51 protein-coding genes and 6 pseudogenes (2 of these 57 cut by a window edge) are annotated in these 57671 nt (G+C 69.8%); 27 read left to right on the top strand and 30 right to left on the bottom strand.

Going from position 1 to position 57671, the window contains the following annotated elements; translation table 11 throughout:
- Positions 1-728 (top strand): annotated as a pseudogene (locus tag Manayef4_RS07820) (transposase family protein) (it extends 114 nt beyond the left edge of the window).
- A gap of 3 nt (positions 729-731) precedes the next feature.
- Here Manayef4_RS07820 and Manayef4_RS24835 read toward each other — a convergent pair.
- Together Manayef4_RS24835 and Manayef4_RS07810 are read right to left on the bottom strand one after the other, a co-directional pair.
- Positions 732-971 carry a hypothetical protein gene (locus Manayef4_RS24835; RefSeq protein WP_023840133.1) on the bottom strand — a complete coding sequence of 80 codons (240 nt, stop codon included), beginning with the start codon at positions 969-971 and terminating at the stop codon, positions 732-734.
- A gap of 617 nt (positions 972-1588) precedes the next feature.
- Positions 1589-1858: a type II toxin-antitoxin system VapB family antitoxin gene (locus Manayef4_RS07810; RefSeq protein WP_070131120.1), complete on the bottom strand. Its 270-nt coding sequence runs from the start codon at positions 1856-1858 to the stop codon at positions 1589-1591.
- A 162-nt stretch (positions 1859-2020) separates the two neighbouring features.
- On the opposite strand from Manayef4_RS07810, the gene Manayef4_RS07805 reads away from it, so the two are divergent.
- Together Manayef4_RS07805 and Manayef4_RS07800 are read left to right on the top strand one after the other, a co-directional pair.
- Positions 2021-2428 carry a YciI family protein gene (locus Manayef4_RS07805; RefSeq protein WP_011434713.1) on the top strand — a complete coding sequence of 136 codons (408 nt, stop codon included), beginning with the start codon at positions 2021-2023 and terminating at the stop codon, positions 2426-2428.
- An 8-nt stretch (positions 2429-2436) separates the two neighbouring features.
- Complete coding sequence (locus Manayef4_RS07800) at positions 2437-3582, top strand: DUF6596 domain-containing protein (RefSeq protein ID WP_035731191.1); 1146 nt, start codon at positions 2437-2439, stop codon at positions 3580-3582.
- Between the two features lie 105 nt (positions 3583-3687).
- Here the strand turns inward: Manayef4_RS07800 and Manayef4_RS26605 are convergent.
- From Manayef4_RS26605 to Manayef4_RS07785, 5 genes and pseudogenes are all read right to left on the bottom strand, one after another.
- Positions 3688-3786: pseudogene (locus tag Manayef4_RS26605) on the bottom strand (RNA polymerase subunit sigma-24); the annotation flags it as partial.
- 6 nt (positions 3787-3792) lie between these two features.
- Complete coding sequence (gene htpG / locus Manayef4_RS07795; protein ID WP_070131119.1) at positions 3793-5745, bottom strand: molecular chaperone HtpG; 1953 nt, start codon at positions 5743-5745, stop codon at positions 3793-3795.
- 166 nt (positions 5746-5911) lie between these two features.
- Complete coding sequence (locus tag Manayef4_RS25340; protein WP_217494101.1) at positions 5912-6121, bottom strand: hypothetical protein; 210 nt, start codon at positions 6119-6121, stop codon at positions 5912-5914.
- 134 nt (positions 6122-6255) lie between these two features.
- Positions 6256-6348: pseudogene (locus Manayef4_RS26600) on the bottom strand (VapC toxin family PIN domain ribonuclease); the annotation flags it as partial.
- 32 nt (positions 6349-6380) lie between these two features.
- Entirely contained in the window at positions 6381-6917 is a 537-nt protein-coding gene (locus Manayef4_RS07785; protein WP_070131118.1) for an ATP-binding cassette domain-containing protein, read from the bottom strand.
- A 67-nt stretch (positions 6918-6984) separates the two neighbouring features.
- Here Manayef4_RS07785 and Manayef4_RS07780 point away from each other — a divergent pair, with 67 nt between their 5' ends.
- On the top strand, positions 6985-7830 hold the full coding sequence (locus tag Manayef4_RS07780; protein ID WP_070131117.1) for a TetR/AcrR family transcriptional regulator: 846 nt from the start codon (positions 6985-6987) through the stop codon (positions 7828-7830).
- A gap of 101 nt (positions 7831-7931) precedes the next feature.
- On the opposite strand, the gene Manayef4_RS24830 is transcribed toward Manayef4_RS07780, so the two are convergent.
- Positions 7932-8111 (bottom strand): hypothetical protein, encoded by a 180-nt coding sequence (locus Manayef4_RS24830; RefSeq protein ID WP_035909144.1) that lies wholly within the window; start codon positions 8109-8111, stop codon positions 7932-7934.
- 174 nt (positions 8112-8285) lie between these two features.
- Here Manayef4_RS24830 and Manayef4_RS07770 point away from each other — a divergent pair, with 174 nt between their 5' ends.
- Complete coding sequence (locus tag Manayef4_RS07770; protein ID WP_070131116.1) at positions 8286-8690, top strand: hypothetical protein; 405 nt, start codon at positions 8286-8288, stop codon at positions 8688-8690.
- A 1-nt stretch (position 8691) separates the two neighbouring features.
- Positions 8692-9723, top strand: coding sequence for a tyrosinase family protein (locus tag Manayef4_RS07765; RefSeq protein WP_070131115.1), 1032 nt, complete (start codon positions 8692-8694; stop codon positions 9721-9723).
- 134 nt (positions 9724-9857) lie between these two features.
- Here the strand turns inward: Manayef4_RS07765 and Manayef4_RS07760 are convergent, their stop codons facing one another.
- From Manayef4_RS07760 to Manayef4_RS07730, 7 genes are all read right to left on the bottom strand, one after another.
- Positions 9858-10691, bottom strand: coding sequence for a putative protein N(5)-glutamine methyltransferase (locus Manayef4_RS07760; RefSeq protein WP_070131137.1), 834 nt, complete (start codon positions 10689-10691; stop codon positions 9858-9860).
- Positions 10692-11072: 381 nt separating this feature from the next.
- A complete protein-coding gene (locus Manayef4_RS07755; RefSeq protein ID WP_235186937.1) occupies positions 11073-12506 on the bottom strand; it encodes a HAMP domain-containing sensor histidine kinase in 1434 nt (477 codons plus the stop codon).
- Between the two features lie 65 nt (positions 12507-12571).
- The gene (locus Manayef4_RS07750; protein WP_070131114.1) at positions 12572-13300 is read right to left on the bottom strand and encodes a response regulator transcription factor; all 729 of its coding nucleotides are present in this window, start codon (positions 13298-13300) and stop codon (positions 12572-12574) included.
- Entirely contained in the window at positions 13297-14109 is an 813-nt protein-coding gene (locus Manayef4_RS07745; protein WP_254665517.1) for an FAD:protein FMN transferase, read from the bottom strand. The genes Manayef4_RS07750 and Manayef4_RS07745 overlap by 4 nt, the downstream gene beginning before the upstream one ends.
- A 61-nt stretch (positions 14110-14170) precedes the next feature.
- Positions 14171-14752, bottom strand: coding sequence for an FMN-binding protein (locus Manayef4_RS25815; RefSeq protein WP_023840141.1), 582 nt, complete (start codon positions 14750-14752; stop codon positions 14171-14173).
- Complete coding sequence (locus tag Manayef4_RS07735) at positions 14749-16095, bottom strand: ferredoxin reductase family protein (protein ID WP_011434700.1); 1347 nt, start codon at positions 16093-16095, stop codon at positions 14749-14751. Before Manayef4_RS07735 ends, Manayef4_RS25815 begins: the two co-directional genes overlap by 4 nt.
- A gap of 139 nt (positions 16096-16234) precedes the next feature.
- Complete coding sequence (locus tag Manayef4_RS07730; RefSeq protein ID WP_011434699.1) at positions 16235-16513, bottom strand: hypothetical protein; 279 nt, start codon at positions 16511-16513, stop codon at positions 16235-16237.
- A 579-nt stretch (positions 16514-17092) separates the two neighbouring features.
- Between Manayef4_RS07730 and Manayef4_RS07725 the strand changes: the two genes are divergently transcribed.
- The 3 genes from Manayef4_RS07725 (at position 17093) to Manayef4_RS24820 (ending at position 19342) form a co-directional block, all read left to right on the top strand.
- Positions 17093-17953: a helix-turn-helix transcriptional regulator gene (locus Manayef4_RS07725; protein WP_023840143.1), complete on the top strand. Its 861-nt coding sequence runs from the start codon at positions 17093-17095 to the stop codon at positions 17951-17953.
- Entirely contained in the window at positions 17950-18192 is a 243-nt protein-coding gene (locus Manayef4_RS07720; RefSeq protein WP_070131113.1) for a DUF397 domain-containing protein, read from the top strand. Before Manayef4_RS07725 ends, Manayef4_RS07720 begins: the two co-directional genes overlap by 4 nt.
- A 991-nt stretch (positions 18193-19183) precedes the next feature.
- Entirely contained in the window at positions 19184-19342 is a 159-nt protein-coding gene (locus Manayef4_RS24820) for a hypothetical protein (protein ID WP_175443342.1), read from the top strand.
- Positions 19343-19614: 272 nt separating this feature from the next.
- On the opposite strand, the gene Manayef4_RS07715 is transcribed toward Manayef4_RS24820, so the two are convergent.
- From Manayef4_RS07715 to Manayef4_RS07700, 4 genes are read right to left on the bottom strand one after another with little or no spacing between them, the layout of a single operon-like run.
- Positions 19615-20709: a DMT family transporter gene (locus Manayef4_RS07715; RefSeq protein WP_011434695.1), complete on the bottom strand. Its 1095-nt coding sequence runs from the start codon at positions 20707-20709 to the stop codon at positions 19615-19617.
- A 52-nt stretch (positions 20710-20761) separates the two neighbouring features.
- Positions 20762-22069: a glycosyl hydrolase gene (locus Manayef4_RS07710; RefSeq protein WP_070131112.1), complete on the bottom strand. Its 1308-nt coding sequence runs from the start codon at positions 22067-22069 to the stop codon at positions 20762-20764.
- Between the two features lie 2 nt (positions 22070-22071).
- Positions 22072-23049, bottom strand: coding sequence for an NAD-dependent epimerase/dehydratase family protein (locus Manayef4_RS07705; protein ID WP_035731106.1), 978 nt, complete (start codon positions 23047-23049; stop codon positions 22072-22074).
- Positions 23050-23051: 2 nt separating this feature from the next.
- Positions 23052-24182, bottom strand: coding sequence for a DegT/DnrJ/EryC1/StrS aminotransferase family protein (locus Manayef4_RS07700; protein WP_070131111.1), 1131 nt, complete (start codon positions 24180-24182; stop codon positions 23052-23054).
- Between the two features lie 1789 nt (positions 24183-25971).
- On the opposite strand from Manayef4_RS07700, the gene Manayef4_RS07690 reads away from it, so the two are divergent.
- The 4 genes from Manayef4_RS07690 to Manayef4_RS07675 all read left to right on the top strand — a co-directional run bounded on the left by Manayef4_RS07690 (position 25972) and on the right by Manayef4_RS07675 (position 29067).
- Positions 25972-26856, top strand: coding sequence for an alpha/beta hydrolase (locus Manayef4_RS07690; RefSeq protein WP_070131135.1), 885 nt, complete (start codon positions 25972-25974; stop codon positions 26854-26856).
- Positions 26857-27037: 181 nt separating this feature from the next.
- Positions 27038-27646: a phage holin family protein gene (locus Manayef4_RS07685; RefSeq protein WP_070131110.1), complete on the top strand. Its 609-nt coding sequence runs from the start codon at positions 27038-27040 to the stop codon at positions 27644-27646.
- 125 nt (positions 27647-27771) lie between these two features.
- A complete protein-coding gene (locus Manayef4_RS07680) occupies positions 27772-28314 on the top strand; it encodes a DUF3618 domain-containing protein (protein ID WP_023840147.1) in 543 nt (180 codons plus the stop codon).
- A gap of 306 nt (positions 28315-28620) precedes the next feature.
- The gene (locus Manayef4_RS07675) at positions 28621-29067 is read left to right on the top strand and encodes an SRPBCC family protein (protein WP_011434688.1); all 447 of its coding nucleotides are present in this window, start codon (positions 28621-28623) and stop codon (positions 29065-29067) included.
- A gap of 143 nt (positions 29068-29210) precedes the next feature.
- On the opposite strand, the gene Manayef4_RS07670 is transcribed toward Manayef4_RS07675, so the two are convergent.
- Positions 29211-30335 (bottom strand): sensor histidine kinase, encoded by a 1125-nt coding sequence (locus tag Manayef4_RS07670; RefSeq protein WP_254665515.1) that lies wholly within the window; start codon positions 30333-30335, stop codon positions 29211-29213.
- A 398-nt stretch (positions 30336-30733) separates the two neighbouring features.
- Between Manayef4_RS07670 and Manayef4_RS07665 the strand changes: the two genes are divergently transcribed.
- On the top strand, positions 30734-33235 hold the full coding sequence (locus tag Manayef4_RS07665) for a Tex family protein (protein ID WP_070131109.1): 2502 nt from the start codon (positions 30734-30736) through the stop codon (positions 33233-33235).
- Positions 33236-33510: 275 nt separating this feature from the next.
- On the opposite strand, the gene Manayef4_RS07660 is transcribed toward Manayef4_RS07665, so the two are convergent.
- The 6 genes from Manayef4_RS07660 to Manayef4_RS07635 form a co-directional block, all read right to left on the bottom strand.
- On the bottom strand, positions 33511-33999 hold the full coding sequence (locus tag Manayef4_RS07660; protein ID WP_070131108.1) for a carbonic anhydrase: 489 nt from the start codon (positions 33997-33999) through the stop codon (positions 33511-33513).
- Positions 34000-34059: 60 nt separating this feature from the next.
- Positions 34060-35085, bottom strand: coding sequence for an aromatic/alkene monooxygenase hydroxylase subunit beta (locus Manayef4_RS07655; protein ID WP_070131107.1), 1026 nt, complete (start codon positions 35083-35085; stop codon positions 34060-34062).
- Between the two features lie 2 nt (positions 35086-35087).
- Complete coding sequence (locus Manayef4_RS07650) at positions 35088-35393, bottom strand: MmoB/DmpM family protein (protein WP_011434683.1); 306 nt, start codon at positions 35391-35393, stop codon at positions 35088-35090.
- The gene (locus tag Manayef4_RS07645; RefSeq protein ID WP_116289936.1) at positions 35390-35845 is read right to left on the bottom strand and encodes a Rieske 2Fe-2S domain-containing protein; all 456 of its coding nucleotides are present in this window, start codon (positions 35843-35845) and stop codon (positions 35390-35392) included. Before Manayef4_RS07645 ends, Manayef4_RS07650 begins: the two co-directional genes overlap by 4 nt.
- Positions 35838-36086, bottom strand: coding sequence for a toluene-4-monooxygenase system B family protein (locus tag Manayef4_RS07640; RefSeq protein WP_011434681.1), 249 nt, complete (start codon positions 36084-36086; stop codon positions 35838-35840). The genes Manayef4_RS07645 and Manayef4_RS07640 overlap by 8 nt, the downstream gene beginning before the upstream one ends.
- An 88-nt stretch (positions 36087-36174) precedes the next feature.
- Complete coding sequence (locus Manayef4_RS07635; protein WP_070131133.1) at positions 36175-37698, bottom strand: aromatic/alkene/methane monooxygenase hydroxylase/oxygenase subunit alpha; 1524 nt, start codon at positions 37696-37698, stop codon at positions 36175-36177.
- 314 nt (positions 37699-38012) lie between these two features.
- Between Manayef4_RS07635 and Manayef4_RS07630 the strand changes: the two genes are divergently transcribed.
- A complete protein-coding gene (locus tag Manayef4_RS07630) occupies positions 38013-38687 on the top strand; it encodes a MarR family winged helix-turn-helix transcriptional regulator (RefSeq protein WP_011434679.1) in 675 nt (224 codons plus the stop codon).
- Between the two features lie 147 nt (positions 38688-38834).
- Here the strand turns inward: Manayef4_RS07630 and Manayef4_RS07625 are convergent, their stop codons facing one another.
- Complete coding sequence (locus Manayef4_RS07625; protein ID WP_011434678.1) at positions 38835-39428, bottom strand: NAD(P)H-dependent oxidoreductase; 594 nt, start codon at positions 39426-39428, stop codon at positions 38835-38837.
- A gap of 113 nt (positions 39429-39541) precedes the next feature.
- Between Manayef4_RS07625 and Manayef4_RS07620 the strand changes: the two genes are divergently transcribed.
- A complete protein-coding gene (locus Manayef4_RS07620) occupies positions 39542-40375 on the top strand; it encodes a helix-turn-helix transcriptional regulator (protein WP_011434677.1) in 834 nt (277 codons plus the stop codon).
- Positions 40376-40717: 342 nt separating this feature from the next.
- Positions 40718-41698, top strand: coding sequence for a glycosyl hydrolase (locus Manayef4_RS07615; protein ID WP_349257429.1), 981 nt, complete (start codon positions 40718-40720; stop codon positions 41696-41698).
- A gap of 127 nt (positions 41699-41825) precedes the next feature.
- On the opposite strand, the pseudogene Manayef4_RS22650 reads toward Manayef4_RS07615, so the two are convergent.
- Positions 41826-42145: pseudogene (locus Manayef4_RS22650) on the bottom strand (DDE-type integrase/transposase/recombinase); the annotation flags it as partial.
- Positions 42146-42460: 315 nt separating this feature from the next.
- Between Manayef4_RS22650 and Manayef4_RS26595 the strand changes: the two are divergent.
- The 4 genes and pseudogenes from Manayef4_RS26595 to Manayef4_RS07600 form a co-directional block, all read left to right on the top strand.
- Positions 42461-42731: pseudogene (locus tag Manayef4_RS26595) on the top strand (transposase); the annotation flags it as partial.
- 97 nt (positions 42732-42828) lie between these two features.
- Complete coding sequence (locus Manayef4_RS07610) at positions 42829-43188, top strand: hypothetical protein (RefSeq protein ID WP_139140032.1); 360 nt, start codon at positions 42829-42831, stop codon at positions 43186-43188.
- Between the two features lie 155 nt (positions 43189-43343).
- Positions 43344-44096 (top strand): annotated as a pseudogene (locus Manayef4_RS07605) (lanthionine synthetase C family protein); the annotation flags it as partial.
- Positions 44097-44110: 14 nt separating this feature from the next.
- The gene (locus Manayef4_RS07600; RefSeq protein WP_083282336.1) at positions 44111-44944 is read left to right on the top strand and encodes a thiopeptide-type bacteriocin biosynthesis protein; all 834 of its coding nucleotides are present in this window, start codon (positions 44111-44113) and stop codon (positions 44942-44944) included.
- 59 nt (positions 44945-45003) lie between these two features.
- On the opposite strand, the gene Manayef4_RS07595 is transcribed toward Manayef4_RS07600, so the two are convergent.
- Positions 45004-45354, bottom strand: coding sequence for a hypothetical protein (locus Manayef4_RS07595; protein ID WP_070131105.1), 351 nt, complete (start codon positions 45352-45354; stop codon positions 45004-45006).
- 1573 nt (positions 45355-46927) lie between these two features.
- Here Manayef4_RS07595 and Manayef4_RS25805 point away from each other — a divergent pair.
- From Manayef4_RS25805 to Manayef4_RS07565, 6 genes are all read left to right on the top strand, one after another.
- Positions 46928-47077: a hypothetical protein gene (locus Manayef4_RS25805; protein ID WP_232234986.1), complete on the top strand. Its 150-nt coding sequence runs from the start codon at positions 46928-46930 to the stop codon at positions 47075-47077.
- 256 nt (positions 47078-47333) lie between these two features.
- The gene (locus Manayef4_RS07585) at positions 47334-48797 is read left to right on the top strand and encodes a biotin/lipoyl-binding protein (RefSeq protein ID WP_070131104.1); all 1464 of its coding nucleotides are present in this window, start codon (positions 47334-47336) and stop codon (positions 48795-48797) included.
- A 178-nt stretch (positions 48798-48975) separates the two neighbouring features.
- On the top strand, positions 48976-49650 hold the full coding sequence (locus Manayef4_RS07580; protein ID WP_148214928.1) for an ABC transporter ATP-binding protein: 675 nt from the start codon (positions 48976-48978) through the stop codon (positions 49648-49650).
- Positions 49650-50885, top strand: a complete 1236-nt coding sequence (locus tag Manayef4_RS07575) for an ABC transporter permease (RefSeq protein WP_070131103.1) — start codon at positions 49650-49652, stop codon at positions 50883-50885. The genes Manayef4_RS07580 and Manayef4_RS07575 overlap by 1 nt, the downstream gene beginning before the upstream one ends.
- A 25-nt stretch (positions 50886-50910) precedes the next feature.
- The gene (locus tag Manayef4_RS07570) at positions 50911-51939 is read left to right on the top strand and encodes a DUF5666 domain-containing protein (protein ID WP_254665513.1); all 1029 of its coding nucleotides are present in this window, start codon (positions 50911-50913) and stop codon (positions 51937-51939) included.
- A 7-nt stretch (positions 51940-51946) separates the two neighbouring features.
- Positions 51947-54196 (top strand): biotin/lipoyl-binding protein, encoded by a 2250-nt coding sequence (locus tag Manayef4_RS07565; RefSeq protein WP_254665512.1) that lies wholly within the window; start codon positions 51947-51949, stop codon positions 54194-54196.
- A 1021-nt stretch (positions 54197-55217) separates the two neighbouring features.
- Here the strand turns inward: Manayef4_RS07565 and Manayef4_RS07560 are convergent.
- Positions 55218-57671: the 3' portion of a DEAD/DEAH box helicase family protein gene (locus tag Manayef4_RS07560; protein ID WP_070131101.1), read on the bottom strand. The gene runs 672 nt beyond the window's last position; the window shows 2454 of its 3126 coding nt (coding positions 673-3126); its start codon lies beyond the right edge, outside the window; it ends in the stop codon at positions 55218-55220.

Below are 57671 nucleotides of genomic sequence, written 5' to 3'. Positions count from 1 at the left end.
CTCACCAGTCGTGAGCAGGCGGTGCTCGTGCTGCGCTGGTTCGCCGACGCCACCCGGGTCGCCCAACTGATCGTCGACCATGGGATCAAGAAGTCGACCGGCTACGACTACCTCCACGAAGGGATCGCCGTGCTGGCCGAGCGCGYCCCGAAGCTGGAATCCGCCCTGCTCGCCGCGAAAGCCGCCGGTCACAGCCACGTCAGTGTCGATGGCACGCTGATCGAGACCGACCGGAACGCCACCCCGGGCCCGACCGCGGGAGTGGACCTGTGGTGGTCGGGCAAGCATGYCAATCACGGCGGGAACATCCAGGTCGTCACCGCGCCCGATGGCTGGCCGCTGTGGACTTCCGAGGTGCGCCCCGGCCGCGAACACGACACCACCGCGCTGCGCGCGCACCCGCAGATCTTGCCGGCGCTGGCGGTCTGGATCGCCGCAGGCCTGCCGGTCCTGGGCGATCTGGGCTACGAAGGCGAACGCGACACCGTGACCGTCGCGATCAAGAAGCCCAAGGGTGGCTGAAGCCCAAGGGTGGCTCGCTCACCGACGACCAGAAAGCATCCAACAAGGCGCACAACGCCCAACGGGCCGTCGGCGAACGCGGGAACTCGCTCTTGAAGATGACGTTCAAGGCGCTGCGCAACGTCAGCGTCTGCCCGTGGAAGATCGGGAAGATTGTCGCCGCCGCTCTCGTGCTCCTGCACATCGAGCATGATCGAACGACGTGATCACTAAACGTGACGATCGGTTACGCGGAAAGGCTCAATGGTCGTGTCGGCATCACACTGCCGGGCGAAACCGGCCGCGGCACCGTCCAACAGGCCGACGAAGGCCTCCCTCGCCCGCTCGAAATCGGTCCGCTCCCAGGCGTCCAGGGTTTCCCTGCCCATCGCGGTGAGCAACAGCAGCTGCGCGATCGCCGCGGGGTCGACGAACACCAACCGCTTCCACAGCTCGAACTGGAACGCCATCCTCGGGTCCGCGCTGATCCATCCGGCATGCGCCGTCAGGGACCGTACCCTGTCGGGTACAGCCCTGCGGTGGCCGTGGCCACGACGGCGCCGAGCGAGTGACCGACGAGGTGCAAGTGATCGATGCGGGCGTCCCGGGCCGCAGCGACGACTGGCCCTAGCCAAGGGGACATGCGGCAGGCTGTCACGATCAAGCGGAAGAAGGCCGGGCCTGGTGGGCATCACCGCGCTGGTGAGCACCACCACGCTGGTGGGCAGGGACAGCGTGCCGTCGAGAACCCCCGGCGGCCAGAAACTCTCGCTGAAGTATGGAAAGACGCGCGCCCCGTGCCCGACCGCGACCGACACCGCCATACTGAATGACAACACGTCCACGACGACGTGGATGTCGCTTGTTGGCGCAAGAACGGCAAGATCCTCAAGTCCCCAGCCAAAACGAAGGGAGAAGCGGCGCTGGCCCGCAAAGCCTGGTGCGTCAGAAGCCAACGGAATGCCTACTCAGCCGGTCATTCGTCGGTGTGCCTATTCGTCGTCCAGCTCCGCGGCGATCAGATCAGTGTGGACGAAGTCCTCACCCTTGAGCCGACGAGTGCCGACGAGTGCCGACGAGTCTACGATCACGCTGGCAACCCATGCTCATCGTAGAGATCCTCGATGCTCAGGCCGGGCGGGGGCACCGCGGCCGCTGTCTGACGACCCAGGGCAACGATGCGGGCCGCTCGCTGCTCACCTTCGTCGCGGTCGGCGCGCATCCGCTCCAGGCGTTCCCGGACAGCGACGAGCACGGCCRTCGTGACGGTCTCCCCCGTCAGCTCCGCAAGCTCGCGGCTCAGACGCTGGGCTTCCTCATTTTTGATGTTCAACACCGTCAAGGCTCCGTCCACCATGGAGGCGGGTCCTTCCACCAAGGTACCCGCCGTCCGTTGGGTCTTACCGGCTGAGACTCCGGCGCTCGGGATGCAACCGGCGATGTCGAGAACCCGCGACTGGCTCCGTCCCCGCGGTGAACGTGACCAAAATGGGTAGCACCAGCACCGAGGAGAAACACGATGGCTAAGTACTTGCTGCTCAAGCACTACCGCGGCGCTCCGGCTCCGGTCAACAACGTGCCCATGGACCAGTGGACCCCGGAGGAGATCTCGGCGCATATGCAGTACATGCACGACTTCGCGGCCCGGCTCGAGGGGACCGGCGAGTTCGTCGATGGCCAGGCGCTTGCCCCCGAGGGGACGTTCGTCCGGTACGACGGTGAGGGGCGCCCACCGGTCACCGACGGCCCGTTCGCCGAGACCAAGGATCTCATCGCCGGCTGGATGGTGATCGACGTCGACAGCTACGAGCGCGCCATCGAGCTGGCCGGGGACCTGTCGGCCGCCCCTGGGGCGGGCGGGAAGCCGATCCACGAGTGGCTCGAGGTGCGCCCGTTCCTGACCTCACCGCCCACCATCACAGAGTGACCTCTCAGATAAACGAGGCCCTGCTCCGGAGCCTCACCCCGAGCGTGCTAGGGATCCTCGTCCGCCGCGGAGCCGACTTCGCGGCGGCCGAGGACGCCATGCAGGACGCGCTGGTCGAGGCGGTCCGCGTCTGGCCGGCCGACCCGCCGCGGGACCCGAAGGGCTGGCTGGTCACCGTGGCCTGGCGCCGGTTCCTCGACGCGACCCGGGCGGACGCCGCCCGCCGCCGGCGTGAGGACCTCGTCAACGAGGAGCCGGCGCCCGGGCCCGCGCCCACGGTGGACGACACGCTCCAGCTCTACTTCCTGTGCGCCCACCCCTCGCTGACGCCGTCGTCCGCGGTCGCGCTCACGCTGCGCGCCGTCGGCGGGCTGACCACCCGCCAGATCGCCCAGGCCTACCTGGTGCCCGAGGCGACCATGGCGCAGCGCATCAGCCGTGCCAAGCGCACCATCTCCGGCGTGCGGTTCGGCCAGCCCGGCGACGTCGCCACCGTGCTGCGCGTCCTCTACTTGGTCTTCAACGAGGGCTACTCCGGCGACGTCGACCTTGCCGCCGAGTCCATCCGGCTCACCCGGCAGCTCGCGGCCGCGGTCGACCATCCCGAGGTGGCGGGGCTGCTCGCCCTCATGCTGCTCCACCACGCCCGGCGCGTCACCCGGACCGCGCCCAACGGCAGCCTGGTGCCGCTCGCCGAGCAGGACCGCAGCCGGTGGGACACTGAGCTGATCGCCGAGGGCGTCAAGATCCTGCAGGCGGCCCTCGCCCGCGACCGGCTGGGCGAGTTCCAGGCCCAGGCCGCCATCGCGGCACTCCACGCTGACGCGCCCACCGCCGAGGAGACTGACTGGGTCCAGATCGTCGAGTGGTACGACGAGCTCGCGCGTCTGACCGACAGCCCGGTCGTCCGGCTCAACCGCGCAGTGGCCGTCGGCGAGGCCGACGGACCGCGCGCCGGGCTGGCGGCGCTCGCGGCGCTGAACGACTCACTGCCCCGCCACGCCGCGGTGGCGGCGTACCTCCACGAGCGCGACGGCGACCTGGCGACGGCGGCACGGCTGTACGCCGAGGCGGCCCACAAGGCACCCAACCTCGCCGAGCGCGATTACCTGACGCGCCAGGCCGCCCGGCTCAACGCCCGCCGGTGTCGCTGACGGGTCGCGCTCGGATTTTCCCGCAGCACTTGGCGCGGCCCCGCGGCCAGGGCTGTCGCCTCACAGTGAGTTCGAATCTCATTACGGTGTGCGGTCGCCTGCATGCTGACGGACCGCGGCAGGATTCCTGTCGACAGCCTGCGCCACTTCGGCGCACTCGAAGTCGAATACGTCGCGCGGCACAAACACGGCCCGCTCGGTTGGCGGCCGCTACAGCGCCTCCGCCAGGCGTTCGGCGAGGAGGCGGGTGAATCGCGCGGGATCGCGCAGTTCTCCGCCTTCGGCGAGCAGCGCCATGCCGTACAGCAGCTCCGCGGTGTCGCCGAGGGCGGCGGAATCCGCGTCCCGTTCGTGTGCGGCGCGCAGGCCCATGACCAGCGCGTGCGTCGGGTTGAGTTCGAGGATGCGCTTGGGGCGTGGCATCTCGTGCCCCATCGCCCGGTACATCTTCTCCAGCGCGGGCGTCATGTCGAACGTGTCGCCGACGAGGCAGGCCGGCGACGTGGTGAGGCGGCTGGACAGCCGGACCTCCTTGACGTCGTCCTCAAGCTTGGCCGCCAGCCAGGGCAGTAGGGCGGCGAAGTCCTTGCGCAGCTGTTCCCGCTCGGCCTCGCTGCTCTTCTTCTCGTCGTCGGTGTCGAGGTCGACTTCGCCCTTCGCGATCGACTTCAGCGGCTTGCCGTCGAACTCCGCCACCCGTTCGACCCAGACCTCGTCAACCGGGTCGGTCAGGATCAGGACCTCGTAGCCCTTGGCCCGGAACGCCTCCATGTGCGGCGAGTTCTCGATCATTCCGCGCGAATCGCCGGTCAGGTAGTAGATCTCGTTCTGGGCGTCCTTCATACGCTCGATGTACTCGCGCAGCGTGGTCGGCCGATCGGCGTCGTGCGTCGAGTCCACCGAGACGAGGCCGAGGATCGCATCCTGGTTGTCGGCATCCTCGAGGAGGCCCTCCTTGAGGGCGGCGCCGAACTCCTTCCACAGCGTGCGGTAGCGCTCGGCGTCGTTCTCCTGAAGAGCCCTGATGGAGGCCAGTATCTTCTTGACCAGCCGGCGCCGCACAAGTTGGATCCGGCGGTCCTGCTGGAGGATCWCTCGGGAGATGTTGAGCGACAGGTCGTGCGTGTCGACGACGCCCCGGACGAAGCGCAGATAGTTCGGCAGGAGCTCCGCACAGTCATCCATGATGAACACGCGCTTCACATACAGCTGGACGCCGCGGCGTGCATCCCGGGTGAACAGGTCGAGCGGCGCTCGCGACGGGATGAACAACAGGGCCTCGTACTCGAACGTCCCCTCGCCCTTCATGTGGATGACCTCGAGCGGGCCGGTCCAGTCATGGCTGAGGTGCTGGTAGAACTGGTCGTACTCGGCCTTGTCGACCTCGCTCTGCGGCCGGGCCCACAGCGCCTTCATCGAGTTGAGCGGCCGGTCGCCGGCATTCTCGGCGCCGGCGCCGGACTCGGCTGTCCCGTCGTCGTTCGAGTCTCGGTCCTTCGCGGCGGGGGCCGACACCAGCCGGATGGGCCAGGCGATGAAGTCGGAGTACCGCTTGACGATCTCCCGGATCTTGTTCTCGTCGGTGTAGTCGTAGAGACGGTCCTCGCTGTCCTCGGGCTTCAGGTGGACCGTGACCGCGGTTCCCCGCGGCGCGTCGTCCACCGTCTCGATGACGTAGGTGCCCGCGCCGTCGGACTCCCACCGGGTGCCGCCGCTCTCACCGGCCTTCCCAGTCAGCAGGGTGACCTTGTCGGCCACCATGAAGGTGGAGTAGAAGCCGACGCCGAACTGCCCGATCAGATCGGATGACGCCGCGCCGTCCTCGGATTCCCGCAGCTTGCGCAGCAGCTCGGCCGTGCCGGACTTCGCGATGGTGCCGATGAGCCCGACGACCTCGTCGCGGGACATCCCGATGCCGTTGTCGCGGACGGTCAGAGTGCGAGCGTTGACGTCGGCCTCGATCTCGATGCGCAGGTCGGCGCTGTCGACCCGCGGGCCGTCCTTGACCAACGACGCGATGCGYAGCTTGTCCAGGGCATCGGACGCGTTAGAGATCAGCTCCCGCAGGAAGATGTCCTTGTTCGAGTAGATCGAATGGACCATCAGCTGCAGAAGCTGACGCGCCTCGGCCTGAAACTCCAGCGTCTCGACCCGGGTGCTCACGGGGCTCCTCCATGCGGACACGAGCAGACTGCACGACGGCTACCCGGTCCCGCGCGTGACGGCCAGCGCCCAGCGACGCCTCGGGCACGCAGCGGAACGGGCAGCCCGTATCATATCGGGCGTCCACGAACCTCCGCCGACGGACCAGCCGGTGGGCGGCCCGATGCTAGCCCTGCTGACGGCGCTTGAGGCGGAACGCAACCTGCAGTTCGGCGGGCAGCACCTCGGCCTCCCAGGGGTCGACCRGTTCCAAGCCCAGGCCGGTGAAGTCGCTGGTGTTGCGGGTAGCCAGGACGGCGTTGCGGGCTCGACAGATAGCCGCGATCTGGGCGTCGAAGCCGCTGATCGGAGTCYCGGCTTGTTCACGCTCGACCACGAGGCTGGCGTAGTGACGGGCCGCCGTGGCGCGAAGGGCAGGACTCTGTCCTGGAACGCCGAGAAGACATCGTCCGCGGCTGCCATCAGCAACTCACGGCGGCGACCGGATGGCAGTCGGACGAGGCTGTAACGGACCTCAGCCACGGTGATCGAGGTCGTGTTCAAGGCGTCACCGGGTCGGCTGGTTACCCACCTTACGACGCGGTCGGCTGGTGCTGCGCGCATGAGCTCGGAGATGACATTGGTATCGAGAACAATCATTCTGAGGGTGGCACCCGGTCACGCGAGCAGGTCCGCTGCCCGCGGTGCCTGTGCCCGCGCTGGCACAGGAGGGGCCGCTTGACCATGCTGGCCGCCAGGTCGAGGCGCCGGCGCATCCCGCCGGAGTACGTCTTCACCCGGCGGTCCCGGGCGTCGGCCAGGTCGAACTCGGCCAGCAGGTCGTCGACCCGGGACCGGACCACGCGCCTGGGCAKGTGGCGCAGCCGCGCCATCATCTCGAGGTTCTCCCGGCCGGTAAGCAGATCGTCGATCGCGGCGTACTGGCCAGTCAGGCTGATCGCGCCCTTGACGCCGACCGGGTCGCGAAGCAGATCACAGCCCGCGATCACGGCCGTCCCCGCGTCAGGGGCGACCAGGGTTGCCAGGATGCGCACCATCGTCGTCTTGCCCGCCCCGTTCGGACCGAGAAGCGCGAAGACGGAACCCTGCTCGATAGCCAGGTCGACGCCGTCGAGCACCGCCCGGCCATCGTAGGACTTGCGGATCCCGTCCGCGATTACTGTGTATGGCATACATGAAAGGTATGCGCCATATACAGTTGACGTCAAGCCGTATTCTCGCAGTCAAGGAGGGAGGTCGATGGTCAGCGAGAAGTCACCGCCGCTACCGCCGGGCCTCGACCTGCTCTGGGGCCGCCGCGAGCGTGGTCAGCGCGGGCCGCGGCCGGAGCTGTCGGTAGACGCGATCGTGGCGACGGCGACCCGGATCGCCGACGCCGAGGGCTTGGACGCGGTGTCGATGGCCCGCGTGGCGAAGGAGCTCGGCTACACGACGATGTCGCTCTACCGGCACTYGGCCACCAAGGACGAGCTGCTCCAGATGATGTGGAACGCCAGCGCCCAGGGCGCCGAAAGCCTCGTCATCGAGGGCGATGGTTGGCGGGCCCGGCTGCGAGCCTGGGTGATCGTCCAGCGCCAGATGATCGACCGCCATCCCTGGATCACCCAGATGCCGATGGCCGCGCCCCCGCTTGCGCYGAATTCGCTGACCTTCGTCGAAAAGGGGCTGGAGACCCTCGACGGCACCAGCCTGTCTGACGCCGACAAACTCCGCGTGATCGGCCTGCTCAGCTCGTACGCCCTCAGCGAGGCCCGAATGGCCCACAATGCCGCCCGGGCTGCCGCCCAGGCCCGGACGGCTGTGGCTCCTTGCGCTGGGGCTGGAGCTGACGCGGAGGCAGGGCCGGCTGGGGGCGACGCGCCGCCTGTCTGGGGCTTCGAGGCGTTGCTGCGCGAGCTCGTCGACGAGCGGACCTATCCGCGGCTGCACCGCATCGCCTGGGCGGGCGAGATCGGCGACGGCCCGGCGGGCTTCGAGGAGACCGAGGAGTTTCTCTTCGGCGTGGACCGGATCCTCGACGGCATCGCCGCTCTCATCGACCGAACCTCGGCAGCCGGCGGGACGTTGGGCATCGGCTCGAGCTGAGCGACCGCCGCGGTGATGACATCATCCCGCGCGGCGGCTACCCGGCCCTCTCCAAGCGACGGCGGAGGCCCAGGTCAAGGCGGACCTCAACGATCTCGCGATCAGCAGCCCGCATCGGCGAGCTCGTCGAGGTCCTCGGCGACCCCGGCCATCCGGAACACGACGAACGCCTGGAATGGCTGGGCCTGCGGGACGCAGACGAGTTCGACCCGGTCGAGTTCGACCCGGTCGAGTTCGACGCCGAAGACGTGAACAAGGCGCTGTCGACCATCCGATAACACCTCGGTCGGCAGGTTGACGCATCCCCGGCACCGGCGGCGCCGCGGCGTCGCCGGCCCACGTGACGCACAGACGCCTGGACGACACCTCGTTGCCAGACCCGTACCGTCGGTAGATTCTTGGTCACCTCACCGCCTCACCACCTCACCGCACCGCCTGGAATTCGGGGGAACTACATGCCACCGGACCCGACAGACGTCACTCATCCCGCCTTTCTCGCCAACTATCTTGCTAGCCTTCCCCGGCCGGAACACGTACATGGCGACCCGGCCCGCAGTGTCCGCGAGGACGACTTCGACGGTCACCACGTCGTCATCACGACCACCTACGAGATCACCGTCGACGGCCAACCATTGAACGTCCACATTGGGGTTTCCAACGACGGCACGGCACACTGCCACGGCCTGCCCAACTATCAGATCCCCTCGGTCRTCGACCTGGTACGCCTGATCATCACCGCCTTCCCCGAGGAGTTCTCCCCCGGGGCCTCTGGCGACGAMCATGGCCCGCACGGCGATCCGGGCGAGCACCATCACCACGACGCCCACGACGCCCACGACGAGCTCCCGGAAGGGGCATGACATGGCGGTCGTCCGGCGCGACATCCTTCTCGACGACGACGCGAGAAAGGCCTATATCCGCGGAATCAAGCTCCTCAAACACGAACCTACGACGCTGCGCACGAATCAGTTCGGCATCCCCGGTCCGAGCCGACCGGTACGGACCTACGACCTGTTCGTCATCTGGCATGTCATCGCGATGAACACCCCCGTCCCCCCGGGAGGGTCACCGAGCAACCGCAACGCCGCGCACGCCGGCCCCGTCTTCCTGCCCTGGCACCGGGTCATGCTTGGCTGGCTGGAAGTGCACCTCCAGCGCGTTCTCGGCGACCCGAACTTCGGGCTGCCCTACTGGGACTGGGCGCGCGACGGGACACCCTCCGCCCCCGCCACGGCGCCGAACCCCGCTGCTTCGGCACTGTGGCGGAACACCCCGGACGGTTTCGGGGGCCAGGGCACCCCGATCCCCGGCGGTGCGTTCTTCTTCGACCCCGCCGACCCGACCAGCTTCCGGGTAYGGATCTCCACCAGCAGCAGCGGCGCGCTCCAGCAGGTCGCYGAACGCGGCGTGCGGCGTAGATTCGGCAGCGCCACGTTCGGATCGTCGATCYTGCCGAGCAACGCCGATATCACCGCAGCCTTCGACACCGTCGCCGATCCGACACTCGCGAGCTACGACGAGGCTCCCTTCAACGTGAGTTCGCGGGGGTTCCGCAACCGTCTCGAAGGCTTCATCGGCACCGGACTGCACAACCAGGTCCACCGCTGGGTTGGCGGGGGCAGGGACATGTCGCTGGCGTCGTCCCCCAACGACCCGGTCTTCTTCGTGCACCACTGCAACGTCGACCGTGTCTGGGAGGGTTGGATGCGGCGTCACGGCCGCGTGTACCAGCCGGACATGACCGCCCCGGCAAGCCTCCTCGGCCATCGGATCGACGACCCGCTGGTCTCCCCGTTCGCCCCGTCGAGCACGTCGAGCACGCCGAGCACCCCGGCGACCCCCCGCAGCGTGCTCGACATGACCGACACCTACACCTACGACGTCCTGCCCTGAAACATCTCCTGTTGGCTGACGAGCAGGTCCCGGGGATTCACCGAGGACGGCTTCGGTCCATCCGCATCCATTGCATCCGGCCGCATCCGGCTGCCCGCGGCCTTTCCGCGGGCAGCCGCGGATAAGGGCTGGGCCTACCCGACTGGCGGCAGCTGTCCAGCTGCCGCGCCCACCGCGGACACGGGAGCCGCGGCCGGCCTGGTGGCGATGACGACGGTGGCGTTCAGGTCGGCGGAACTGGCGACCGTGGGGATCAGACCGGCCTGGGCGCTGGCTTCGACGATCGATGCCGCCTGCCGCTCGCCGGTCTCGACCAGCAGGTGACCGCCCGGGGCCAGCCACCGCGGCGCCTCGGCGGCCACCCGCCGCAGAACATCGAGCCCGTCCGCCCCGCCGTCGAGCGCCACCCGCGGCTCGTGCTCGCGAGCCTCCGGCGGCATCAGCTCGATCGCGTCGGTGGGTACATAGGGGGCGTTCGCGGCCAGCAGGTCCACGTGGCCCCGTAGGACGGCTGGCAGCGGCTCGTAAAGATCACCATCGTAGACCTGGCCACCGGCGGAGGCGAGGTTGCGGCGGGCGCACCGCACCGCGGCCGGTTCGATGTCGGCGGCGTGTACTTCGATCCCGGGCAGGGCTGCCACCAGCGCGACCCCCATCGCCCCCGAGCCACAGCACAGATCGACGACAGTGACCGGCCGGGACCGGCCGGCAACCCGTTCGACCGCCTGATCGACAAGGAACTCCGTGCGGCGGCGGGGCACGAAGACCCCGGGGTCCACGGCTATCCGCAGGCCGTGGAACTCCGCCCAGCCGAGCACGTGTTCCAGGGGCAGACCGGCGACGCGCCGCCGCACCATCGCGGCGAGTTCGCCCGGGGTCCGGGCCGCATTGACGAGCAGCCGTGCCTCGTCCTCGGYGAAGACGCAGCCGGCGGCCCGCAGCCGCGTGACGACGACGGACCGCGGCAGGGACGAAAACGGTGAGGAAGACGGACGAGAAGAGGAGGGAAAGGACGGACGAGAAGGGGAGAGAAAGGAAGGAGAAGGGCCGGATGTCGACACGGGAAGCCTTTCGGGATGCCGAAGGGCACCCTCCCGATCGCCTACCTCGAGCGAACCGCGCGACCGCGGGAGGAGAGCACCCACCCTGACACAGYGGAAATGGGTCTCACCCCCTCAAGACGATCACCTGTGGTGACGGCCATCTTACCCGAGCTATCTGATCCGGATCGCCGCGGGCCCAGGGCGCCGGCCAGCACGACCGAGGTGATGAACCAGAACTCCGCCCCCTTCGCCGCCTAGCGCGCGCCCGCCACGTCTCCGGGCCCGTTTCCGGCGAAGGTGAACAGGTCAGTCGGGCTGCGACGGACCGGGCAGGACGAGACGGAACGTCGCCCCGCCGCCCGGGGTCGGCCGGTACTCGACCCGCCCGCCGTGCGCGGTGGCGACGGCGTCGACGATGGACAGGCCCAGACCGGTCCCGCCGGCGTCCCGGGACCGCCCGGCATCGGCCCGGAAGAAGCGTTCGAAGAGGTGGGCCACGGCATCCTCGGGGACGCCCGGGCCGTGGTCGACCACCGAGACCACGATCCCGTCGGTGGGACCATCGCCCGTCGGCCCCGGGGAGCCGGCTTCGAGGGGGCCCACGGAGACGGAGATCCCGGCGTCGGGCGGGGTGTGGACGACGGCGTTGCGGACGAGGTTGCCGACGGCCTGCCGCAGCCGGCCCTCATCGCCGAGCACCTCGAGGATCGGCGGCACGTCGACCTCGATCGTCCGTCCCGGGCTCACCACACGGGCGTCGGTGACGATGTCACGGACCATCGCCGCGACGTCGACCGGCTGGCGCTCCAGCACCGGTCGCTGGTCCAGCCGGGCGAGCAGCAGCAGGTCATCCACCAGCTCGCTCATGCGCGCGGACTCCTCCTCGATGCGGCGCATGACCATCGCCAGGTCCTCGGGCCGCTCCGCGGCGCCGCGGTGGAACATCTCGGCGTACCCGCGGATCGATGTCAACGGGGTCCGCAGCTCGTGGCTCGCGTCCCCGACGAAGCGGCGCAGACGCCCTTCGGAGACCTCACGCGCCCGGAACGCCGCCTCGATCCGGGTGAGCATCGCGTTGAAGGCGAGCCCGAGCCGACCCACCTCGGTCCGGCGGTCCGCGTCGGCGACCCGCCTGGTCAGGTCGCCGTGGGCGATCAGGTCCGCGGTCTGCTCGATCCGGGTCAGGGGACGCAGCCCAAGCCGGATGATGACGTATGCCATCACGGCCAGCGCGGCCGTGACCACCGAGGTCGCCACGACCTCGATCCTGGTGACCCGGTCAAGGGTGGCGTTCACCTCCGCGAAGGGCACGGCGACGATCAGCACATACCCGTTGTCGAAGCGCTCCGCGAGCATCCTGAACCGGCCGCCATGGTCCTCGGCGCCCACCGTGCACAGCGGGACGGTCGCGAGGTCCGGATGCAGCCGGGCGGTGGCGAGCAGGCGTGCCGACACCGCCGGACGCTGCGTCGGCGCCGCCGGGCCACCCGGACCACCCGGGCCACCCGGGCCGGGGCTGGCCTCGGCGAGCCGGCGGCCGGCGCCGTCGTACAACGCGCCGTAGGTGCCCACCAGGAACGTGGTGCCGAAACCTGGGTAGTGGTCATCCCCGTCYCCGTCCCCGCCGGCCCGCAGGAGCAACTGCTCCATCAGCGGATGGGCGTCCCGGACCTGCTGGTCCAGCCGGCCACGCAGGTAGGCCCCCAGAGCCCCTCGCGTGCCGACGGCGCCGAGAGCCATCCCGACGGCCAGCAGGCCCACCAGGGCCAGCAGCAGCCGGGCCCGCAGGGACAGGACCGGCCGGCTCAACGCGGCAGGCGCAGCACGTAGCCGACGCCGCGCACCGTGTGGATCAGCGGGGGTGGCACGTCGTCGATCTTGCGCCGCAGATAGCTGACGTAGGTCTCCAGGACCCGCGCGTCACCGCCGAAGTCATGTCCCCAGACGTGGTCGAGGAGTTGGGCCCGGGTGAGCACCTTGCGGGCGTTCGCGAGCAGGTAGTGCAGCAGGCGATACTCGGTRGCGGTGAGGTCGACGTGCCGCCCGGCGCGCCGCACCTCGCGGGTCTCCGGGTCGAGCTCGAGATCGGCGAAACGCAGCGGCGTGGGCGCGCCGTCGGCGGCCCCGGCCCGGCGCAGGATCGCCCGGACCCGGGCGATCAGCTCGCTGACCGCGAACGGTTTCGTCACGTAGTCGTCCCCGCCGAGGGTCAGTCCGTGCACCTTGTCCTCGGTGGCGTCCCGGGCCGTCAGGAACAGGGTGGGCACGCCCTGCCCCGATCGCCGCAGCCGCTCGCAGACCGCGAACCCGTCGATGTCGGGGAGCATGACGTCCAGCACGAGCAGGTCCGGCGGGGACAGGGCGGCCTGTGTCAACGCCGCCTGCCCGGAGTGCGCGGCGCGYACGTCGAAGCCCTCGTAGCGCAGTGCCATGGTCACGAGGTCRGTGATCGCCTCCTCGTCGTCGACGACGAGGACCCTGATCGGACGGTCCACCCACCCAGTCTCGTCCTGCTCGCCGGKAAGACCGGTCATCGGGATCCGGCGGACGCGGAACGGGACCCGTCCGATGCGGGGGGTGATGCGGGGGGTGCGGACGCGGCGGCGGCCACCTGGCCGGGGAATCCCCCCGAATGGTCCARCCGACCGACGGCGTCGACGATCAGCCAGGCCCATCCCTCCCGAGCAAGATCGACAAGCAGGGTCCACGCGTCCCGGCCGGCGGCGAGGGCGGCCGTGGCGTAGGCGTCCGCCAGGGTGAGGTCCGGTCCAACGAGGGTGACCGCGACGAGCTCGGTCGCCGGGATGCCGGTGCGCGGGTCGATCACGTGCGCGCCCCGCTCCAACACCCCCGAGGTGGCGACGGCCAGCTCGGTGCCCTCGACCACCGCGACGAGTCGGCTCCGGTCGAAGGGATCCGACACCCCCACCCGCCAGGGTCGCCCCGGCGCCGAGGCGACTCCCCTGGCCCGCAGGTCCCCCGCCGCATTGACGCAGTGGTCCGCGGCTCCGGCGTCAGTCAGCACCCGGGAGGCCGCCTCGGCCGCCCAGCCCTTGACCAGACCGGTGGGGTCCAGCGTGCCGTCGCCCCGCCACGCCGGGTCGAACCTGCCGCCGGTCCGCTCCCGGCAGGCGCGGGCCACCCGGTAGACCTCGCGGACGTGGTCGGGACAGGCACCGAGGTCGACCTCGCCGCGCCGGATTCGAGAGACCCAGGACCCGGGCAGGAACGTGCTGAAATCCTCGTCCGCCCGGTGCAGGACCRCAGCCGCCGCCTCGATCGCCGCCGCCAGATCCGCTGGGGCGAGCGGGGTGCGGACGTCGATGCTGACGACGGTGCCCATCACCGGTTCGGCGCGGACCCGTCCGGGCCGAACCGGCAGCGGCCCGCCCGACACCGGCAGGCTAGGCACCGGCCTTGTCCAGGGCGGACTGGACGGACCACGCGTACCCGTTGCTGGTGTACGAGGCGCCGGAGACGGTGTCGATCCGGGCGTTCTGGGCGTCGAGCACCTCCTGGCGCAGGATCGGCACGGCCCGTTCGTTGATCTCGATGTCCCGCCGCTCCCGGTCCGGCATCTGCAGGACAACCACATCGGTGATCTTCTTCCCGACCAGGACAAGCTGGACCTGCACCGGCCCGTAGCGGGTATCGATGGCGTCCCCGGTCACCGTCCGGGTGGTAACCGTTCCGGCGGAGCCCGAACCTGTGGACCCCGCGGTGGCGGAGAAGGACGGGGCCGGTGTGCCCGCCGACGCGGAGGGCTGAGCGGGCTGAGCGGAGGGCTGAGGGGTCGCCCCGGCGGAGGGCTGAGGGGTCGCCCCGGCGGCGGTCGGCGACGCGGCGAGTGCCACCAGCCGCTCCCCGTGTCCGGTCGCGGCCTTCGCACCGACCACGAGGATGGCGGCTCCCATCAGCGCCACGAAACCGAGCCTTCCCCGGTAGGGTTTTTCGGCGTTGTCGTTGTTGTCGTTGTTGTCGTTCAACGGAGATCGAACTCCTCGGTGTGAATCTGGTCACGGGAAACGCCGAGACCGCGAAGCGCCCGGACGACCGTGGTGGTCATCCCACGAGGGCCACAGACGAAGACGTCGCGGTCGGCGGCGTCCGGGATGGCGGCATCGAGGAAGCGGGCCTCCAGCGGGTCGTATCCGAGCTCACGCCGGGAACCGATCACCCGGTGGACGATCATTCGACTGCTCTCGGCGAGCGCCTCAAACTCCCGTCCCAGCGCGAGATCGCTCGGCCGGCTCACCCGGTGCACAACCACGACGTCGTCGCCACGACCGGCAAGATCCTCTGCCAGCGCCCGAACCGGTCCGATTCCGCTGCCCCCGCCGACGAGCAGCGCCCGGCCCCGGTGGGCCCGCGCGGCGGTGAAATGTCCGAAGGGACCTTCCGCCACGACCGGTGTGCCCGGTCGCAGCAGGGCGACCGCCCGGGAGTGGTCGCCGGCGGCCTTGACCGTGATACGCAGCTGATGCGCTGTCGGCGGAGCCGACAGCGAGTAGGGGTGCGCGGTCACGAGATGCCCGCGGGCGGCGAACCGCCACAGCAGGAACTGCCCCGGACGCGCACCGAGCCGGTGCAGGTCGTGACCGCGGATCCACACCGAGACGACGCCGGGTGCCTCCTCCACCACCCGATCGACCGTCATCCGGTGCCGGGCCACGGCCGCGATCGGCAGGATCAGGCGCCAGACGACGAGACAGGCGGCGACGGAGACGTACATCGCGGTCCACAGCAGCCGGTTAACCGGGTGACCGACGAAGTCCCCACCGGTCTCCGTCTGGTGGAAGAAGACCAGGAACACGGCGAGGTAGGTGGTGAGATGCAGCGCGTACCAGACTTCGTACGAGATGCGCGGYCGGGCCGCCCGGGCACTCGCGACCCCGACGGCCACGAACAGCAGGGTGCCGACGGTGGCCTTCCACATCTCCGGGTATGTCATGATCACCGTGACGAGCTCGGCGAGCGGCTGATGATGCCCGGCCAAGCCGTAACCCCACACCGTCAGCAGGATGTGGACGACGATGAGCAGGATGACGTTCGTGCCCAGGCCGCGGTGCCACGCGGCCAGCCGGTCGAGACCGACGGCGCGTTCGAAGGCCGGTATCCGTGCCATGAGCAGCAGTTGCACGAGCACCAGATAGGCCGCCAGCAGGCCGCAGACCCGACCGACCGCGGTCATGGCGGGCCCGGCGCCGTGGACGCTGGACGCGGAGGTGTCGAACCACCACAGGGCCACCACGGCGATCCCCCAGGCCACCAGGGCGAGACGCACCACGAGGTGGGGAGACCATCGGGCCGGGTGCCGCGTCGAACTCATGGGACGGACGATGTCCGGAGAGGCTGTGGACTACCTGAGAGAAGCCTCGGAACTTGCCGGGACTTCCCCGGAGCCGTCACGGGCCGGGGGCCACGCCAACCCGCAGGCGGGAGTCACCAGCAGCCACGAGTGGACCGGCTCAGGACGCCCGGGCGTGCTTACGAGCGTTAGCGGCATGCCGCAGGTCGCCACTCCCGCAGTATCCGTACTCGACCCGTCGCCGCCACACGGTCAGCCGGCAGCGGTCCGCCTCGATCGTCCAGGTACGGCGTTCGACCCGATCCTCGATCTGCACGGGCCGCGAGGTCACCGGCTCGTTCGCGCGCAGATGAGCCCAGTTGTGCGCCGCCTCCCATTCCGGGAAGGTGGCCACCAGTTCGCCATCGCCGTCATAAACCTGGAATTGGCGAGTCGTCATTGTCGCGCCTTTCGGTGATTGTCCGATAATGATGATCGTGTATCTGCCCGCCGGAGCCGCCGCGGAAGAAATCCCCTCCGCGCACAGCCGCGCGACGCACAGCCGCACGACGGAGAGCCGCACGACGGAGAGCCGCACGACGGGGACAGCGCGGCGGACAACGGCGAGATGGCCGGCTCCGGGCGAGGATCGTCATCCACTCAGCCGGAACCGGCGGTTGACGGTTGACGCCTGAGGGGTGACGCCTGACAGCCGCCGGCGTCGACACATGCGGGACCGGCGACGCGGCCGCCGGGCATGGAGGCACCACAGGTGCGGGGCGCCGTGTCTCGGCGCGGTCTCCCTACCGACATCCCGGACCCTGCGCGATGACCATCGACGTCTCCCCGCAACCAGCTCTGCCCCACACTCTCACCTTGAGGTGCATCATCGCTACTCAAGGTAAGCATGACCCCTGCACGCCTCTTCTGCAAGAGCTTCTGTAAGAGTTTCGCTACCCAGCGATGCGCGCCCTGGGTGAGGAGTGGCGAACAAGTGGCAGGATGCATCCATCACCCCGAAGAGCCCGAAGGACGAGCGATGGCCACGAGCGGCGGTCCGACCGTGCGGCGAAGGCGCCTGGGCGCCGAGTTACGACGACTTCGCGAGGGGGCGGGCATCTCCGTCGACGAGGTCTGCCAACTGCTGCGCTGTTCGGTTTCCAAGGTCAGTCGGATGGAGAACGGCCGCGTGCCGGTCCGCACCCGGGACGTGTCCGACCTGCTGGCTCTCTACGGCGTGACCGACGACGAACGCCGGGACGCGTTGCTGGCCCTGGCCCGCGAGTCCCGGCGCCACGGCTGGTGGCACACCTACCACGACGTGGTCCCCGCCTGGTTCGAGATCTATATCGGCCTGGAGGGCGACGCCGCCTCGATCTCGGTCTACGAATCGCAGCTCGTCCATGGGCTGCTGCAGACCAGCGACTACGCCCGGCCCGTCATCCGGGCCGACGATCCGGAGGTGAGCGAGGACGAGGTCGAACGCAAGATCGCGCTCAGGCTGGACCGGCAGCGCCGGCTCACCGCCGCCGATCATCCTCGCCTCTGGGTGATTCTGGACGAGGCGGTCCTACGCCGGACAATCGGCGGCAGAGCCGTCATGCGAAGCCAACTTGAGTTCCTCGCCAAACAGTCCGAGCTGCCGAACGTGACAATTCAGGTACTTCCCTTCTCCGTGGGCGCGCATGCCAGCCTGGGAAGCACATTCTCGATACTCGGATTCCCCGAGTCGGGAGACAACGAAGTGGTCTATATAGAGGAAGCGGCCGGAAGTCTCTATATTGAGCGCCCCTCCGAAGTCAGGCGCTATAGAGTGAAGCTGGATCATCTTCTGGCGGCAGCCCTGCGGCCGGAAGAGTCCATCCAGATGATACTCTCGGTCGCAGAGGAAATGAAATGATCAGATATATGAAGCCGATCACCGACAATGCMATCGAGGCGGCTTGGCGCAAGAGCAGCTACAGCAACGGCGCGGGCGGTATGTGTGTGGAGGTCGCGGCGCTCGGCGGGGGCGTCGCCGTCCGTGACTCGAAGAACCCGACCGGGCCGGTGCTCGCCTTCTCGGCGRCCGAGTGGGACGCGTTCCTGGCCGGCGCGCGGGACGGCGAGTTCGACCGGAGCCGGATCATCCCGGGCTGAACCACCACCCAGCCCTGATCCGGGGGAATGGGGTGAGATGTCCTGTTCCCACCGAAAAATCCCATCGGAAAAAACGAGATCGCCGCTGGTCGGCCTCGGCCCGGTTCCGGTCGCTCCGGCACGTCGCGACCGGAACCGGGCCGTCCGCTTTCGGCTCTCCCCCACGGTTCGATGCGCATCGCTCCGGTGACCGTAACCCCGCCGATCACGCCGGTAACCGGGTGATCCTCGGTCAACCCCTACCCGGGCCGGGATGCCCGGGCCAGAATGCACCGCCCTGGTGTTTCAGGCCCTGGTGTTTCAGAGCGGGACCGGCGCCGGGCCGGACCCGCCATGCGGAGACGATTCGATCAACGGCATCGTTCCATCGGCCTGGGGGCCGAGATACCTGTTCAGGAAGTCTCGCCACGAGCCGGTTGGCTCTTGCGCAATGCCTCCCGGTCGCGCACTCTTGTAGATGTTCGGTCGAGCTTCGTTGCCTGGACGTTCGTCTTGTCGCGGTTGTTACATGATTGTAACGTGATGTGGATACGGCAGCGCGTCACTCGCCGCGAGGCGATCGGGTGACAAGGCTCCTGCGGTCTCCCGTCACAGCCCGGCAGGTCGGCGTCTGGCCACCTTGCACCCGACCGGAACAGGCCACGCGGGCGTCAAGCGCCCGCCCAACGCGGAGGAGGGCAGTCGTTGTGACCATATGTGATAATACGGCTACCCGCGTGCGGCGCCATAACGCACCTGCCCGGATCCTCGGTCAGCCGGGGCGGGCGGAGCGCAGAGTCGCCATCCCGTCGCCCTCCTAGCGAGGCGGCGCAGCGCAGCGTCCGCCCGCTCTCCGGGTCCATCTGCTCATCTCCGATCTCGGATCGACCTCGTGTCGAAAGGATCGRCCGAGGCATCGTCGCCTCGTTCCCCGCCTTCCGGTCCGGTGTGCCGTCCGAGGTCACCCGCGAGTTRCAATGCCCTGTTTCCCTGCCACTGGGAGGTGATTGCCGTGGCCACCGCCACGACCAACCTGCTCAACACTCCGATCGAAGATCAGCGCGTCGAGCGTGTCCGCCGCGCGGCGMTGTCGGCCTACGTGGACGGAAAGATCTCCTTCGCGCAGGCGAACCTGCGGGTGCGCAAGGCCCTTCAGCGATTCGGGGTCTGACGAGCCARCCGGGTCGTCGAGATGCGGCTGGCGGCGCCTCGACGACCCGGCCGGAGAGGAAACCCTGATCGCCCGGTCCGCGCCTGCTCTGCTCCGGGCCGGGCAGCAAACCTGGGCGGCGGGGATACGCGGGAAACGTGCGAGCGGGAAACGTGCGAGCGGGAAACGTGCGAGGCGGGCAAGCGGGAGACGGCCGGGCGCCCGGGCGATCGGGGGGTGAACCCGAGCGGCCGGCCACGACGACTATCTCACCGAAAGCACACGGCGCATCACTATAAGTTCTTCGACATGCCGCTGCGGTGAGCAACCGTGCCGGTACGAGCGTTAGAAGCCGCTTCGTCCCGGGCCCTTGCCGGCTGCCCCGGCTCCGCCTCCGATGGCTCGACCACCTCCGGCCGGCCGTCCAGGGGCGCGACGCCGTCCCCCAACCCGCGGTCGTCGGGGGTGGGTCGCAGCACGCTCTCAAGTTCGTCCACGGACCGGTCTGCCGCCATCCGATCACGGCCGAGAGCGGCGATTCCGGCCGCGACCAGGACCATCGCGACGATGAACGCCGCGCGGCGGACGCCGTCGGGCGCCGGCTCGCTGAACAGCGTCAGGCCCAGAGTCACCGGCAGGAAGGCGGAGACCCCGCTGGTCACCGGGAAGGCGATGACGGCGGCGCGCCCTTGCAGGCCACGCTGCTGAAGACCGAGCGCCAGCACGGAGAACAGCACGAGGACGTAGGGCGTCGGAGTGGTGAGCAGGTCCACCAGCGTGGACTGCCCCTCACGTCGTTCGTTCACCGCCAGGCCGATCTGGCGGGTCGCCAGCGTGGCGATGGCGTAGCTGACCCCGGCCGCGGCCCCGAATCCGAACGCGGCACCCGCGACCATCTCCCGCACCGCGGCCAGGTTGGCGAGGGACGCGCAGAGCAGCGCGAAGACCAGACCGAGGACCAGGAAGGCCAGCAGGACATCGGTGCTGGCCGAGCTGCCGACCTCCGCTCGGCGCGTGAAGGCGAAGGCGAGCAGGCCGATACCGCCGACCATCGCGACCACGCCCAGCCAGCCGGTCAGGCTGATGTTCTCGCCGAGCACCCGCTGCGCCAGCAGGGTGAAGACGATCATGTCGAGGGCCATCACCGGGGCGACCATCGCCACCGGGGCCACGGACAGCGCATACACCTCCAGCAGGAACGAGCCCGCCTCCACGGCGAGGCCGATCAGCCACAGGGGGCGCAGCACCAGTCGGGCCAGCAGCGCAAGCCCCAGCCCCGAGCTCTCCTCCTCCCGGCGGGCAGCGCGGGCCTGGACGAGCGGCGCGATCCCGTAGAGAGCCGCCGAGACGACCGCGGTCGGCAGACCGATCACCAGGGCTCTGCTCATGTCCCGTCCAACATCGTGGCCCTCGGGATCCGTCCCGAACCGTGGGTTCGCCTCACCAGTCCGCGCCGAAACCGATCTGCGCCAGAGCCGCCCCGAATGCCCGCTCCCACGCGTGCGGGCCGATCGCCACCCGGTCCGACGGTGGCTTGACCCGGTCAAGGCACGCGAGCGCGGATCTGGTCAACGACACCGGGTCGGTGTTCGTCACCTCGGCATGACCTCGCTCGAGCTCCTTCTGAAGGTTATCCCGGCCATGCCCCGGCACCACGTCGAWGAGCAGCAGGTCCCGGCCGATCACCCGAGCCTCGCTGCAGGTGTCCCCGGACGACGTGACGACCAGGTCGCTCGCCGCCATCAGCGCCGGGACGCGATCGGTGAAGCCGAACGGGATGACCTTGTGCTGCTGTTCCGACARAGACGCCAACCGCGCGGCCAACCGCTGGTTGCGGCCGGCCACCGCAAGCACGTAGATGCCCGCCGCGGCCATGGCCGCGGCACCCTCTACCAACGGTCCCAGCCCCCAGGAGCCGGACATCAGCAGCACGCAGGGAGCGTCCGCGGGGATGCCGAGCGCGGCCCGCGCCTCCTCCTGGGTGGGCGGGTCGTAGAAGGGTTCCCGGACCGGGGTCGGGACCACCGAGATCAGCGCGTTCGGCGAGAACCGCCGCACGTACCGGGCGGCGGTCTGCGAGGTGACCAGGTAGAGGTCGGTGTTGTCGTGTACCCACAGCCGGTGCACGCAGCAGTCGGTGGAGAACACCGCCGTCACCAGGCCGGGGAACTCGGCCTTGACCCGGCTGGCCGCCGCGGCTCCGGTAGCGAAGATCGAGATCACGAGATCGGTCGGCTGGGCGGCCAGTTCCTCGCGCAATGCCGGGACGACGAACCGGCTCGAGGTCCTCTCGATGGCCTGGGCGAGCCGGCCACCGGTTCTCATCTGTGAGAAGTGCACGGCATCATACAGGCCCGGAACGGCGATCATGCCACGGAAGACCTTCTCCCCCCGGGAGCCGTTGCGCCCACCGAGCATGCGCAGGCTGTCGGCGGTCCGGGTGGTGAACCCGCGCCGGGTGAGCGACGCGCCGCACGCCTGTGCCATCACGTCGTGGCCCATCCCGAGCGAGCCCGACAGCAGCAGCGCGCCGCCGCGTCGCGTCGGCGTCCCGGCGGGCCGGACATCGACGCCGTGCGTGCGCGGATCGGCGGGGAGGGCGCCGGCGACCGGTCCCCCCGCTGYGGCCGGCCCTGGCAGGACAGGTTCCGTGACCCCCGGTTCGCCGGCGGCTGGCGGGCCGCCGACCCCCGCCTCAACATCATCTTCGGATGGTCCATTCACCGTGCTACCGCCGATCTGCGCCATGGTCACTCCGAGGAGGCCGCGGAGATATCGAGGTCGCCGACAGGCGGGAGCGCCTGAGCCGGAGGCCGTCGATTTGCCAGATACCACTCGATGTACTGCCGGACACCCTCCGAGAAGGGTGTGGTCGGTCGCCATCCGAGCACCTCCGCGGCCCGCTGCGCGGAGATCTCCCGACCGCGGAAGTCCCCGGGGCGCGCAGGCATGTGTTCGATGGCGGTGCCGGGGAAGTACTCCTGGACGGCCCGTGCCATCTCCAGCACACTGACCGATTCGCTGCCCTCGAGGGCGAGCGTAGTGTTGGCCGCGTCGGGGGTCAGAGCCAGCACGTGCGCCTCGGCCAGGTCCCGGACGAAAACGTAGTTGCGGAACTGCAGACCGTCGCCGGCCACCGTCAGCGACTCGCCGTTCAGAGCCTTGCGGACAAAGCGGGCCAGCACCAGCTCGTCACGCATTCCGGGGCCGTAGGGGATGCCGTAACGCAGGATCGTGAACGGCAGCCCGTAGGTCTGCTGATAGCTGTGCAGCAGCAGTTCGGCGGCCAGTTTCGTCGAGGTGTAGACATGCCCGGCGCGGCCCAGCGTGATCTCGGCGTCCTCCGTCAGCGGCGCCGAACCGGCCCGGTCACCGACCGCCCCGTACACCCAGACGGTGCTGGCGAACAGCACCCGGCGAACCCCGACCTGCCGCGCCGCCTCGCAGATGTTCCCGGTGCCCTCGACGTTGAGCCGCACGGTGCGCACCGGGTCGGCGAACGCGAAGTCCACATTGGACATCCCCGCGATGTGGAAGACGGCCTCGACGCCCCTCAGCGCGGCGGTGACCGCCGGCAGATCAAGCACGTCGAGGTGCTGGTAACTAGCCCGGGGGTCGACCGGCCGGTGTTCGACGTCCAGTGAGAGAACGTCGTGACCGGCGTCAAGCAGACGGTCGACCACATGGCTGCCGATGAAACCCGACCCTCCGGTTACCGCGATCTTCATCGTCATCCGTCCAGGCTCAGGCTCTGCAGCGCGGCGGCGAAGGACGCGACCACATGGTCGGCCTCCGCCTCGGTCATGTCCGAATGGATGGGCAGGCACACGTGCCGGGCGCAGATGTCCTCGGCGACCGGAAGGGACCGGAGCGCATAGTCGCCGAAGACCGGCTGCCGGTGCAGCSGCGACTCGTAAACCTCACCGCTCAGGGAGACGCCGTGGCGTTCCTTCAGCTCCTTCTTCAGCCGGCCGCGGTCGATTCCGGGGCGGGGCAGGACGATGTACTTGTAGTAGTTGCAGAGACCATCCGGCGGCACCTGCAGGCGGGTGACGGTACCCAGGGTGTCCAGCGCGGCGTCGTACCGCGCGGCTACGGCRGCGCGGGTCGCCAGGAAGTCAGCGAGATGCCGCAGATGCACCCGGCCGGTGACCGCATGAATCTCGCTGAGCCGCCAGGCGTACCCCTGCTTGATATGGACGTTCCCGAGAAAACCGGCTTTGCCCTGGTCACGATAGATCCGAGCGGCTTCGTGAATGGCGGGATCGGACGTGAGGATCATTCCGCCMTCACCGCTCGTGATGACCTTGGTTGGATAGAACGAGAACGCTCCCGCGATCCCGAACGACCCAGCGTGGCCGTCGCCGTGGCGGCTGCCGTGGGCATGTGCCGCGTCCTCGACCAGCGCGATGCCTCGATCGTCACAGAAGGCCCGCAACTCGGCCACGTCCGGCGGGATCAGCCCACCGATATGGACCAGGACAACGGCGCGGGTCCGCGGCGTCACCGCGGCCTCGACACTGCGGGCGGTCAGGGCAAAGGTGTCCGAACTCACATCCGCGAAAACCGGCATGGCACCGGCCCGCAGCACCGCGAAAGCGGTCGCCGCAAACGTGTTCGTCGGCACGACGACATCCGCGCCTTCGACACCGTGACTGCGAAGGATGATCTCCAATGCGGCTGTTCCACTGCTCACGGCGACCGCGAACGGGGCCTCGTGAGCCGCGGCGAATGCCGCCTCGAATTCAGCGGTATGGACGCCCAAGGTCAGCGCACCGGTGGCCAGGATCTCGGTCGCGGCCGATGCGATCTCCGCGCGATCCTCCGGTGAGAAGACGATACGCGCCGCAGGGACATGCACCTGTTCACCCCTACCTTCCGAGTCATTCCCGTGCGAGCGAGCCGGCCAGCCCCCATAGCGGCTGCGCCGCGACGAAGGACCCGGTCGGGACGAGCCGCGGCCTTCGCGGCATCACCGACTCCGAATTCCGCCGGCCTCCCGCCAGCGACCTACCGCGCTCCCTCCGACCCCTACGGAGGCAACCATCGGCTTTGTCGGTACATGCCCAAAACAGGCTATCGATCCCGATCGCCGGCATGTCCGCAGCCCATGGCCACTCCCCACGAAACATCTCATATCTGTCCGAACGTAGCCAGACCTGTCAGCAAGGCGATATTCCCGCAAGAGGGGAAAGGCATCCGTCACTAAAAACCGCCAACCCGCAACACGTGGTGATCGACGGCGACGCCACTCACCGCGACGACCACGGGGCCGCCCACGGCGACCCAGACCTGCTCCTCCAGCACCGCAGCCGTCCGGACCTCGTCGTTACGGCACCGCCGTTACGACACCGCCGTTACGACACCGGTCCCGACCAGCCGCTTCCCGGGCACGGCCAAGGCCGGGAGACCTGCATCGTCGCGCCTCCGATACCCAGCGCAACGCTCAATCACTCCGAGTAATACTCTCCCAGGTAGCCACGGAGGCAGCGGACGCCACCCCGCTGTCCGTTCCTGTCGATGAACCGCGACCTCGACCGAGGACGCAGGGCGGGAACGAGYAGACACTGCGGCAGACACTGATCGCCACGCGAACCACGCCCGTGGGCACGCGGACGACGATCAGTTGAAGACGGATGAACCGGATGGATGACGCGGCCGGCCGGGGCTGACCGGCTGTCGAGAAATCACCCGGTCGGAGTGGGCGACCAGGAAAAGATCCTCAACGGTCGAACCAGGGCCGTTCGCTCGGGAACGGTCTGGATGCAACCGGACACAAGTAGTCCCGACGAGACCATCTCACCCAACGTACGGGGGGAACGCAGGTATACGGCCTCGTCGGGACTTGGTGAAAGTGTACGACCCCCATCTGTCGGGCGCGACGGGACCAAGGTCCCTAACGGTTTCCGCACCCTCGACTCTTGCCAAAGAGCGCCGCAGTGTGCCTCGTGGGGCGAGAATGGTCACGATGCCGTCTCCCGGAAACCGATCTTGCACCGGCGTGTGCCGTAGGGCGGCCAGTGGGACGGCCGCCTCCACGCCAGCCCGATTTTGATCGCCAGGGTTCTGGCGACGTCCCCCGCACCTCCGGAGACGGACGACTCGGGCACCAGGGCCGGCGGGGTCGGCAACGGGGCGGGCGGCTCGCCCGGGCCGGACGGCAGTCCCCGAAAGGTCRAAATTTCGGGCTAGATTACCGGTTCTGTTGCACATGGGAAACATCAGAATGCTTCGCTGCACCCCGTGCGGCGAAGGGAGTGGCGGCGGTCACGGGAATATCCGCGGCGGTGGGATGCCCGTGGCACACGACGCGTATTCCCGGGAACGGGTGTGACGCCGCACGGGGCCGCCGGGCTCCGGTACCGGACCGGTCACCTCGCCGGACCGAGTGCACACGCGCTGTTCGCACCCGGCGGCGTCGGGCGTCCTGCGCATCGGCCGAGGCGGGTCGACCGCCGACGCATCTACGCAGGCCGGTCCAGCATTACATGATCGCCGCCCCGCGGTGGCCGTCTCATCGCCAATCCGACAACACGGCCGCGAACGGCCTGAACGCAGGCCTGGCGGTGTTGTATCAGGGGTGGGACACGTCGCCGCGGCCGGCGACGATGGAACCACCCGCCCGACGAACCGAACGGCAGAGACCTGGGATGGATGACGAAGCACCGGCCTGGTTCGAGGCCGCCCTTGACCACCGACCGGAGCGGCACGAGACCGAGGTGGCGGGCGCGACTATCAGTTACCGCTGCTGGGGCAGGGGCGGCCGGCCGGCGATCGTGCTGGTCCACGGTGGTGCCGCCCACGCGGGCTGGTGGGACCACATCGCGCCGATGATTCCGCGGGAGTACCGCGTCATCGCACTGGATCTGTCCGRCCACGGTGACAGCGACCGGCGCGAGGACTACTCGCTCAGTACCTGGGCGGCCGAGGTGATCGGTGTCATCGACCACGCCAAGGTCGCCTCGCCCCCGATCATCATCGGGCACAGCATGGGCGGCTGGGTGACGATCACCACCGCAGCCCAGTACCCGGACCGGGTCGCCGGCATCGTCGTCGTCGACTCCCCCGTGCAGGAGTTCACCCCGGAGGAACGGGCGGCCCGGGACCGGACGGCGTTCGGCCCGCTGCGGGTGTATCCGACAGCGACCGACGCGCTGGCCCGGTTCCGGGCGGTGCCGGAGCAGCCCTACGTGCTGCCGTTCATCATCGATCACGTCGCCCGGGGTTCGATCGGGTCGGTCCAGGGCGGCTGGACGTGGAAGTTCGACCCGAAGGTGTTCGGCAACCGGACCCCGTCGCCCGAGGTACTACGCAAGGTGCACTGCCGGGTCGCGCTCTTTCGGGCCGAGAAGGGCCTGCTCACCCCCGACATCGGTGTCCAGATGTACAACCTGCTCGGGCGGGTGGCACCGGTGATCGAGATCCCGCTCGCCGGCCATCACGTCATGCTCGATCAGCCGTTGCTACTGGTCACCGGGATCCGGACGATCCTCGCCGACTGGGAGCACTCCTCCCCGCAGGAACGGGTGGACTGACGACCGGGTGCGCCGGCCGCGGGCGCGGGAGCCCGGCGGAAAGCGGACGAGACGGTAATTCGTCCCAGGTGGCGCGACTGCCGGGGTTAAGCCGCCGATCCTAGGGAATCCGCAGATCGTACGTTGTTCCGCGGGTACGGCTACGCGGACGCCCCGCCAGGAGAAGCCGCAAGGAGAACCCATGAGGAGTGCGCACCGGYGGCAGTCGGGAACGATCGGTATTCCCTACCCGGACGATAGCGCCCCATACGTGGCTGGTGCACGGGTGCGGACCTCATCGGATGCCACCCAGGCTCTCCKGGCCGCGCCGGGCCCGCCGGCTGCCGGGAGCACGAGCGGGGACCGCGGATCGACCGGCAACCACGGATCGACCGGCAACCACGGATCGACCGGTGACCGCGAATCAACCGGCAACCACGAATCAACCGGGGAGCTGGTGTCCGACGTCGTCTCGGACATCTCCACACTGTTCCGCCAGGAGCTCGCCCTCGCCAAGGCCGAGATGCGCGAGGAGGTGRAGAAGGCCGGCAAGGGCGCCCGCATGTTCGCCGTAGCGGGCGGCGCCGGTTACTTCACCCTGCTTTTCGCCTTGTTGGCCGTCATGTTCGGCTTGGGGGAGGTGATGGCGCTGGGCTGGGCCGCCCTCATCATCACTGTCGTCCTCGGCGTCGTCGCGGCCGTGCTGGCCATGAGGGGTCGTTCCACCRTGCGCACGGTCCACCCCACTCCGGCGCAGACCGTGGAGACGCTGCGCGAGGACGTCCAGTGGGCGCAGGGCCGCCGCGGGTAGTTCGTCCCCCACCACCCTCGGGTTCGTCCACCCGCCCACCACCCCGTGTCGCCACTCCCGTGCCGCCCACCACCCCGTGTTTCCGCGGAACCACCGGCAGAAGCATCAGAAAGGTCAGGTTCGCAGTGACAAGCACGAGTCCGGATAAGATCCGGTCCGACATCGAGGCGACCCGGGCGCGGCTCGGCAGCGACCTCGACCAGCTCTCCGACCGGGTCAGCCCGCAGAAGGTCGCCGGTCGCACCGCACAGGACATCAAACGCCGGGTGACCACGGCGACCGAGGCGGTCCGCCCGAAGGTCGCGGCGACGACGGAGATCGCGGCCGAAAAGGCCCGGGACACGGCGGATCAGGCGAAGGCCACCGTACGCCGGCAGCTTGACGCCCACCCGCAGCTCGCCGTGACCGCACAGAAGGCCCGCGCGACGGCCGGCAGCGCCGCGGGTACGGCCACGCAGACCGTGCACAAGCAGCTCGAGGCGCACCCGCAGGTGGCGGCGAAGGCCGGCCAGGTGCGCGACACCGCGGGCAGCGCCCTCACGGCCGGCCGGCAGAAGGCCGCCGACAACCCGCGGGCGGCGGGGTCCGCCGCCGGGCTGGCGGCTCTGCTCGTGATTCTGCTGTTCATCCTCCGGCTCCGGCGGCATTGCGGGATCGACCCGGGGTAGCGGTCCCCGACGCTCTCGGCGGCGCTCGCCACACTCGGCCCGGCGGCGCGCGATCTGGCCGCTCTGGTGGGCGTCCACCTGCTCGCCGACTGTAACTCCAAGTAATCAACTGCGCCGCTCGGCGCCCGTCAAGCCGGGAAGCGCGACGGGCGAGGGCGACGGACTACGGGTCAGATGAGACGGTCAGGGGCACGCGAGCCTGGCGGCCCGCCCGTGGCGCCACGGGTTCTCTCCCGGACGAGCGCGGCTGCCGGGAGGAACGCGGACTTCGGCCGAGAGCCGGCCGGAGCGAGGAAGGAGGAGCTGGTGGGACAGATCGAGGTCGTCGTCAGGCGGGTCGTGCCGGGCACCCCCGAGCAGGTTGTCGCGAAGCTCGCGGACTACCAGGGCGCCCGCGCCCGAGCCTGGCCAGAGAACGTCTCCGAGTACCGGGTGTTGGCGGGGGGCCACGGTGCCGGGACCCGCATCGCCTATCGGCTCCAGGCAACCCGCAAGCGGGTGCGTCAGATCGACGCGACCGTCTCCGTCCCCGATGCGAGCACTCTCGTCGAGGCGGACCAGAACTCCTCGCTGTGCACCCGCTGGCACATCGTCCACGGCTCCGGGCCGGACCAGAGCCTGGTCACGGCGACGACGACCTGGGACGGTGCGGGCGGTGTCGGCGGCTTCTTCGAGCGCGCGTTCGCCCCCATCGGCGTCCGCAAGCTGCACACCGCGGTCCTGGACAAGGTTGCCGGACAGTCCGGGGGCTAGGATCCGGCCGCCGAGCGGTGCAGGGTCGGCCATACTTCCCGCGTCGGCCCCGCCGCCATCAAACCTGCCCGGCCCATCAAACCTGCCCGGCCCACCGAACCCGGCCGGCGAGCCGGACCCGGCCGGGCTGGGGCGAAGCCCCGTTAGACGTACATGTACATCCGCACGGTCGTGCCAACCCGGGTCGACCGGAGCTGGACGAGATCGCACAGCTGGTTGACGAGCCACAGCCCGCGGCCGCCGCCCAGGGACAGGTCCGGGCGGCGGCGTCCGGCCAACCGGTCGTACAGCCGGCCGCCGTCGCGGACCTCGCAGATCAGGCAGGCGTCGTCCGTCCAGAGGCGGACCGCTCCGTGGCCCCCGCCGTGGTGCACGCTGTTCGTGGCGACCTCGTGCACGGCCAGCTCGAACTCGCCGGTCCGCTCGGCGCCCAGGCCCCAGGCCAGGGCGACCCGGATCACCTCGGCGCGGACGTGCCCCAAGTCGCGCGGGCCGAAGGCGAACTCGACGCGGGGAACGCCGAGGTCCGGCAGGGCCTCGGCCAGCGGGTCGGGGCCCGGACTCGCGACGGCGGACCCGGGCGGTCGATACCGGGAACTGATCCGGCCCAGCCCGCCCTCCACCACCGCGGGATGGGTGCGCCAGATCTCGTCAACGAGCGCCGGGCCGATCTGGCCCACGTCATAGAGGCACCGCAGCCGCCACGCCGGCGGCGCGGCGAACGCCTCGTTGAGCAACGCCTCGTGCAGCATGGATTCCCGCCGCTCCGGGCCGGACCGGGCCAGCCATGTCGGCTCGCCGATCCCCCGTACCAGCCGACCGCGCTCGACACYGAGATCCAGAAAATCCTGCCAGGCCGGAATAACCCGGGCCGGGTTACGACCAAGCTCGGCCATATCGAGAAAAGAGACGCGCTGCGCGGCCCGACCGAGGGCTGCGCGTAACTGGCGTATCCGCGGCTGTGTCACGGCTACCAGGACGGCCTCGTCGACCGCGAGTCCGGCGAGCACGAAATCGCGCGTTGCGCTGAGGAAACCGGCGTCGCCCTGATACAKGAAAGCCTCGTGCCGAATCCCGTCGGCCCCACTTCCACCGGTGACCGGGCCACAGATGGAGCCCAGGGTGCTCCCGTGGCTCACTTCACACCCCGGCGCGGCAAAACGCGGGTCGCCCCCGTGGGAACCCACCCGCCCACTCACCGCGACCTCGGCGGCGGAATGCCGAGAATACRCGCGGCCCGCGCCGGCAGCCCCGTCCCCAGTGTGCACGGGCACATCGTAGGTCATGCCGAACCAATGGGATATACCCCGCAACGCAATCAGACCGCCCAGCTCGTCAGAGCTGGTAGCGGAAACGACCCGACCAGCCCGGAACCGGTTCTCCGGCCGGGCGGACCACGCCGGGCCGGGCCGGTCGCCGCCGTGACCGCGCCACGCGGGGACGATGCCCGAGACCAGGAGGCCGGCGCTCGAGACCAGGAGGCCGCGGGAACGCGGGAACGCGGGAACGCGCACCGGGACCGCCGCCCGCGGGCGGAAAACCTCGTGATCACCCGTAGTCTCGCAGTCAGGGCGTCGGCGCGGGTCTCACCGCGCGGCGCCCGAGCGACGACGCGGCCGACCCCGGCCCGGCGACCGAAGATCGACGAGAAGGCGGATCAGGGATTGTGACGACGACATCTGTCCCGCAGCGTTCCATCCATCAGCGGATCGCCGAGGAGCTCGGCGTGCGCCAGGGGCAGGTGACGGCGGCGGTCGACCTGCTCGACGGTGGTGCCACCGTGCCCTTCATCGCCCGCTACCGCAAGGAGGCGACCGGCACCCTCGACGACACGCAGCTGCGCACGCTGGAGGAACGGCTGCGTTACCTGCGGGAGCTGGAGGATCGGCGCGCCGCGATCCTCGAATCGATCCGGTCGCAGGGCAAGCTGGACGACGCCCTGGAGGCGCAGATCCTCGCCGCCGACTCCAAGGCCCGGTTGGAGGACATCTACCTGCCCTTCAAGCCGAAGCGGCGGACCAGGGCGCAGATCGCCCGGGAGGCCGGCCTCGAACCGCTGGCGGAGAGCCTGCTGGGCGACCCCTCGCTCGACCCGTACGCCACGGCGACGGCCTACGTCGATCCGGAGAAGGGTGTGGCCGACGCGGGTGCCGCGCTGGAGGGGGCGCGGGCGATCCTCGTCGAACGGTTCGCCGAGGACGCCGACCTGATCGGCACGCTGCGCGAGCGGATGTGGTCGCGTGGTGTCCTGGTATCCCGGGTCCGGGAGGGCAAGGAGGAGGCGGGGGCGAAGTTCTCGGACTACTTCGACTTCTCGGAGCCGTTCACCTCGTTGCCGTCGCACCGCATCCTCGCGGCGTTCCGGGGGGAAAAGGAGGAGATCCTCGACCTGACCCTCGAACCGGACGTGCCGGCGGAGCCGGACGCCGCCCCGCCGCCCGGGCCGACCGACTACGAGACGCGGATCGCCGAGGCGTTCGGGATCTCCGACGCGGGCCGACCGGCGGACCGGTGGCTCCTCGACACGGTCCGCTGGGCCTGGCGCACCCGCATCCTCGTGCACCTCGGCATCGATCTACGGATGCGGCTGTGGACGGCCGCCGAGGACACCGCCGTGCGGGTGTTCGCGGCGAACCTGCGTGACCTGCTGCTCGCGGCGCCRGCCGGAACCCGGGCGACCATGGGTCTCGACCCGGGGTACCGCACCGGAGTGAAGGTCGCCGTGGTCGACCCGACCGGCAAGGTGGTCGCCACCGACACCATTCATCCGCACGTCCCGGCGCGGCGGTGGGACGAGTCGATCGCCACCCTGGCCCGGCTCGCCCGGGAGCATCGCGTCGACCTGATCTCGATCGGGAACGGGACGGCCTCCCGGGAGACCGACAAGCTCGCCGAGGACCTCRTCCGCCGGCACTCGGAGCTGTCGCTGACGAAGGTGACGGTCTCGGAGGCGGGGGCGTCGGTGTACTCGGCGTCCGCCTACGCCGCGGCGGAGCTTCCGGGGCTCGACGTCTCACTGCGCGGGGCCGTGTCGATCGCCCGGCGGCYGCAGGACCCGCTCGCGGAGCTGGTGAAGATCGACCCGAAATCGATCGGGGTTGGGCAGTACCAGCACGACCTGTCCGAGTCCCGGCTGTCGTCGTCCCTGGACGCGGTGGTCGAGGACTGCGTGAACGCGGTGGGGGTGGACGTCAACACCGCGTCCGCCCCGCTGCTGACCCGGGTGTCCGGAATCGGGGCGAGCCTCGCGGAGAGCGTGGTGCGCCACCGCGACACGCACGGGCCGTTCCAGACCAGGGCCGCCCTGAAGGACGTCCCCCGCCTCGGGCCGAAGGCGTTCRAGCAGTGCGCCGGCTTCCTGCGCATCCCCGACGGGGACGACCCGCTGGATGCCTCCAGCGTGCACCCCGAGTCCTACCCGGTGGTGCGGCGCATCCTCGCGGCGACCAGCGGCGACCTCGGCTCCCTCATCGGCAACGGGGCGGTCCTGCGAGCCCTGAAGCCGAGCGAGTTCGTCGACGACACCTTCGGCCTGCCGACCGTCACCGACATCCTCGCCGAGTTGGAGAAGCCCGGCCGTGACCCGCGGCCGGCCTTCAGGACGGCGGCATTCACCGAGGGGATCGAGACGCTCGCGGACCTGGTCCCCGGCATGACCCTGGAGGGGACCGTCACGAACGTCGCCGCGTTCGGGGCCTTCGTCGACATCGGCGTTCACCAGGACGGCCTGGTGCACGTGTCGGCGATGTCGAAGAACTTCGTCAGCGATCCGCGCGAGGTCGTCAAGCCCGGCGACATCGTGACGGTGAAGGTTCTCGACGTCGACATCCCCCGCAAGCGGATCTCGCTGACGCTGCGGCTGGACGACGAGGCCGGTGCCGGGGGCCCGGGCCGCCGGGACGGCGAGGGTGACCGGCGGGGAGCCGCGGGTGCGGGCGCCGGACGCGGCGGAAGCCGTGATCATGGTGATCGGCGGAATGGCGGCCGGGGCACCGCGAGTGGCGAACGCGGTGGTGCCGGCGGGCGCGGTGCCGGTGGCAGGAACGGTTCCGGTGGCCGCGGTGGATCCAGCGTGCCGGACGGCGCGATCGCCGAGGCGCTGCGCCGGGCCGGCATCGTCAACGGCGACCAGATCACTCTCGGTGAGTCCGGCCGCAAGCGCGGCTGACCCACTGACCAGGTGACGGGTGGGGCCGGTGGGTCGGGCCGGTGGGAATCACCGGCTCCGGTGCCGCCCACCGACCCCACCCACCTGGCCCCCAGGGGTGCTTCGCGGATCGACGGTACGGATCCCCGAAGCACCCCGACGGCGGGCGAAGCCCGGTGCCGCCAGAAATACGGCATCGTCAGAAATACGGTGCCGTCAGAAAGAACCGATGATGACGCCGGTAATGGTGAGTCGATACTCGAAGGCGCTGAACAGCAGGGTGCGGCAGGCGGATATCACGCGACTTCGGTGAGCAGTCCGGTGGCAACATCGAAGATGAAGCCGCGGATGGCGTCGGTATGCGGGATGAACGGGCTCGCCTTGATCCGCGCAATCGACTGGYGTATGTCTTCGGCCAGGTCGGTAAACGACTCCACGGCCCATTCTGGTTTGATCCCGGTCTCGTCCTGGATCGAGCGTTTAAAATCGTCGTCGGTGAAGGTCAGCATGCYGCAGTCGGTGTGGTGGATCAGGATGATCTCGCGGGTGCCGAGCAGGCGCTGGCTGATCGCGAGGGAACGGATCTCGTCGTCGGTGACGACGCCGCCGGCGTTGCGGATGACGTGAGCCTCGCCGTCGCCCAGGCCAAGGATCGCGTAGACGTTGAGCCGTGCGTCCATGCAGGCGACGGCGGCGATGTGCTTGGACGGCGGCAGCGGAAGCGGCCCGGCGAAGGTCTTCGCGTAGGCGGCGTTGTTGGTCAGGTAGTCGTCGGTGACGGACATGGGTCCTTCCCGGGGGCGGATCGGTGGTGGAGGCCGGAGGTTCAGGCGGGATCCGCCGGTTCAGGCAGGATCCGCCGTGCCGGTCCAGGAGGCACGGAACGCCGCGGTGGTCGCGGCGACGGTGGTGGCGACCTCGGCCGGGCTGGCCGGGTTCGGGGCATTGTCGAACAGGGCCGCCAAGCCCGCGACGGCCTTCTCCGCGCGGGGGCGCMAGTTTTCTTCCCAGGCGGCGAGAACCGCGGCGTTGTCGGGGCGTCCGGCGATGGCGTGGCGGGCCAGGGCCGCGCTCCACGCCCGGCTGCGGGCGCCGTCGACGCCGGACTCGCGCAGCAGCTGGGCGGTCAGGCCGTCGCCGTTGGCGTCCGCGAGATCGGCGAGGGCGGTCTTGAGCAGGGTGTCGAGCGCCGGCTTGACGACGAGGTTCAGTGCCGTGAAGGCCTCCGCCCAGTCGTAGGCGACCAGCAACCGCTCCAGCGCCTCTCGGGCGGGTTGCCAGGCCGGGTCGTCTTCCCAGAACCGTCGGGTGACCCGGCTGTCGGCGAGGTCGGCGCCGTGGACCAACGACAGCGCCTTGGCCCGGTAGGCGATCCACTGCAGAGCGCGCAGTTCGTCGGCGGCCTGGAAGAACGCGGCGTTGCTGACGTAGGCGCTGGGTCCGAGTTGGCCGACGTACAGGCTGGTGATCTGCAGCACGTGGAACAGGTAGCGGGCGGGCAGGTAAAGCCGCGCGAGGACGCCCACCCAGACCGGGTCCAGGCCGGCATCCGCATCGAGGGCCTCGAAGTGGTCGACGACACCTTCGGCGTAGATCTCCCGGTCGTGCTGCAGGGCGATGTAGCGGCGGTAGTTGAGCTGGGCGGGGTCGCGGAACTCCTCCCAGTCCACGCCCCGCAGCGGCGAGCCCTCGCGGTAGCGCAGGTACCACCGGTTGATCGGACTGTTGGGATCAAGGTCGAACGGGGCCGGCTGCCGCCCGAAGTGGTAGTGGAAGTGGCCGGTGACGGTCTCGTACTCGTTGGGCTTGCGGCGGGCCCCGTCGAACACACTCCAGGTGCGCAGAGGCCTCGCCGTGGGGGAGGTGGTCATCCTCAGTCCTTCCGGTCCAGGTACCAGACGAGTTCGTCGTCGCTCACGTACCGCATCCGCCCGGCAAAGCCGGCGAGGGCGGGTTCGAGGGTGGCGAGCGGGACGGACCGGCCGGCGGCCTCCTCCAGGCTGGTGCGGGTGACCCGCAGGAAGCGGGGCGCGTTGATGCGCACGTAGCCGTTGCGGTCCTCCACGACCAGCGTCTGGTCGGGGTTGTCCTTCTCGATCGCGGCGTGCAGTGCCTCGACGACGTCCGGATCGAATCCGCGGACGATGGGGCCTACCAGGCGGCTGGAGTCGGCGGTCATGAAAATCGTCTCCCCGTCGGGGCCGCGGTCGCATCGCCACGGCAGCGGTGGTAGTGACGTCGGCCGTCGGGTGGGATCCCGACAATGATCCGCTCGCCGTCGGCGCGCACCGGGAAGCTGTACAGCCGGCAGTCGCTCGGGTTGAGGCTCTCGCCGGTCGCCAGGTCGAACTCCCAATGATGCGCGGCGCAGGTGAGCACCCCGTCCTCGACGGCGCCGTTGACCAGCGGGAACCGCGAGTGCGGGCACACCGCCTGGTACGCCCGTAGCGCCCCGCCGGGCAGGTGTGCCAGCAGCACCTGCTCGGCGCCCGCGGTCACCTCGAGCACATCGCCTTCCCACACCTCGTCCAGCGAGGCGACGTCGGTCCACGCCACTGTGGTGCCACCCGCCGACGCACCACCCGCCGACGCACCGCCCGCCGACGCACCACCCGCCAACGCGCTACTCATCGAAGAAGGCTTCGACATGGTCGAGCGGGCCGACGCCGGCCTCGCCGATGCGCGCCTCGCGGGCGAGCACCTGACCGTTGTGGCGGATCCCCACCGGCGCGTCGCTGGCCGGCAGACGCCGGCCCACAACGTGGTGAGCGATCTTTTGGCCGACGACCTCGACGGTGTCGGCGTCGTCCACCGCCACCAGCAGCGACACGAAGTCGTGTTCGAAAACCGCGCTCAGCGGCAGCAGAGCCATCGGGCCCCCTCGGAGTGCTCGTGGACGTACTCGTGGACGTACTCGTGGCAGTGCTCCCGCGCTCCGGGGGTCACCTGTGCCCAAGACGTCATCGCCGTGCCGCCCTGGCGCCGGTTGCGCCCGCCGCCGCGGCCTGCGCCCAGGCGTAGCCGGTGGCATCCTGTCCCTGCTCGGCCGGCGACAGCCCCATGTAGGCGAGCACGCCGCCGAGGTCGGGCGGGCTGATCTCGCCGGCGAGGAACCGGTCCACCAGCGACCGGTGCCCGGCGAACCGCTCCGGACGCCGCGCGAAGATCCACTTGCAGGGTTCCGAGCAGAACAGGTAGTCACGGCCCCCGTGGGTGTGGCGCAGCGGAGCGGCCGAGGCCAGCGCGCCGGCCTCCACGCCGGCGGCCCGCACGATCGGCAGCTGGCACAGATTGCACACCAACGGCAGCGTCYCCGGGAAGGTGGCCTCGACCTTCCCCGCGCGGATGTTGTCGCCGATGACATCCCAGTACTTGCCGAACGTGCGGTTCCAGCCCGGGTACTTCTCCTCCAGCCACACCCGCTCGTCCGCCGAGACGCCGGCGTCCGGGTTCCACCAGACCGTCGGCCGCCAGTTCCACACCCCGAGGTGAATCGCGTGGTGGTACCAGGTGAGTTCGTTGACGAACTCCTCCCAGTACCACGGATACTCCAGGCCAAAGTCCCGGAACTGGTCGGAGAACTGCTTGATCACCCACTCTTCGATGAATTCCTTGAACGACATCGTCCGATGCTCGAGCGGGGTGTAGTAGTCCATCGACAGGCCGGTCAGCAGCGCGAACACCCGCCATGACCGCCAGAACATGTGATCGATGAGGAACTGGCCCCAGTCCTTGTGGCCGCCCTCGGCAAGGATCTTGATGGTCGGCTCGCCCTGCTGGGCATGGCGGGCCTCGTCCGTCTGGATACTGGAGATCAGCGATCCGAACTCCAGGTCGCCCACCTTGATCGCGTCGGCCGCCATGCCGAGGAACTGCAGGTTCGTGAAACCGGTCTCAAGGGTGAAGGTKAGCTGCAGCGCGATCGACAGMGCGTCGTTGGCGACGAACATGTCGTCGAACAGCTGCCGGACCGCGAGCACGATCCAGTCGTTCGTGTGGAACGCCTTGAGCGCCCAGTCGGCCCGCGGCTCCTTCCCGATCAACCCATAGGGGAAGAACGCCTGGATCTGGCCGTGCCGGACCTCGTCGAGCGTGCCGAACGTCGCCGTATTGCGCCACGCCRCCGCCCGCCCGAACCGGCCCATCCGCGCCTCACCGATGGAGGCGAGGTACTCCGGCATCGTGATCGCGCCGTAGTGCGCCAGGATCACCGACTTCCATCCCGGGTCGAGCTTCTCGAACAGCGCCGAGCGGGCGATCGCGTTCTTGACCGAGTACGTCGTGGTGTCCTTCGTCACCTGGTTGTGCACGTACTCCCGATAAGTGATCTTGTATGGCTCGTCCCAGGCCAGCCACCCCTCGGCTGGGACCCGGCCCGTCCCCGACAGCTCCTCTGGGAAGACGTCCTGCTCGGACACATAGCCAAACGACCAGTTGGTGTCGCGGGCAAGGTCGTACCAGTCACTGCGGGCAAGCTTCGGCATGCTCGCCTCCTTGGTGTTCCCCCACGGACGCGGACCGAACCCGCCCGGTCCGGCGACGCTCCCGCGCCGCACGGCCCAACCCGGCATCGGCCGCTATCTCGACAATTTCAGTCGACAAGGAGAACTATGTGCGGGACGACCTTTGATGTCAAGGACTCCTAACGATCCGGTCCGGGCGGATCGGATTGCTAAGGTCCACTCGCGGGTTCCGACCTTCCCCGTTACGACCCTCGCGGCGGGTCGGCCGTCGCGAACCCGGGAAAGTCCCAACGGCAGGAGGCAGCGGTGCTGGCGATACACGCGGCGTTCGGACCGTGCGCGTGAGACCGCCCGGCACCCCCGAGGAACGCCACCCCGGACTCGACGCGAAGATCGTGGCCGCCCTCGACCGGATCGGCGAGGCCCTGCAGGTGCTCGCCCGCCGCCTGGCCGAGGCGCACGACCTGTCCCCCACCCAGCTTCGGGTCCTCGCCCGCATCTATGCGGGACCACCCCCGCCGGCCCGAACCAGCGCGCTGGCACGTGAACTCGACGTGGCCGACCCCACCGTCAGCGACGCCGTGGCGGCCCTGCGCCGCAAAGGGCTCGTAGGCCGCCAGCAGGACCCCGCCGACCGGCGTCACTACCGGCTACACCTCACCGCCGACGGCCAACGGACCGCGCACGCGGTCTCCCGGTGGACCGCCCCGGTCGAGGTAGCGACCTCCAGGATCCCCCGCCCGGACGGCGAGCACCTGCTCGCAACCCTCCTGGACCTGCTGGAATGCCTGCACGCCGAACATCTGATCAGCGTGACGCGCGCGTGCACCACCTGCCGGCACTTCGAACCCGCACCCCGCCACGCCCGACCCGCCCGCCACGCCCAACCCACTGTTCACCGCTGCGCGTTCTTCGACTACCGCCTCGGACCGTCCGACATCCGGGTCGACTGCCCGGAACACCTCACCCAGGAGGAGTTCGCCCGCCGCGGCGCCGCGGGCGGCCGGTAACACCGAACGGGGCCAACCGGGTCATGCACGTCAACGTCCACAGCGCCGCGGTCGGCCTGCCCGACGGCACGCCCGCGGGGTCCGTTGTCGACAGCTCACCGATCAGCTGCGCGAGGAGGGGGCCTGCGGGCCCATCATCACGAGACACTAGTCAGGGTAGGGCACCTCGGCGCGTGCCTTCTGGAGTGCGGCGGCCCACCAGGCAAGCTGGTTGAACAACGTCTTGGCGTAGCCGGGAGCGTCGGGATCAGCTGGCCGGCCAGCATCCCAGTTCACGAAGTAGTTCGGGAATGCCAGCCCGTCGCGAATGGTCACCGCGTGCAGCTCGGTGAGGACGTTCTCCAGGTGCAGGACCGCGTGCCGACCACCCGCCGCGCCGCCGTAGCTGACAAAAGCGACCGGCTTCGCGGTCCACTGGGTGAAGTGCCAGTCGATGGCAGCCTTCAGTGACGCCGGGTAACTATGGTTGTATTCGGGGGTTACTAGGACGAACGCGTCCGCGGCGTCGAGTCGCGCGGTCAGGGGTGCCATGCCCGCCGGGCGCGGGTATGAGTCTCCGGCGTACTTCGGCGACGCGGCGGGCAGGGATAGGGGGATCTCAAAGTCGGCGAGGTCGACGACCTCTACGTCGAAGCTCCCATGCGCGGAGGCCTGTTCGGCGACCCATGAGGCCACGACCGGTCCGAACCTCGCCTCGCGCACGCTGCCGACGACGATGACAAGTTTGCTGGTTTCGCTCATGCGTCACATGTTCGGTCGCGCCGGCAGCGGCAGCCAGACCGAGCGCAGGCTGGCCCTGATAGGGCCAGCCTCGGACGGCGTACCGAGGCCGTGCCGGTCTTACAGTGAAGAGCGTGAGTACGCCGCTGGGTGACTTCCTCCGCGCCAGGCGCGATGCCACCCGGCCCGAGACGCTCGGCCTGCCGGCAGGCCCCCGGCGCCGCGTCCCGGGGCTACGGCGGTCGGAGCTGGCTTCGCTGGCAGGAATCAGCGTTGAGTATCTCGTCCGGATCGAGCAGGGGAGCGACCGCAACCCATCGGCCTCCGTCGTCAACGCGCTCGCCGACGCGCTGCGCCTCGACGTCTCCGAGCGGGAGCACCTGCGCTACCTGGCCAAGATCGCCGCTGGCGTGTGTATCGGCCCGCTCACCCAACCTCGGCTGGAGGTCAGGCAGACAGTGCTCAAGCTGCTCGACCAGCTCGAGCCAGGGATCGCACTGGTCACCAACCGCCTGGGTGACATCCTCGCGTACACCAGTGGCTTCGACCTGGTCGCCCGACCGTCGGGGCTGCTCGATACCGACAGGCCCAACCTCACGCGCTTCGTCTTCACCGACAGGCGCGCCCGCGAGGTCTTCCCGGAATGGGATCAGATCGCCGACGAACGAGCCTTCGACCTGTGGCACGGCCCGTCGGCCGAGCGCTCGGCCCAATTCAGGGCGGAACTCGCTCCGGTCGCCGGCGACGACTTCACTCAGCGACTGAACCGGCACGCGCTACCACGGCGCGGTCCGCTGCGGTGGACACACCCCGTGGTTGGTGAACTGCGGCTTGACCGCGAGGTCCTGGAGCTCCCACCCGCCGATGCTCAGCAGCTGGTGGTATTCCTTCCCGCCGACGACACGACCGCCGACACGTTGAACCGGTTGCGCAGGAGGGGCGGTACCAGCCTGCGTGCCGTCAACTGAGCAAATATGGCGGCACGCCGCCACTCTTATCGAAGTCAAGCAGGTCCAGGTGTCCCCGTGGAGCAGTACCCGCGGGGGCTCGGTGTTCTCCGGCATCTGATCGCCGCGATCGACCGACCTGCCAGCATGATCGATCCTGGGCTCGCCCGCCACATCCGCGACGACTGTCCGATACGACACTGACGTAACGGTATGGTTGGTTTTCGTGGTACCGGAGCGCCAGGAAGGACCGAGGGACCCGATGGAACGTGCAGCGTGACGGCCCGGCAGCGAGGTCGGGCCGGGTACCGGGCTCGCCCGGGCAGGCCGTTATGGATGCCGCTGACCGCACTGACGATGGTGATGGCTGTTGTGYTGGGCGTGGCGGCCTGCTCGGATCAGCCCGAGCGTCCCCGCGCTCCGCGGCCGTCACCAACCACCACGCCCCCCTCCGCCGTGGAGCCGGCACCGTCCGGGCTGGGCTGGGTATCCGGCGCCAATGGAAACTTCCCGGCAGACGTGACCGCGTGGGCGGCGTGGACCCGCCGTCCCGTCGACCTCGCGATCGTTTTCAYGGACCGCGCCAACTGGCCGAGCATCACCACGGCGTCCTGGCCGGTCGGGGCGTTCACCCGGGCAGCCTTTCCCGGGGAGCTGTCGGTGGCGCRACCGCTGTACCCGCAGAACGGCAATGAACAGGCGTGCGCTCGCGGTGAGTACGACGGCTACTGGGCCCAGTTCGGGCAGACTCTGTCGAAGTACGGCCGCGGCGACGCCTACGTGCGCCTCGGCTGGGAGTTCAACGGGGACTGGTTCTGGTGGCACGTCCGGGATCCGCAGGCGTGGAAAAGCTGCTTCCAACACGCCGCCACCGCGATCCGGTCGACCGCTCCGCACGTGAAGATCGACTGGAACATGACCGCGCACCGCGACAGYCTGCCCGGCAGCGGCGCGGACGTCTGGTCCGCCTACCCCGGCGACGCCTACGTCGACGTCGTCAGCATCGACTCCTACGACTCCTATCCGGCGTCCACGACGGAGCAGGTCTGGACCCGGCAATGCCAGCAGCGTTCCGGGCTGTGCACCGTCGCCGCCTTCGCCCGCGCCCACGGCAAGCGGTTCGCCGTCCCCGAATGGGGACTGGTGCGCTCGACCGGCGGTGGCGGCGACAACCCGTTCTACATCGAGAAGATGCACGAGTTCTTCGCGGCGAACGCCGGACTCCTCGCCTACGAGGCCTACTACAACAACGCGGAAGCTGACAACGTGCAATCCTCCCTGCACAACCCGAACCTGAGCCCGAACAGCTCCCGCCGCTATCTCGGCCTGTTCGGAAAGGACTGACGGCGGCGCCGGCGCGGACGTGGCCGTCGGCGACGTGTCCGCCTGCCAGCAAGCCGAGGGTGATCCCCGGGGGCTCTGTTGCGTTACGGGGAAGCTGGGCATGCCAGCGGGCCGGGGCGTCTGTCGGTCAGATAGCGGTAGCGAGTTCGGTGAACGCGGCGGCCAGCCTCAGCTGTGGGTTGCTGTCGATCCCGAGTTCGGAAGTGGCCGCGGCGGACGTTCTGGACTAAGGCGTGTCCGGCGCTGAGAGTTTGGACCGAGCGCAGCCATTTCAGCCCGCGCGGCGTCGTGCTTTGAGTCGGCCGTGGTCGGCTTCGATCCGGTTGTTCTCCCGGGCGGCGTCGACATGGCAGGCATCCCRGGCAGCAGCTCGTCGAGGAGCCTCGGGTAGACAGGTGCCTTATCGGTGGTGATCGCCACCGGCCGCCGACCATGCGTCAGCGCCCGAACGAACGAACCGTCAGGACCGCGACGGCGCCCGCCAACTGCTGGTCGACCACTACTTCACCGCCCCCAGCTGCCGGTTCCTGTTCGTGGACGACGTAGCTGAGGACAGCCTTGACCGGGGCATGCCGGGAAGGGCGGGAGCAGTCCTGACGTACGCGGGTCTTCGCGTCCGAGAGTCGTAGGCCCAACGCTACCGGCCACCGGACAGCCTGCTCACGTTCCTCGACAACCTCTGTCYTGTCTGGTGGCGGGCAGGTTCGTGGCCGGCCGAGGGCCGTGGAGCGGGACGGAGGTCTCGTAGTAGTCCGAGCATACGGCGGGTTCGCCGGCCGGTTCGTGACCTGGGCCGCCACCGTCATGAAGACCACCGTGGAGATCGTCCGGAAGAAGGAAGGACAGAAAGGCTTCCAGCCGCTTCCGAAGCGGTGGGTGGTGGAACCGCACCCTGGCCTGGATCGYCGRYCACCGCCGCCTCGCTCGGGACTACGAACGCGACCCGGCCAGCTCTGCYACCTTCGTCCACTGGGCCATGATCCGCACCATGGCCCGTCGTAAACATTCAGCTTCATTGTTGATGTTGCTGTGAGTGGTTGGCGCTCGTTCCGGGTCCGACTGTTGGCTGATGTGTGGCGCATCGGATCTGGTGCGTGTGGTGATGTGGTGGGGTGCCGCCRCCGGAGGAGATGTCGCGTGAGGAGCTGGTTGCTCTCGTGGTGGCGCGGGCGGGGCTGATCGAACAGCTGCGGGCCGGGATCGCCGAGCGGGAGGAGCGGCTGGCTGGGCAGGAACGTCGGGTCGAGGAGCTGGCGGCGGAGGTCGACCGGTTGAGGCGGGCGGGCTCGCGGAACTCGGGGAACCCGTCGTTGCCGCCGTCGTCGGACGGGGTGCTGCCGGGCCGGGTGGGGCCGAACCGGGCTGAGCGCCGTGCCGCCGGGGGCGGGAAGAAGAAACGTGGTAAGCAGCCGGGCAGGACGGGTGGACGCTGGCTTGGCGGGAGGACCCGGACCCCGGGTCGAGGCGCATTTTCCGGTCGGGGTGTGTGACTGCGGGGCGGCGCTGGCCGGGGCGAGGCCGGCGGGGGTCGCCCGTTCGCACCAGTCCCACGATCTCACCCCGGCCCGGGTCGACCGTGACCCAGCATGATCTCTACCGGGTCGTGTGCGGCTGCGGGCGCCGTCATGTGGMCGCCCGGCCCGGCGGGGTGACCGGGCTCGGCGTCGTAGCCCRCCGCCTCGACGATCTTGACCTGCTCCGCGAGGTCCTCGCCTACCTGGTGCTTCTCACGGAGCCGATCGACGGCCTGCCCGGCTGGTGGTGCCCCCACGGCCCCAGCCGCACGAAGGCCGGCCCGCCCGGTGGGCATGGCAACCACGGGATCGCCCACGGCATCACGGGCCCCGCCGCGCTTCTGGCCCTCGCCCTGCTCGACGGCGTCCGAGTCGACGGACAGGAACAGGCGCTCAGGACGATCTGCCAGTGGCTCGATACCTGGCGGCGGCCAGCCAGCGAAGGATCGTGGTGGCCGGAGTTCGTCACGCTCGACGACCTCGACCGCGGCGAGCCCCGCCAACGCGGCCCGCTGCGGCCGTCGTGGTGCTACGGCGCTCCGGGTATCGCCCGCACCCAACAGCTCGCCGCCCGCGCCCTCGGCGACACCACCCGCGAGCACCTCGCTGAAACGGCGTTCGCCGCCTGCATCCGCGACCCGGCCCAACTGGCCCGGCTCACTGAACCCGGCCTCTGCCACGGGACCGCCGGGCTACTCGCCACCGCACGCCGGATCGCGGCCGACGCGCGAACCCCTATCGCCCTCGCACCGCTGCTGCGTCTGCACCAGGACACCGCCGCTGCGGCGGACGCATCCCCTGGCTTCCTCGACGGGTCGGCCGGGGCCGAGCTCGCCGTGGCCGGGACCACGACGTCTTGGGACGCCTGCCTCCTGCTTTGCTGACCGGAAGGCCCGACATGCACGAGACCCCATGGAAACAGCTGAACATCCGCTACCCCGGCCCGCAGCCCCGCGGGCGGGAAGACCAAGCCATCGGTCACCTGGCGCGCATCCTGCCCCGCGCCGAGGCGGACGGGCTCATCACCTCCTGGTTCTTCATCCGCAAGGGCGCCTGGCGCATCCGCTACCTGACCGCGCAGGACACGGACGGCCAGTACGACACGACCACCGACCGCCCCCACGCGCTGCTCACCGATGGAGTCCGCTGGACCGCCGACATCTACGAGCCAGAGGTCCACGCCTTCGGCGGCCCCGCCAGCATGAACGCCGCCCACGAGCTGTTCCACCACGACAGCAACCACCTGCTGTCGTTCCTCGCCACCAACCCGACCGACCGGCGCGAACACTCCCTCGTGCTGTGCACGGCGCTCATGCGCACCGCAGGACTCGACTTCAACGAGCAAGGAGATGTCTGGGCACGGATCGCAGAGCAGCGCTCGGTCTTCGCCAACCCGCCGTCGGACCCGCAGGTCTGGGCCTCCTTCACAGGCGACGTCCACCGTCTCCTCGTCGGCGAAGCCCGCGCAGACCTCCTCGGCAGCTGGCTCGACGCGTTCGAGGACGCGGGCGGAACGCTCCGGAAGCTCCGCGAAGAGGGCCAGCTTACCCGTTGGATACGTGCCATCATCGCACTACACGTGATCTTCCACTGGAACCGGCTCGGCCTCCCCGCCCGCGCACAGGCCATCCTCGCGACTGCCGCCCGGCAAGCCGTCCTCGGTCCCGCCCATCACCTTGATCGGCTACGCCCTGACCATCCCCGGCTCCTACGCTCAGGGTCCGCCCTGTGACACCTTCTAGCGTCGCCGTGCGCGCCGCCGTAGGGAGACTTCGTCGATGGGTCCCGGCGTCAGACCTCGCCAGCCTGCGGGGGCCCGAGATGGCCGGTCACTTCCACCCAGTCGGGCTCACGGTCCGTGCCACGGGCCACGACGACCATCAACCGCCGCCCGACGGCAACCTGGAGCCGATCGAAGTCGCGGCTGGCGGCGCCACRCTGCCGGCGGTAGGCGCCCAGCTGCGCGGGTTCCAGCGGCCGGTCGAGGACGCCGAGGAAAAGGCGCAGGTTGGAAGGGCCGACCAGATCCGCGGTCACCCACTCCCCGCGCACGGTCCGGCCGAAGGCACCATGTTCCCGGCCCCGCGTCGGTGGCGGCGCGGTCGCGAACAGCCGATCCTCAAGCGCCGCCGCCCTCGCCATGGCCCGGTTCCGATCCGGCGGGATCTGCCCTGCCCGAGCCGGCCCGCTGGGCGCATCAGGACTCGGCGCGTACGAAGCCGCGCTGGCCGGGGGCCTGATATCGAACAGGTCGACATCGTCGGTGATGACTGCGTTACCGCCGTCCCGGACGAGCTGGTAGCCGTCGACGGCGGAGTCCGCGATGGACGGATCGAATCCGGCGCGGACCAGGTCAGTCCGCTGGCGACCAGCGCCTGTTCGCCGGCACGGTGCCTGGGCGAGGGCAGATTGTCGGCGTCATCGGCTTTCCCGCCGATGGCGGACAGCTTGACAACCTTCCGGACGCCGTAGGCACGGGCCGCCTGAATCATGGCCAGGTCATGCTCGGCGACCGAGCCGGTGGGGCTCGGAGCGGTCAGCAGGAAGACGCTGTMCACACCAGCGACCGCGCTGTGGAGCGAGTCAGCACGTTCGAAGTCGGCCTGCACGACATCGATCAGCGCGCCATCAGGAAGACGGAGACGGGCTGGTTCTCGCGTCATCGCCCGAATCCGGGCGCCCCGGCCGACTAGGAGGCRCAGCACCTCGCGACCGACGGTGCCGGTCGCACCAGTAATCAAGATCATGGGACCATCGTGGTGGCGACGGACCGCGGTTTCTAGGAAATTCCGGCACACCGGTACAGGAGTTGACCTACGAGAAGCCCCGTCCCCAACGACTACTGTGGTCACCGGCCTCACCCGGGCCGCCTACCACCCGAGCAAGGCCATCCCTCTGTGCATCCAGGTGCGGATCACCATCGGCTTCGTGCCGACGGTGCTCGGGATCGCCGCGGCCTGGGGGCCGGCAGCGACCTGGCCTGCCTGCCGGTCTTCGTGTTCTGCCTGCTCCTGCAGCGCCACATCGTCGGGGGCGTGGCGCGGCGASGCTCACAGTCGGCTTGTCGACGTCCTGCTCGGCCATGCTCAGCGGGCGCGTCCGCAGCGGCACGATACGTCCCGCGCCCGAGTGGACCACTGCCCCTCGCGGTGCGGAGCTGCCCGCGATGATGAAATGACCGGCCGGCGAGCCGGCGTCGACCGTGTCTCTACTCTACCAATGACAGATACCCTGATCTCCCAATAGCAGCAGGCCGTCAGGTCTGCCAATCCGACCGCCAGCAGGGAGCACCGCACCACGCGGATCGCGATCGTGTTGGACGGCTTGCGCGTGGCGCGTGGCGCGTGGCCGAGGGCCATCTCATGGCCTGGGCGACGGTACTCGGATCGCCGCGGGTAGGCACCGGCCGCCCATGATCCTGTTTACCCGACGGCACGGCGGATGCCGCCGATGACAAGACGCAGGCCGAAGTCGAAGTGCTCCTTCTGGTGCGGAGCAGGGAGATGGTCGAGCGCAGCGAACAGCTGCGGGTGACGTCGTGGACCGACCGGGCCAATGAGCCGTGCGGCGCTCGCGGACGGATCGGGCAGAGCGGCGGCGAGTTGTTCCTCAGTTGTTCCTCAGTGCTGTGACTGACCACGTAGTAAGTGATCGTGTCCGTCGACCACGCGGCATCTCGGCTGGACAGTCCCCCCACGCGGAGAGCGGAGACCAATTGTTCGCCGTACGCCAGCGCGTCGGGCAGGGGAAAGAAGACGCCCGCGAACAGCCGAGCACCGTCGCGGCGAGACAGCCGTGCCTCGTGCAGACGATGAGCGAGTTGGGCGACCTGGTCGTGCCAGGGCTGGCGCTCGTCGAGGTCTGACGTCACTCCGGCCAGCAGCGCGTCGACCATCGCCTCCAGCAGCAATGGCACCGGCAGCGAACCACCGCCGGAACGGCACGACAACACAAACCCCGGATTCACATCAATCAATCACCAGCATTCGACCCGACCGCCAACCGCGACGATGGGCCGGTGAACTCATAGCTGACGCACAGGTGCCGTAAAGGCCAGGTTCAGCTATCCCCGCGATGCTTGCCGCCGTGCAGAATCAGTTGCCATCCGCGAACGGCGGCTCATGATCTCTCCAGTCCGGCTGATCGCGCGCCACCGGTGGGTGGTCGCCACGGTCACGGCAGTCGTCGTCGCCGCGGCGGTCACGACCTACGTGTTCACCCGCGGCGGTTCGTCCGGGCCGGCCGCCTCCTCGTCGCGGACCGTCGCCGCCAGCATCGGGACCATCAAACAGTCGATCACGACGACCGGAACGATCGAACCAGCCACCGAGGCAGCCCTGAACTTCACGGCGGCGGGGAAGGTCACCAGCGTCCTGGTGGGCGAGGGCGACCCGGTGAACGCCGGCCAGCCGCTGGCGACCATCGACTCGGCGTCGTTGACCGCGAGTCTCGTCCAAGCCAAGCTAACGCTGGCGAACAGCCAGGCCAAGCTAGCCTCCGACCAGGACTCCGGGGCGTCCAGCACACAGCTCGCCGTCGATCAGGCCTCGGTGACGACCGCGACCGACGGGGTGTCGACCGCGCAGGCCGCGCTGGACGGCGCGACTCTCACCGCACCGGTCAAGGGTGTCGTGGCGAGCCTGTCCCTGGTGGTCGGCCAGCAGGTGGCGGCATCCTCCGGCGGGAGCGGATCAGGCCAGTCCGGCGGATCCGCGAGCTCGGCAGGCGGGTCCGGATCGGGCGGCGCCGCCTCGTCCGGCCTGGGGTCGGCCGCCGGGTCGGGGTCGGGGTCGGGCTCGGGGTCGGGCTCGTCCGGCTCGTCGTCCGGCGCACAGATCCTGGTGATCAGCACCGACTCGTGGATCGTAAACGCCACCGTGGACTCCAGCGGGGTCGGTCTGATCGCGAAGGGCGACCAGGCGACGATCGTGCCGGGCACGGGTGGCACCGGAGGCGTGCCGATCGGCCGGCTCCCCGGTGGCGGCGGTGGCGGCGRTGGCGGTGGAACTGGCGGTAGCGGCGGGCCGGGAGCCGGTTCCGGTCCCGCGAGCCAGGGCGGTGCGGGCACCTCCGACGCCGGCAGGAACACGGTCTACGGGACGGTGTCGTCGGTCGGCCTCATCGCGTCGAGCTCCGGAGGGACGGCAGCCTTCCCGGTTATGATCAAGGTGACCGGCAGCCCCGGCGGGATGCACGCGGGTGACACCGCGACAGTCTCGTTGACCTACAAGCAGCTCGGCGACGTTCTGGTCGTCCCGACAGCGGCGATCACTCAGGCCGACGGCAAGCCCACGGTCTACGTCCTGTCCAACGGCAGGAAGACCGCCACGACCGTGACGACCGGACCCACCGGAGGCGGCTTCACGCAGGTCGTCTCCGGGCTGTCGGAAGGCGACAAGGTCGTGGTCGACACCCCGCAGGTGGCCACCCGGAGCGGGTCCGGAACCGGCCCGGGCCGGGCCACGGGCCAGGGCGGTACGGGCAGGTTCGGGGGCGGTGCCGGGTTCGGCGGCGGAGGCGGTTTCCCCGGAGGCGGGGGTGGCGGCTCCGCTGGTCGGGGCGGCGGCTTCGGCGGGGGTGGCTGAGGTGGTCGGGACAACGGAAAACGAACTGGCCTGGACGCCGGAGGAACCGGCAGGACAAGAGCAGACAGGACAAGAGCAGGCAGGGCAAGAGCAGGCAAGGTCGGGAGGGACGGCGGGTCCGGCGACGCCGCTCCCGCCGTATTCGGACAACGACACCCTCGTCGTCAACGCCCCTGTCATCGAGCTGGACCAGGTGACCAAGTCCTACCGGGCGGGATCGCTGGACGTCACGGCGCTGCGTGGTGTCTCGGCCCGGATCGGAACCGGCGAGTACGTCGCGATCGTCGGGCCGTCCGGGTCCGGGAAGTCGACGCTGATGCACATCATCGGCTGCCTCGACGTGCTCACCTCGGGCAGCTACCGGCTCTCTGGGGAGGACGTCGGCGGGATGAGCGAGGCCGACCTGGCCGAGATCCGCAACCGCCGGATCGGCTTCGTGTTCCAGCAGTTCAACCTGTTGCCGTCGCTGTCCGCGTGGCGCAACGTCGAGCTGCCCCTGACCTACCGGGGGATGCGCCGCGAGGTCCGCCGGGCGCGGGCCGTCGCGGCACTCGACCGGGTCGGCCTCGCCGACCGGGTTGAGCACCGGCCGGGCGAGCTGTCCGGCGGCCAGCAGCAACGCGTCGCGATGGCCCGGGCGCTGGTCGGCGACCCGTCGCTCATCCTGGCCGACGAGCCGACCGGAAACCTGGACTCCACCGCCACCGGTGACGTGCTGGACCTCCTCGACGAGCTGCACCAGCAGGGCCGGACGATCGTCCTGATCACTCATGAGCTGGACGTGGCGGCCCGGGCGCACCGGGTCGTGCGGATCCGGGACGGCCTGGTCGAGTCCGACACGGCGGCATCCTGATGGGCTGGCTGGAGACGCTGCGCACCGGGTGGGACGCGATCCGCACGCACCGGCTGCGCTCCGGGCTGACTGTGCTGGGCATCCTGATCGGGATCGCCGCGGTGGTGCTCACCGTGGGCCTCGGCGTCGGCACGCAGAACAAGGTCGGATCGCAGATCAGTGCCCTGGGCAGCAACCTGCTCATCGTCTCGCCAGGCAGCTCGACGAGCCCCACYACCGGCCTGCGCGGCGGGTTCGGCTCCGCCTCGACGCTGACCATGACGGACGCGGCCGCATTGTCGTCACCGGTCTCCACACCGGACATCGTCGGGGTCGCCCCGGTCAAGCAGGGCCAACTGACGCTGGTGAACGGGGCCACGAACTGGACGACGACGGTGGTCGGCACGACTGCGGCCTGGCRCCCGGTGCGCAACCGCACCCTCGCCGAGGGCCGTTTCCTCACCACCACGGACGACGCCCAGTCGGCGGCGGTGACCGTCCTCGCCTCGGACACCGCCGAGCAGTTGTTCGGCCGACGCGACCCGGTCGACCAGAGCGTGACGATCAACAACATTCCGTTCACGGTGGTCGGGGTGCTCGATCCGGCCGGTTCGAACACCACGAGCAACCTCGACGACCAGGCGGTCGTGCCGCTGTCCACCGCGGCGAGCCGACTGTTCGGCGGGACGACCCGCACCTCGGTCTCCTCGATCTACATCGAGGCACGTTCGTCGTCCACGCTCTCAGCGGCCTATCAGGAGGCGACCGACCTGCTGCTGAACCAGCACGGCATCGCCAACCCGGCCAGCGCCGACTTCACGATCATCAGCCAGCAGTCGCTGCTGGACACCGCGACCTCGGTGAGCAAGACCCTCACCGTGCTGCTGGCCGGCATCGCGGCACTGTCCCTGCTGGTCGGCGGGATCGGCGTGATGAACATCATGCTGGTCTCGGTGACCGAGCGCACCCGCGAGATCGGGCTGCGCAAGGCGTTGGGCGCACCACCGGCGGCGATCCGACGCCAGTTCCTGGCCGAGGCGTCCGTGCTCAGCTTCGCCGGCGGGGTGGTCGGCGCGCTGTTGGGCATCACCGGCGCCCTGGTGCTGCCGCACTTCATCGACAACCCGGTGGCGATCGTGTGGTGGGCGGTGCTCGGCGCGATCGCCGTGGCCGTCGCCATCGGTATCGCCTTCGGCGTCTACCCCGCTAGCCGGGCCGCCCGGCTGGCTCCCATCGACGCACTCCGCAGCGAGTAGCCATCCCAGGACGAGGATCGAGATCTTGACTGGTCAAGCACCGCTCACCAGGTCCCTGACCGGCGGCCGCCCGACGCGGCTCGCCCTCGCCGCCGCCACGACCATGCTGGTCGCGGCGCTCGCCGGCTGCGGTGGCTCTTCGACCGCGGCGTCGGCACAGGGCAGTCCGAGCACCGGCCAGCCGGGCGGCCCGCCCGGTCAGGGGGGCCGTGGATCCGGCGCCGGCGGCCCGGCCGCGTTCGGCACCATCGCCGAGGTCGACGCCGCCAGCGCCAGCTCCGGCAGCATCGAGGTCCAGAGCCAGCCGTCGGGGCAGGTGACGGTGAAGTTCACCGGGACGACCACGTTCACCCAGATCATCGCCGCGACCCTCGCCGACGTCAGGCCAGGGGTGTGCGTCTTCGCCGCCGACGTGCCGACCGGGAACGGGGCATCCGGTTCGCCGGCCGGCGGCGCGGGCGGCACCGGTGGCACGCCGGACTCGGCGGCGCCCAGCCCCAGGCCGAGGCCCACCTCGTTCACCGCCACGACGGTGCTGATCAGCCAGCCGGTCGGGGACGCCTGCACACAGCCGACCGCCGGGCGACGGCCGACCGGCCAGCCCCGGCCGAGCGGCAGCCCGCGTCCGCGCTCGCTGGGCACCCGAGGGCCGGGAGGCTTCCGAGACGAATTCGGCGCGCGCGCGGAGGGCAAGGTGGCCTCGGTGTCCGGCTCGACCATCACCGTCACCGGCAGCGGCAGCGGCAGCGGCAGCGGCAGCGGGGCAGCCATCACCTACACTGCGCAGGTCAACGGGGACACCAGGTACACCCAGTCGGTCACCGCGGCGGCCAAGGCACTGGCCGTCGGGCAGTGCGCGACCGCGAACGGCCAGACCGACGACACTGGCGCCGTCACGGCGACCCACATCACGCTGAGCCCGAAGACGAACGGCCGCTGCACCGCCGGCTTCGGCGGCGGCGGCTTCGGCGGCGGCGGCTTCGGCGGCCAGGGGGGCGGCAGTGCGGGCTCCGGCGCCACCGGCTCCGGTCGCACCGGGTCCACAAATGCCTGAAGGGGCAGTGTCCGAGAAGGCAGCGCCTGAGGAGAAGCCGCGGCCGTCGCGCCGCCGGTTGGGTCGGCCCCGCAAGGTCGTGGTGGGCGGCACGGCAGCGGTGCTGTTGGSTGGTACCGGCGTCGGAACGGGGCTCGCGGTCACGGCGGGCCCGGGGCCCTCCTACCGGCTGGCCACCGCCAGCATGGCGTCGGTGACCCAGGCCCTCACCTCGGTCGGAACGGTGGCCACAGTCAACAAGGCGACACTGGCGTTTCCGGTCGCCGGAACGGTGACCGCCGTGCCGGTGGCGATCGGTGACCAGGTCACGGCCGGGCAGACGCTGGCCGGCCTGGACCCGGGGCCGCTGCGGCGAGCCCTGGACGCGGCGAACGCGACGCTGGCGAACGCGCGGCTGGCACTGACCGCGGACGAGTCGGGCCAGACCTCGTCGGCGACCGCTTCGGGGACGGGCCCGGGCACGTTCACAGCGGCGGGGGCCGTGGCCACCTCCCTGGCAGACGTGACGGGCAGCTCGTTCCGGGGCGGCTCGTCGTCCGCCGGCATCGAACTGATCAGTTCCTCGACCGGACGCTCCCCGGCGCCGACCCCGGCGGCGGCTCCAGCCGGGACGACGGACAACGGGACGACGGAGCCGGGCACCCTCCTGACGGCGGTCACCACAGCGCAGCAGGACGTCGAGAATGCCCAGTCGTCCCTCGACAGCGTGCTGGCCGGCCTCGGCGCCGATCTCGGGAAGCTGACGTCCCCCGGCGGAGGCTGCGTGGTGGTCGCCGGGCCGCCCCGCGCGCCGATCACGTACACGACGACGCCGGTCCTCGCCGCCCCGTCGGACGCCACCGGGAAGATCAGCGGGACCGCCGGCGCCGACGACGCGATCACTCTGCTCCGGGACGGCGCCGTGGTCGCCTCCGTGACCGGTTCCTATGCCTTCACCGGTCTAGACGCGGGCACGCCGTACACGGTGAAGATCGAGGATCCCGACCCGACCGGTTCCGTTGACGCCCTCCAGTGCCAGCACGCGATCGGTGCCCTCGTCGCCAGGTACAGCACATCGCCAGGGCCGTCACAGTCGTCGGACCTGGCCACGCTGGTGTCCCAACTCGCCGCCGCCAAACTGAACCTGGACGCTGCGGTCCGCGACCTCGGCACGGCCGGCGTTCCGACAGCCGGCGTTCCGACAGCCGGCGTTCCGACAGCCGGCGTTCCGACAGCCGACGCTCCGACAGCTCCGGCCGCCTCGGCCATCCCGACCGAACCAGCCCAACCAACCCAACCAACCCAACCAGCCACTTCGAGCGCCCGTCCGCTGAGCGCGCCGGCCCCGTGGGTGCCAGGTGCGACGGGTGGGCCGGCTCCCGCCCCCAGCCACGGTCCCGCCCCCAACTCCTCCGGTGGAGGATCGACCGTCCGCTCCGGAAGCTCGGCGGGATCGTCCCGCAGCGTGGGCGGCGGTACGTCCAGCGGCGGTACGTCCAGCCGGGCGGCCAGGGTCGTCACCGCCGAGCAGCTCGCGGCCGACCAGGCCGCCATCGACGCGGCTGTCGCGCAGGTGGCGCTGGCCCAGCAGAACCTGGCGGAGACGACCCTGACCAGCCCCGTCACCGGGACGGTGGCCGCCGTCTCGATCTCACCCGGGATGACCGTCGGCGCGTTCTCCAGCACCAACGCCATCACCGTGCTCGGCGCCGGTGGCAAGCAGGTCGTCACCACGGTCCCGCTGTCCGCCGTGGACCTGGTGCGGCCCGGCGACCGGGCCGACGTCACCGTCGACGGCGTGTCGACGCCGCTGACCGGCACCGTCTCCTCGATCGGCGTCCTGAACAGCACAACCGGGTCGACCACGACCTACCCCGTCAAGATCGCACTGGCGGCGACGCGGACGAAGCTCTTCGACGGCACCGGCGCGACCGTGTCGATCGTGGTACGGGAGGTCCGGAACATGCTGACCGTGCCGACCTCGGCGGTGCACCGGGTCGGCGGGCTGAGCACGGTCTCGGTCCTGCGGAAGGGCAAGGCGGTGACCGTCCGGGTGACCACCGGGGCGGTGGGGGCCGACCGGACCGAGGTGACGTCCGGCCTCACCGCCGGTAACCAGGTCATCCTCGCCGACCTGCACGCGGCGCTGCCGTCGGCACGCACGAACTCATCGTCCACCAGAGGCGGAGCTCTGAGCGGCGGGGGCGGGCTGTTCGGCGCGGGTGGGGGCGGTGGCGGTGCCGGGGGCCGGGGCGTCCAGCGCGCCCGGGGTGGCTGAGCCAGATCCAGATCCAGTTTTCGGAAACCGTTGACAAGACTCGTGCGTCGGAGCCGACCGCGCGACCGCAGGCATAGTCAGATATCAGGACTTCTCGGCTTGTTGATCTCCGACATAGCAGCACTGGCCCGCCATAGCGATCAAAATCATCTGGTACATCGCCGCGAGCCCGCCTCTCCCGGCGGCCGGGTTCGCCCGCGACGCAGCGCGACAAACGGAGATCGTTTAGCGGGTGACGACACAATGAGCACACATCGAGCACACGCGCGGCCCGACGGACCCGCGCCGGAGGGTCAATTTTTCGAACGATGCAGGCCAAACCAATATCGTTCAAGGTTCGCGGCAGCTGCAGGGCGGGAAACCCGCCGGTTAAAAGCCCGTAGGACAGCCTGCCGTCTAGTATCGCATAGTGCCGTCATGTGTGTGTTCGTGCAGGTCACGGGCACTCTGTGTGTCCCGGGGTGCCGGCGGCTGCCGGGTGCTGGTTCGTCGTCCGGGTTCACGAGGTGCACACCCGAGCGCCTGCGCCGCGTGACCGTGGATCTTGAGTAGCCATCACGCTGGCATGAGTCTCCTACCCACCCTGAGATGGTCCAAGCCAGCGCCCTGCCCCGTCACGGACCAACCACTCTCGGCCGGGCAAGGCGAGCTCGGCCTCGGGCTGAACATGACCGGTTCCGGTGGCGCCCCGCCGAGTACGCCCTTGCTCAGGCACGCATGATCGACGCAGCGCGCCCAGGGCTCGGTGGCCGGTCACGACGGGTGCTGGCGGATCCGGCGCGAGACCCGCGCCTATGGGCTCTGGAGCGCCGCTATACTGGCGCGGTGAGGGACCGGTTTCGGTAGGTCACGGTCTTCGGAGGCAGAGGGCCAGGATCCGGTGATCGGGTTTCTGTAGGCGGCGTTCGGTCATCTCGCGACGGCCATGCCGACGCTTTGGACGCCGTGACCCGACTGATGCCGGTGGCTCGGAGCAGGCCGATTTCCCGAGGGACGAAAGCGCCCCTGACCGGACATTCTGTCAGTCGGTCTCCTGTGACGTGGCGACCTCGTAGAAGGCGTCCGCGAGGGCAAGGATGACGCTGTTGATCCCAGGGCCGTCGCTGAAGAAGTAGTCGGCCATGGTGTTGTGGGCTTCCTGGTTGTCGAGGACGGCCTCGGTGACGACGGCCTTGAAGTCGTCGGAGTCCATGAACTGCTTCTTCGAGTTGACCTGGGTCTGCCTGACGAGGTCGGGGTAGGCGAGGAGTCGCTGGACCAGGCCGTCGACGAACTCGCGGATCTGGGACTCGGTGAAGGACTCGGCGCCGAAGAGGTCGTTCATCTTGTCGATCACGACCTGGAGCGCGACGTACCTGGGCTCCTTGCGGGCGCCGGTTCCGGCGGCGCTGATTCCCTTGAGCTCGCCGTCGCCGGTCAGCGAGATGTCGACGGCGATCCGCTTCTCGTGTCTGACCCCGACCAGGACGACGTCGGAGAGGTCGACCTCGGCGGCCCAGGAGGAGTCGGCGATGACCTTCTCCAGGAGGCGTAGGAAGATGGAGAGCATCTCCAGGTGCGGGTCGCCGTAGTCGACGATCTGGCTCATGAAGTCGTAGAGCCGGACGTAGGTGGAGACGTCCTGACGGAACAGGTCGAGGGTGCTGAGCGTGACCTTGTCATCGGCCTCGATCGCGGCGGCGTAGCGGCTCGCGAACTCGTGCTTYGCCGGAGCGATCGCGGCCGAGAGCGCGTTGTTACCCTTCCGCTTCACCCACAACTCGGCGACGTTCCGTACCTGGTCGGCGGTGTAGATCCCCGTCTGGGCGAGCTTGGCGGCGAGGTGGGCGACGACGTACGGGTCGGTCTCGGTCTCCAGGGTCGCACCGGTGAAGTACGGCTCGAACGCGGCCCGGATGTCGTCGGGCGTGTTCACGAAGTCGAGGACGAACGTCGTGCGCTTGATCTCCCCGCCCGCGGTGCGGTGGGTGCGGTTGAGCCGGGAGAGCGTCTGCACGGCGGTGACCCCGGAGAGCTTCTTGTCGACGTACATCGCCGAGAGCAGCGGCTGGTCGAAGCCGGTCTGGAACTTGTTGGCCACCAGCATGATCGTGTAGGTCCCGCCCTTGAACGCCGCGGCCAGGTCCGCGCCGGCGCCGGGGTTGAGGTTGGTCTCGGTGAACTCGACGTCCTCCGCCGGCACCGGCCCCCACTCCGAGGTCCACACCTCGTYCTCGTCCATCGTCACCGACCCGGAGAAGGCGACCAGCGTGCGGTAGGTGTACGACGGATCCTCCGCGACCCGGCGAGCGATGTAGGCGTCGATCGCCTTCTTGTACTTCACCGCGGCCTTGCGCGAGTCGGTGACGACCATCGCCTTCGCCCTGCCCTCCAGCAGGTGGGCGACGTTGGCGTGGAAGTGCTCGACGATGATCTGGACTTTCTGGCTGATGTTGGTCGGGTGCAGCTTCACCCACCGCRTCAGCCCCTTACGCGCGGCGCTTTCCTCGACTTCGCTGTCGGCGGTGGCCTTACCGGCGATCTTCAGCGCGGTGTCGTACGACTGATAGCCACGCAGAACGTCGAGGATGTACCCCTCCTCGATCGCCTGCCGCATCGAGTACAGGTGGAACTCGACCGGCTTCCCGTCCGGCCCCTTCCGCCCGAACATCTCCAGCGTCTTGGCCTTCGGGGTCGCGGTGAACGCGAAGTAGGAGATGTTCGGCGAGTCGGCCCGCTCGCTCATCCGCGCCGCCAGAAGCGATTCCAGGGCGACCTCGCCGCCGTCGGCGAGGTCCTTGATCTCCTCGGCGGTGAGCACGGCTTTCAGCTGGGAGGAGATCCTGCCGGACTGCGACGAGTGCGCCTCGTCGGCGATCACGGCGAACTTCCTGCCCGTCAGCCCCTTGTCCGCCTGGATCTCGTCCATCGCGAACGGGAACGTCTGCACCGTCACCGCGATGATCAGCTCGCCGTTCCGCAGCGCGGCGGCCAGCAGCCCGGACTTCGACGTCGCGCCGGCCTTGCGGACGTCCTCCGGGCTGATCGTGGCCACGATCCTGCCGGACCCGTCGATCTGCCGGATCGCCTCCTGAAGCTGCCCGTCAAGCACCGTCCGGTCCACGACCACGAGGACCGTGTCGAAGACCTTCTCGTCGTCCACGTGCAGCCGCGCCAGCCGGTGTGCGGTCCAGGCGATCGTGTTCGTCTTCCCCGACCCGGCCGAGTGCTCGATCAGGTACCGGTGGCCGACGCCCTCCTCGCGTACGGCGTCGACGATGGTCGTCACGGCCTCCCACTGGTGGAACCGCGGGAAGAGCATGCTGGTACGTCGCACCGACGTCCCCGTCGCGACGTCCCACTCCTCCCGGGTCTCCACGATCATCAGCCGCCCGACGATGGTGAGCCAGGCGTCCTTCTCCCAGACCCGCTCCCACAGGTACGCCGTCGCCGACCGCCCCTCGGCACCTGGCGGGTTCCCCGCCCCGCCGTCGTG

The sequence above is a fragment of the Frankia sp. CgMI4 genome, from assembly GCF_001756285.1.
GTDB classification, from domain to species: Bacteria; Actinomycetota; Actinomycetes; order Frankiales; family Frankiaceae; genus Frankia; species Frankia casuarinae.
The sequence above is the reverse complement of the archived record's forward strand: the minus strand, read 5'-3'. Positions and strand labels throughout refer to the sequence as shown.

Excerpts from the sequence above, each read along its gene's own strand:
- Manayef4_RS07645 (WP_116289936.1), bottom strand. The coding sequence starts at position 35,845 with ATGAGTAGCGCGTTGGCGGGTGGTGCGTCGGCGGGCGGTGCGTCGGCG.
- Manayef4_RS07610 (WP_139140032.1), top strand. The coding sequence starts at position 42,829 with ATGTCGCGTGAGGAGCTGGTTGCTCTCGTGGTGGCGCGGGCGGGGCTG.
- Manayef4_RS07725 (WP_023840143.1), top strand. The coding sequence starts at position 17,093 with ATGGCCACGAGCGGCGGTCCGACCGTGCGGCGAAGGCGCCTGGGCGCC.
- Manayef4_RS24835 (WP_023840133.1), bottom strand. The coding sequence starts at position 971 with ATGGCGTTCCAGTTCGAGCTGTGGAAGCGGTTGGTGTTCGTCGACCCC.
- Manayef4_RS07705 (WP_035731106.1), bottom strand. The coding sequence starts at position 23,049 with ATGAAGATCGCGGTAACCGGAGGGTCGGGTTTCATCGGCAGCCATGTG.
- Manayef4_RS07715 (WP_011434695.1), bottom strand. The coding sequence starts at position 20,709 with ATGAGCAGAGCCCTGGTGATCGGTCTGCCGACCGCGGTCGTCTCGGCG.
- Manayef4_RS07730 (WP_011434699.1), bottom strand. The coding sequence starts at position 16,513 with ATGACGACTCGCCAATTCCAGGTTTATGACGGCGATGGCGAACTGGTG.
- Manayef4_RS07640 (WP_011434681.1), bottom strand. The coding sequence starts at position 36,086 with ATGGCTCTGCTGCCGCTGAGCGCGGTTTTCGAACACGACTTCGTGTCG.
- Manayef4_RS07650 (WP_011434683.1), bottom strand. The coding sequence starts at position 35,393 with ATGACCGCCGACTCCAGCCGCCTGGTAGGCCCCATCGTCCGCGGATTC.
- Manayef4_RS07600 (WP_083282336.1), top strand. The coding sequence starts at position 44,111 with ATGCACGAGACCCCATGGAAACAGCTGAACATCCGCTACCCCGGCCCG.
- Manayef4_RS07805 (WP_011434713.1), top strand. The coding sequence starts at position 2,021 with ATGGCTAAGTACTTGCTGCTCAAGCACTACCGCGGCGCTCCGGCTCCG.
- Manayef4_RS07625 (WP_011434678.1), bottom strand. The coding sequence starts at position 39,428 with ATGAGCGAAACCAGCAAACTTGTCATCGTCGTCGGCAGCGTGCGCGAG.